Source organism: Arenibacter hampyeongensis (genome assembly GCF_002909255.1).
Lineage (GTDB): Bacteria > Bacteroidota > Bacteroidia > Flavobacteriales > Flavobacteriaceae > Arenibacter > Arenibacter hampyeongensis.
In genome coordinates this window covers 519044-560846 of sequence record NZ_PIOB01000004.1, presented here as the reverse complement: position 1 = coordinate 560846, position 41803 = coordinate 519044, and the positions used below count along the sequence as shown (strand labels likewise).

The window sequence follows — 41803 nt, the reverse complement described above, 5'->3', positions numbered from 1 at the left end:
CTTATTTTTAGAATGTATGACAGCGTTTCGCAAATTTAATGATACAATACATTAATTAAAACCGATGCAATCTTATACATTCTAAAAACAAGGTGGTTAAAAACTATTATTTGTCATAATGCTTTACGTAGTCATCGACCATAATTTCGATATCGTCGTCTTCAATTGGGTGTCTTAATGGAAGTTGTTCATTAAGATATCTTTCGCTTTCAGGTTTTCTAGCTTCCCAACCTAGTTTAACACTATTAGGTTTAAAAAGGTCATATCCCCATCTTCCAAAAACATTGATTATAACACTATCTTTATAAATTTCTACGTAATTAACAATGTTTTGAATTTCGTTTTTGAACAATTCTAGGTCATCACTGAAGTGTTTAATCTCGGAACTTAAATCGTTTTTCAACATCTGCATTTCCTCATTGAGTTTATTATTATCCACTTTTAATTTTTTCGAATCCTCCTTAATTATTGTCAAATGTTGTTCATAATCTACCTTGGTAAATAATCCATCTAAAAATGTGGTTTGAAGTCTAACCCTTCTGTCATCTAATTGTTTTCCCCTGCGTTTATTAACATCGATTTGCGCTATATGGGAGGATATTTTTAATTGGGCTTGTTCTTTATACTGTACATCTCTGCTCTTTTTAGCATGCCTTTCAACCACTTTTTTAACCATTCGGAATAACCAAGGTCGGTTAATTGTATTCTTGCATTTTAAATCTTTACAAACGAAAGAATCCATCCTACCTGATGGTACTACCTTTTGATACATTGGATTTCCACAATGACATCTTATTCTACCCTCTACAATATTGGTATTTACCTTTGTTCTACTTCCAAATTTATTTCTACTATCCATTGAGTCATTGGCTTTTTGCCATAATTCTTCAGATACAATGGGTTCAACCTCTAAGATTAAATCATTATATTTTCTCTGGCCTTTATGAAAAGAATTTCTAATAATGCCACCTAATGTACCTGGGGGGAGTTTGCGATTGAATTGACTTTCAATCATAGCAGAAACACTTCGCATTCCCAATCCACTTGCAGTTAATTGAAATATTTTTTTAATAATTTTTGCTTCGCCTTTATTAATTTTTGGCGTTCCATCTTCTGCCTTATCCCAACCAATAATTTTATTGCCAAATGCCTTGTTATTCCTCGCTCTCGACATTTTACCTGATTTGATTCTAGCGGACAATAGGCGTGCTTCATTAGCGGCCATTGCACCCATTACTGAAATCATTATTCCAGCTTGGGCGGAACGCTGTCCATTTATTTCGAGTGTAGAAAGATTTAAATCCGCTATATGAATGCAGATTCCTTTTTCACTATACCTCTCAACTACATTTTGGATATCATTGTTTTTTCGTCCAAGTCTTGAAACCTCTAGTACTAAAATATTCTTAACATCTTCATTAAGTGCAAGGTATTGTTCCAACTCGGAAAATCCTTCACGATCATCTGCATTGGTTTTGGTTCCACTTACTTTATCCTCAAATATTTTTACCAATTCAAGGTTCTTACTTAATGCAAATTTTTCAATATCGTCATATTGTCTTTGTAAAGATTGTTCCTCTGTACTTACTCTTAAATATGCTACTGCTTTCATTAATTGTTCATTATATTCGGGATAAATATAGGCCCAATAAAATGAACCATATACAGTTAAGAGTAACTAAAGTAGCAAGAACGATCGCCGATCTAGAAAATGCCACAGATGTTAGCGGAAACCACATTGGCGAGGCAATTCAATACCGCAGTCTAGACCGTGAAGGCTGGTTGGGGTAGGGATGTCAATCCTTTAATTATTTTCAACATAAAACATAACCATTATTTACATTATGAAAATCCATTCCAAAATTCTTATCACGGCTTTCCTATTTGTAGGATTCCAAGCATTAAGTCAAACAAAATCCCTAGCACTTGCTAAAATTAATACTGAGGGCTTTCAGAAGTCGCAGGTCATGAGTCTAATTGCTGACCTATCAGATGTTTACGGTCCTCGATTAACAGGAACAGATCAATATTATACCGCAGCAGAATGGGCAAAGAAAACCATGGAAAACTGGGGAATGGATAAAGTGTATTTCGAAAATTATTGTGATGATTGTATGGGCTGGGAAGTAAAGTCGTTTAACGTAGAAATGACAGAACCTGCCTATATGAAAATACAGGCCTATCCATATGCGTGGACTGAAAGCTCCAATGGGGTGCAAATAGGTAATTTGATTTGGATAGAAAGTCATACCGATATGGAAAAAGTAAAAAAACAATGGAGTGGAAAATTAAAAGGAAAGACTATACTGATAGGATCCGCACCAGAACAAAATATGTTATTTGATGCACTTTCAACACGATTATCCGAAGACCAAATAAATGACGCTGAGAAATCAATTTTACCAGTAACCACCAATCCTTTGGGTCCATCTGCCGGTAATATGGATTTAATTGAAGATTTAGAAGTTATATTCGAGAGTTTCATGAGAAAGGATGATGCCTTATTTGCGTTCCTAAAAGAAGAAGGAGCTTTAAGTGTTCTAGGAACCACTCCTTTTTTTCCAGGGATTGTTCATCCAAGTGGTACTTATAATTATAAAGAAAGTCATGTAAAATCGGTTCCCTATTTTGCAATTTCACCGGAAAGTTTCGGAAAATTAAAGCGTTTAATTAATAGAGAAATTAATCCGAAAATTAAATTCCATTTAGATTCCGAACTTTATCTAAAACCTGAAAATAATGTAAACATTTTAGCAGAGATTACCGGTTCGGATTCAAAATTAAAAGACGAAGTTGTGATGATTGGCGCACATTTCGATTCTTGGCATCCAGCATCCGGAGCAACGGATAATGGAGCGGGTACGGCAGTGATGATGGAGGTGATGCGAATTCTTAAAGCTTCCGGACTACAGCCAAAACGAACAATTAGGATAGCGCTTTGGGGAGGTGAGGAGCAAGGGTATTTAGGTTCAATGGCCTATGCTGAAAATCACTACGGAAAAGTAAAGGAAAAGAATAGAAAAAAAGAAGTTGAAAAGATTTCTGCCTATATAAATATGGACAATGGTGCTGGGCAAATGCGAGGCATCTATCTACAAGGAAACGAAGCGGTAAAACCCATATTTGAAGAAATGTTGGCCCCATATGAGCATTTGGATGTTAACAACCTAACCATTCAAAACACCAATTTTACCGATCATGATGTTTTTGATTATTACAAGATACCCGGATTTCAGATAATTCAGGATGCGCTAAACTACAGTACAGTAACTCATCATACCAATATGGATGCATTGGAATACGTACCAGAACGCGATATGATGATCAATGCAACCGTAATTGCAGCACTTGTTTATCAAATTGCTGAACGGGATTCCCGTTTGCCGAGGGAAGATTAGGGCTGCTTAGTTTTAATGGAACAAACCATTGGTGAAATTGATCTTATGTTGATTGAGGTCTTGATTTCAACTAAGTGAAACAACATTTTTAAATCCCTCCCCTCCTTGGAGGGGATTAAAGGGTGGGTAAACTGATGTAAAAAAAATTACCATATAACCCAGATCTAGTTCCTTTTGCAAAAAAAACTTCGCAACAACATGACTATGGGTGATATTGCCTTATGGAACGAATTAAAAAACAAAAAAATGGAAGTTAGGTTTGGTCGGCAAATAGTAAATACCTATCTCTATTTTCATACATCACCCAAAGGTTTATACCTAGTAATACTAGTGCAATAGGTAAACCGCTTGGTGCGGATATAATATGTGTTAACAATATGCCTATCATTACCGGGAAAATTACAATTGCACCCAATGCTCTTGTTTTAGGAATGATAAATAGTAATCCCCCTAGAACTTCTACAAAACCTACCAATGGCATAAGCCAACTTATTCCCAAGAACGCGTTCATTAATTTTACCATATTTTGTGGTAAGTCATCAGGCACGGGCATATAATTTAGAAATTTATTCAATCCTGCATTGATAAACATAAGCCCGAATAAAAGACTTGCAATAAAAATTATTTTCTTTTTCATTTTTCTTTATTTTATTAATGTTACCCGTGGTTCATCCAATTTTTCCAGTTTCTAATCATTCGATAATTTTGAATAAATATCCAAGCTAATATAATTCCCATTTTTAATTTCACAATCGCTCATGGTTCCTTCCAAATTGAATTTCAGTTTTGCAAGTGCCTTTTTACAATTTATGTTTTCCGTTTCCACAAATCCCTCAATCCTATGAAGCCCCATATGGTCAAATGCGAAATTACAAATAAGTGGTATGACCTCAGTCATAAAGCCATTCCCCCAATTTTCCGGTAATAACCAAAATCCAATTTCGGCCTTTTTATTTTCCTTGCTTAAATCGTTTAATCCTCCTGCGCCAAGAAATTTACCATCAACTTTAGAGCAAACTGCCCACCAAATTCCATTTGAATTTCTTTCAAGATCAGAAAACCATTTCATTTGTGCTTTAGTTGCTTCCAAACTATCGTAACTAATTCCGTAATACTTGATAATTTGGTAGTTAGAAAGTCCTTTAAATACATTTTCCAAGTCAGATTCAACAAGTTGTCTTAATATTAGTCTTTTTGATTCCAAAATCGGAAAATTATCTTTCATTTTAAGTTGGATTTTTAATGACTAAAATAAATTTTACTGTAATCTGTTCGGGAGTTTTTTCTTATCTGCAGTTAAACTGGATTGTTAAATATGCTATAAAAAAAAAGTACTATATAAGCTGGCAAAGGCATATATGGGAACTTTACAGGTGCATTGTTGGGTTGGCCATGGGAAAGCCCCAGCTGGCGCGAGCCTGCCTATCGGCACACAGGCATCACGTCGTGCCCAAAACATAATGACCAACGCATTTTTCAATATTTCTATTAGTAATCAAATCCATCAATCTTCCGCAGCATAAACTACCTTTCCATCAAAAATGGTCATATTTATCCTTGTTTTTAGAAAGTCCTTTTCATCGATTTTCATAAAATCCCGATCGTAAATAGTGAAATCGGCCAGTTTGCCTACGGCAATAGATCCCTTAATATCTTCCTCGAAAGCACCATAGGCAGCATCCAAGGTATATGATCTTAAAGCCTGCTCCCTTGTCATCTTTTCTCCCACTTCATATCCACCTTCCGGGCTACCCTTTAGGGTTTTTCGACTAATACTGGCATACAAACTAGCAATAGGGTTCAGCGGCTCTACGGGTACATCGGTACCGTTTACAATAGGGATACCACTTTTTAACAGTGATTGCCACATAAATGCACCTCCCTTGATTCGTTGTTCTCCCAAACGTTCTATGGCCCAAGGCCGGTCAGAGGACAGGTGTACGGCCTGCATGGCCGGTATTACCTGTAACTGGGCAAAACGGGGTATATCTTCCGGGTGTAAATGTTGCGCATGTTCTATTCTAAACCTATGACCCGAAGCCAATTCCGGCAAGGCTTTAAAGGCAGATTCATACCTGTCCAGTACTTCCCTATTGGCCCGGTCGCCAATGGCATGGGAGCAGATTTGGAATCCTTTCTGCAATCCATTTAGGGCAGTCTCTTCAACAAATTCCATGGGCATCGTTTCATGGCCAAAATGGCCCGGTCTGTCAGAATAGGCCTCCAATAACCAGGCTCCCCTAGATCCCAAAGCACCATCACAATTTAATTTCACTGATCGGATGGTGACTAAATTATCAGGATCTATCATAGGGCCTTTGTTGTACCATTCGTTCAGCAAATCTTTATCCCCTCCTGTAAGCATGCCATAAATGCGAATTTTCATTTTATCAGCGGTCTTCATATTTTGATAGAGGGAAATGGTCTCTCTTCCTATTCCCGCATCATGAAATCCGGTAATCCCGTTTCTGTGACCAGCGGCTATGGCAAGTTCAAATGCCTTGATATCTTTCTCGGGAGTGCTTTCTGGAATATGTTTCGTTATCAAGTTTTGAGCCCGCTCGTTAAAAATTCCTGTAGGACTTCCTAGGCCGTCTCGCATTACTTCTCCACCCTCCACCTCAAATTGGTCGATTCCTTCTTTGGACAATACCGTTATACCTGCAATTTCCATAGCCTTGGCATTTGCAAAACCCGCATGACCACTGGCATGGAATAAGTAAACAGGGTTGTTCGGGGAAACCTCACTGAGCATGTTATGAGTTTGGAAGCCATTTACCATTTCAGTGGGCATTTCTTCCCATTTGCTTTGATGCCACCCTCTACCGATAATCCACTCTCCAGGTGCGGCCGTTCTTACTTTTTCTGCTACTGCATCTACAATTTCTTGATAACTTGTGGTGTTTATTAGGTCCAGGTTCAATTCATTGTACCCCATCCCCATAAAATGACCATGACCTTCTATTAGACCAGGGGTCATGGTTTTGCCCTCCAAATCTAGGAGTTGTGTTCTTTCGTCTTTGTACTGTTCGGCTTCAGAAAAGCTACCTGTGAAAATTATAAGATTATCTTTAACGGCCACAGTTTGCACATTGGACTGAGTAGTATCTACAGTGTATATATTGCCCCCATAAATAAGCATGGTGGCAAATTCTTTATTAGGGCTCTTACAGGAGGTAAAAAGAAGGCTTGCTGTAACTAACACAGGAATTAGTAAATTACGTGGACACATAGGTATATAATTTTCGAAAATTGAATGTACAAATTTTATAGGCAAATTTATACCATAAGTTTAGCAAGTGTGCCAGCTGTCTGCCGGAAGAAAGGCTAGTGTCCAGAGAACAAAGCCATGCCAATGTACAGTTTTCAATGTCCAAAAGATTTGTTTATTCACTATATTTAATCGATACATATCCATAAAACAAGTTTGTATGAGGTCGTTTATAAATAGCTTTGTAATCTCACTCTTGATGCTTTCGTGTTCATCTCCCAAGAAGACCGACCCATTATTTGTTGTAAATCAACCAGCAGAGTTCGAATCCCAAGAAGCCATTTGGTTAATATGGCCCTCAACGGACCATAAGGAAGGGGAGTCAGTTGAACAAGTTACCCTTGCCATTATTGAAGCATTGATGGGGAATTTGGAAATAGTTATTACATGCAAGGATAGAGAACTTTTGGCCCACGCCCAGGAGACCCTAAAGAATCATTTTGGAGAACTTACAAAACTTAAACTTCTACAACTCCCTTCCATTGAGATATGGGCACGGGACATGGGACCCATATTTGTAGAGACCAATCAAAATACTTTGGCAATTGCCGACTTTAATTTTAATTCTTGGGGATATTCAGATACTTTGAACATAGATACCAAAACCGAGGAATTGTATGATGAAAGGGTTGCCAAGCATTTACAGCTACCCGTTATTTCCAGTACAATGATCAGTGAAGGGGGAAATAGGGAAGTAAATGGTAGAGGTACCCTAATTACAACGGAAGCAGTAGAAATGGACAGAAATCCGCACATGACCAAGGAGGAAATGGAGAAGGAATACAAGAGGCTATTGGGGGTTAAAAAAATCATCTGGTTGAAAAAGGGTTTGGTGGAAGACGATCATACCTTCCTAGGCCCGGTAACAACCTTAGAAGGACAAAAAGCCTACACCGTAGTTACTACCAATGGTCACGTTGACGAATTCGCACGATTTGTAAATGATTCCACCATCCTTATGGCAAAAGTAGATAGCGTGGAACTTAACGATCCAATTGCTTTCGAAAACCACAAACGCATGAAGGAGAATTACCGAATATTGTCCGAATCCACCGATCAAGATGGCGAACCGTTTACCATTATTGAAATGCCGTTACCGGGAACTATTTTTTCGACCATGGGTCCGGGGGACTATGTTTATGAATACATTAAAACTCTCGACTATGGTAATGGAAGTACCTTCCCCAAAGGAGAATCTGTAACAGTCATAGCTGCACTCAGCTACCTTAATTTTATAATTACAAACAAGGTGGTTATTGGCCAGCGTTGTTGGCGGGAAGGAATGCCTGATGAATTAAAATTAAAAGACGAAAAGGCTAAACAAATATTGCAATCCGTATTTCCCGATCGAAAGGTAATTATGATCGATGCCCTTGCCGTTAATTTGGGTGGTGGCGGAATTCATTGCATCAGCATGCACCAGCCGTTATTCTCATCCAATTAGAAGTAATATAGTCTGATGCAAAATAAAAATACCACAATATCTTCACTTATCGGGACGAGCCTACCTCTCGGCCTAAAGTAATGAAGCATGTACACCGTTAGACAGGTTTACCCTAGAGGGGTATTATTTGGGTAAATATCCTTTAAATCTAATCAATTTATCATCGTTTTGCTGATAGGTAATTGGCTTTGGATCAAGCCAATCTACTATTTTATCTTTAATGGAATAGGCAAAAAAGTGGTTGCCTGATGGGGTATAATGACCAATAAAATACCGATCCATGTATTCATCCAAAGTAAGATTAAATTTTTTAAAATCTTCAAGATGAACTTCATTCATATCAAAATATGCATAACCATTACTCGAAATGAAATCTACAATCTCCTGGTCATAGCGCTTTTCTCCCTTAACCATCTCCTTGAATACATTTGTAGGGTCAAAATGCACTAGCATAAGTTTCTTCCCTTGTTCATTACAAAATGCTCTGGCCTTACTTAAAATGTATTTGGTAGCTTCAAAGGAGTACTTGTTTTTCAATGCTGAAGCGGTAATCATCATTCTTTCTACAGTTGAAAAATCAACTTCAGGTAACGCTAAAACCTGGGAAAGTTTTTTAAGACCTTCTACATCCAAATCACAATTTACCATATTTGAACTGAGCAAATATAGTTGCAACATCAAATCATCTTTTAGGTTCTCGTACATGAATTCAGGATCCGACATTTTATACATGTCTTTCTTTGTAGTAATGCGATTTTCTTTTTCCACCAAATTTCCGGTACTGGTATCCATTTCTATATTTGACCAGAAATTACCATGGAACATATAACCACCGTAATCATTCCAAAGCGTATAATAACTGGCATAACGACATCTAAAGACACTTCTTAAATAATCATCTCCCCACATATAAAGAATTACATATTTTGAGTCTTTATCTTCTATTTCCCGTCTTAAGAGCCTTCTATAAGCCTGATATATCCCGAAACCTCCCATACCAAAATTCTGTATTGGCTCCCCAAGATGACCAGCAAGATATTCCTGCCAAGTTTCAGCATCACTTACCTGGTGACAATGGGTGAAACTATTGCCATAAGTATTGATCCTGCATGGTTTATCGGCATATATACTATTAGTTCTTTTACCGTCTTTCTTTACAGTCGATAATGTATAACTATTATCCATTCCATCATGAGGCATGTAATTACCTAGAATATAACCCACTTCGGGATCAAACTGGGCCCAGCTATCTTCATTCAAGAATATATCCAATTCTTCCTTTGGAACAGCACTTTTTCTTAAATATTCTGCGTAGGATTTCTTTTCATCCCTCAAAGTAGAAGCCATTAAAATATCCGGGATAAGTGAAATTCCCCCTGCGGCAACAGCATTGAAAACATTGGATTTAATAAACTTTCGTCTGTCCATAATCTATATACTTAATTAAATTTAATAAATCCTATCGTGCTATGGAAATATAAACCCTATACAACCATTTCAATTAACCGCCAGAAAACCCTTAATTTTTAAAACAAAAAAAGTTAATTGATCAGGCGATTGTATAATGGAAATGTTTGGCTCATATACAATACTACCAGGTTGGGCTTGGGTGTATTAAATGGTAATAAGTCTAAGATAGTAAATCTAAAATAAATTAAGAATTTTATGCACAATGGAAGCCTAATGCTGCGCAAAGGGGGTTGAACCTTAAAATGGACATTCAGAAAGGTGATATTGAATTGTACAACTTAAATTTTAAAAGATGCAGATAAGCTCTTTTCAATAGTTATGGTCAAGTTTATTGTCCTTATGTAGTGCAAGTAAATGATCTTTTGGAGTATAAACATCCTTTACTATTTGGTAAAGGTCAGGAATTACGTTTTTGGCAATTTTGCTGTTGTTGCTCAACAGCACACAGATGCCAAGTTCCGCTTCGGGATAGATCGCAATTTCATTTCTGTAATTGTTTACACTCCCACCGTGATGCCAAATTGTCTTTTCATTGTTGGAGCCGTTCTCCACAAATTTATGGATCCTCCATCCAAAACCGTAGTAGGAGGTTGTGTGTCCAGGCCAACGCTGGTAATACTTACTTTCCCCTTTAATCTCTATAAACGGGGTAAAAGTTTCAGCCAAGGCATTTTTGGTCATTAACTCCGGATTATATCCTAATAAAAACCGCATCCATTTGGCCATATCCACTGAGCTGGCGCTGATACCCCCGGCTGCAATAGCGTTGTAATAATTGTCCGAGAGTGGTAATGTTTTCCAGTTGTTTCGGCTTTTGGAATGGGGCATAGCCACATTTTCCATACGCGAAAGGGTTTCATAGTCCATAGAAGTGGAACACATTCCCAAAGGATTAAAAAAGGTATTGGTCAAAACCGCATCGATATCCTGTCCAGTTACTTTATTAATCATTTCCCCACAAAGGGCAAACATGGCATTCTGATAGCTATACATGGATCCAGGTTCACTTATTGGCTTAACCGCCATAAAGCGCTTGGCGATATCCTGTAACGATAGTCCAGCCTCAACAAGATTGGTGTAACTGTGATAGGGCGTGCCAGAGGTGTGTGATAAAATATTGGCAAGGGTAATTTTATTGGTATTATTAGTATCTCCCAATCGAAATTCAGGAATAAAATCGCTTACCTTATCCTCCCAATGTAATTTGCCTTCATCCTTTAATTCTGAGGCCAATACCCCTGCAAATCCTTTGGATAACGACCCCAGTCTAAATACGGTCCCTCCATCAACAACTGCATCAGAATTTATTTTTCTTTTGCCATAACCATCAGAAATTACAATGGAATCCTTTTTTACAATACTAACTCCAGCACCAACAATATCACCTTCGGCGATGGCTTTTTCAAAGTAGGCTTTTACAGCGGCCTCCAATTCCTCCTGATGTTTTTTATAAAGAACTGTCCCGTGACTACCTAATACATCTTTTTGCTTATTAATAGTTGCAATGGCCACTTTGGGATTAGGCTTTTCTTCAGGCTTAAAAGCACTGAAAATAAGGGCAAATAGGGCTAGGATTATAAGTGAAGTTCCTATTAAGACTTTGCTTCTATTCATTGGGGTGAAATTTATTATAGCATTTAGACGACTTAAATATAGGATGATATACTTAAATAACGGACAAAAAGCACAATTTCTTATTTACACCCTACTTTTTAACACTAATTTCCAGCTTGTTATGCCCGAACATTCGGATGTCAGCTAATCCAGTAATCCGGGATGGTGCCATTCCAAAAAAATAAAACCATAAACAACCACTTAAATAATTCTATATATTGTGGGCGGCTGACATAATCACAAACCACTTTTAAAATGAAAAATCATCTATACCATACCACGGTCCAATGGACAGGAAATGAGGGAAAAGGCACTACGGACCCTAAATCCTATAACAGAAACTATGACATCTTGTGTCCAGGTAAACATAGTCCAATTAAAGGATCGTCCGATGCTGCTTTCTCTGGGGATGGGAAAAGGTATAATCCAGAGGATTTGCTGGTTTCCTCCATCTCTGCCTGTCATATGCTTTGGTATCTTCATTTATGTGCAATAAATAAAATAGTGGTCACGGAATATTCGGATGAGGCTGTTGGATTAATGGAAGAAACAGCTAACGGGAGTGGACAATTTAAGGAAGTTACACTAAACCCTATAATCAAAATAACGGATTCCAAATTGATCGAGAAGGCAAGCCAACTCCATATAGAAGCCCATAAAATGTGCTTTATAGCCAATTCCTGCAATTTCAAAATTAATCATAAACCCCAAATATCAGCTGAGTGAAAATTTCAACTTATCTTTGGGAAGCTCAGTAAAGTCAATAACCCTATGCCCACTAAAAAAATTCTCCTTTCCATACTGATACTTGCCATGTTTTCCTGGTGTAATGGTCAGCACAAAGACGATAGGACCCAATTTTTCCCAAAAGTTGAATTGCCGGTTGAAAATATTCCTAAAAAACAAAATTTATGGGTTTTTATTCTCGCCGGACAATCCAATATGGCCGGTCGTGGGTTAGTAGAACCACAGGACACCGTTCCCAATACAAGGGTATACACCATAAATAAACAAGGCGATATGATATATGCCAAGGAGCCGTTACATTTTTATGAACCATCAATGAGCGGTTTGGACAGTGGTCTTTCATTCGGCAAGTCTCTCATCAAGCATATCCCGGACAGTATATCGGTGCTCATAATTCCCACTGCGGTAGGGGGAAGCTCAATTTCACAATGGTTAAACGATTCCATCCATAGGGAAGTTAAATTATTCACCAATTTTAAAGAAAAAGCGGAATTGGGAATGCGTTTTGGGACAGTAAATGGGATTCTTTGGCATCAGGGTGAAAGTGATGCCAAAACCAAGGAGGCTCCATTATACCAAATCAAATTATCGGAGTTGTTCTATCAATTCAGAAAAATCATTATGAACCAAGAGGCAACCGTTGTAATAGGACAACTGGGCAGTTATTCGACCAATCCAATGTGGTCGAAGATTAATGACCACATAAAATACTATGTTTCCACAGATCCGAATGCAGGGATGATCAATACCCAGGACCTAAAAGAAAAAGGCGATAAAGTTCACTTTAATTCAGAAGCGCAAAGGGTTATGGGCGAAAGATATGCCATTGAATTTATGAAAATTCATAATTAGGCCTATAATAGCAAACTACGTCCGGCCATGCTTTCAAGTTGTGTATTGCCTATATTTACCCAGAGCCCTGAACTTTAGCCTAAGAATAGCACATACAAGGCCCAAGAAAAGCATAGGGCGCAAAAGAAATAAAATAAAAAATCGATTAATGTGGTATTTTCCTTCATAATATCGGGTTTATATATAAAACCCTAAATCAACAGGAAAAGGATTTTGTTACCCATGTATGGAACAAAAATTCGACAACTTGACCCTAAGTCGGACTAAGGGTCAAAATCCTCTATGAAAGTAAAATCCTACAATTACGTAAAACCCATTAAAGTAACAGTTAACCGATGATTTCCTAGCTAAAACAACCCCTGAACTACAATTTAACCACACAATTCTGTGCAGCCGATTTGTAGATGGCCTCAACAACACGAATATCCCGAAGTCCTTCTTCTCCAGGAACCAATAAATCGGTCTTGTTCATGATGGCCATAGCATCCTCATCCATTTGTTTAGCTTGCTGGCTGGGAATGGAAAACTTTATAATGGTACCATCGGACATGCTTCCATTATTACCATTATAGGAGGAGTGCGGTTCCATTTTTAACCAACCTTTTTCGTAGTTTACCTGTAGATGGTTCATATTGATGCCAAAACTTGTTTGACAGGATGCCCGGGCACCACTGGGAAATTCCAATTGAAACATCATAGTTTCCTCAACCTCGTGATAAATTTCTGGTCGGGTAGTGGAGGCCTGTGCCAATACGGAGATGGGTTCCTCACCAGTGGCCAATCTGGCACCCTGTAGCGCATAAACCCCCATATCGCCCATTACCCCGCCGCCTAAATTCTTGTTTTGTTTCCAATGGTTGGTCCGTCCATCAAAATATCCTGCCGCTGAGGTCACCATTCTAACTTTACCAAATGGCCTTTCCTTTCCTACTTTCATATAGGCCTGAATATTGGGGTCGTGCTGGCAACGATACCCAATGGCCAGTTTCACTTTATTGTCCTTGCAAGCCTTGATCATAGCTTCACAATCTGCCACTGAGTGCGCCATAGGCTTTTCACACCAAACATGTTTACCCACCTTTGCGGCCCTTATAGTGTACTCTGCATGCATGGAAGGCGGCAAGACTACATAAACCACATCTATATCAGGGTTGTTCGCGATACTATCAAAATTTTTATAATTGTAGATATTCTTATCCTTTATCCCGTATTTTTCCTTCCATACAGGGATTTTTTCAGGACTCCCGGTAACAATGCCCCTTAATTCACAATTGTTGGTCAGTTGCAGGGCAGGGGCAAGAAGATCGGTGCTATAGTACCCCAATCCTACAAGGGCTACCCCCAACTTTTTATTTTGCGTCCTATTGGCAGAGAATAATATTTGTGGTGTAATTGCACTAGCCGCTGCAATTATACCCGCCTTTTGAATAAATACTCGTCTTTGTTTTTCCATGGTTCCCAATTTAACAGAGAAAATAAGACAAAAATTTGAAATATCCATGGAATAAAGGAACGCTTGTAATAAAAGTTCTTTAATGTGAATTAATAAGAAAAATTACGGAAGTACTTTTTTAACCTTGAAATTATTTTATATGAATTATTTCAGTTTAGTTGAAGGAATCTGGTCATTGATTTTATTACGATTGCCTGGTCTATTGGATTTGAAAAAATAATATTTTCAGCCATACCTCGATTACGAAATGGGTAATGAAGATTTTATCTAAATCAAGGACCTTATTTGAAACAGACTATAAATTTCATGGATATGATATTCAAAACTGATGGTCACAAGAATTGGCATTCATCGATCTAACTAAAAAATAATAAGATCAAATTGGGCAATACCTTCTATTCCTTTTTCTGATATGTATGCAACAATAGGTCTTTTAAAACATATGCCGTAACGAGAATAAACCCGGTAATTAGGGTAGGTATAGAATATTCCCATTCCAATATTTTGGTAAGGCTTCCAATTATAATGGCCAATATCCCAATTATCATCATGGTATTCCAAATGAAGTATGCTATGTCACTTCTATTGTCGTCCTTATCATCAATGAGATAAGTTGTGCCCTCCATGATTATCCAGACAATAAAGGCCAGACTACCAATAAGCTGAAAAAATTCATTATGGGATAGATTTAGGATTTTAAAAATTCCGTTAAAGGACCATGCAGTAACCAGAACCAATTTGTTGTATTCCAGGAAACCCTTTTTGCGTTTTTTCCAAAATCGCAACCCATACAATATACCTATTGCCAAAAGTGAGAGGATTATGATGGGATTGGCAATATTTGGGAAATGTAGAATTTTGCAGACAAAACCAACAATAAGTAGGGAAATGGCAATTCTTAAAGGTGTTCTTAAAATCTTCTTTTCTGTTTCCATAAGATGGTTTTTAAGATTCAGGGAGTTACAGTTATATATTATCCGAATTACCCTTGTCCTTCCTTGAAAAGACATTTCCCCAACGTATCACTAACTCAGTGCCTTAATATTGGCCTTAAGTCCGTCCATAATCCCTAAAATATTGTTTACGGTTTCCTTTAAATAATATTTAATGAGTACATGGGGGATACGAATGGTGGTAAATCCATTTTTAAAAGAATGCATGGCTTCTTCCAAATCGTTGATAGCTTGTTCATGGGTAATGGATTGGTATTCGGTGTCGATTTCTATATTAAGTTTTACCCTAGATATAGCAATATCCACTGATTTTTTTCCATCCCACCATTCGAGCATTGGATTTACACCTGCGTTTTTTAAACCATAGTATAATTGTATGGCTTCTTTGGGGGTCCTTTTGAGTTTAATTAGCTTTTCCATTCTGCTTTTATGCTTCGCACAAAGCTCTATTCCTAAAAGATCCATTGCGCTTTTATGGTCAAGATAACTAAGCTCTTTGTTACAATCTAAACATGTCATTCAAGTAGGTTAAAAATTTAATTTGGGACTATTATAACCGTAATATTTTTGGATTATTATATTGGTGTTATCCAAAAAGGCCAACTTTTAGACGAACTGCAACTTTTTAGATGAACTACCTACTTTTTAAACTACTTGTTCTATAAAATATGAATATACTTCCCCATTTTGTATTATCCATATATATTTACACATTCACTACTTCAAACCAAAATAATGGACTTTAGAACAATACTGAAATCAATTGGTTCAACTTCTTTTGTATTTGTCCTTCTTATGGGCTGTAAGGACCAACAAAGGACAGCTCCAATAGAAGATATCCCTTTGATCAAACCGGAACTTACTTTTAATGAGGCCAACCGTTTGGTGCGATTACCTCTGGAATGCTTGCAATCGGAATATCCCAACAAATTAAACCAATCCCTTCAAGATTCCACGCATTTGGGAGGCCCCCGGCATTTACACCCAGCTTTTTATGGCTGTTATGACTGGCATTCATCTGTCCATGGACATTGGTCCTTGGTTTCACTGTTAAAACAGTTCCCAAGTTTAAATCAGGCTTCCACAATCCGCAATAAGTTGGTTGAAAATATTTCCAAGGAAAATATAGCAGGGGAGGTGGCCTACTTTAATATGGAAGGTAATAAAACATATGAACGTACTTATGGTTGGGCGTGGATACTTAAATTAGCGGAAGAACTGCACACTTGGAACGATCCCTTGGCCCGTGATTTGGAGGTTAATCTGCAGCCATTAACAGATTACATAGTAGCCTCATATATTGATTTTTTACCAAAGTTAAATTATCCCATTAGGGTAGGGGAACATTCCAATACCGCATTCGGACTTTCCATGGCATGGGATTATGCCGTTGTAATGGAGGACGATGCTTTAAAAAATGTCATCATATCCAGTTTAGCACGTTTTTATGAAAATGATGCCAGTTGTCCTATAACTTGGGAACCTAGTGGATTCGATTTTTTATCGCCTTGCTTGGAGGAGGCCAATCTGGTCAGAAAAATTTACGGCCGGGAAAAATTTAAAATATGGCTGGATAAATTTTTGCCTCAATTGAAAAGTGTTCAATTTACTCTGGAACCAGGAAGGGTTTCGGACAGATCTGATGGAAAATTGGTGCATTTGGATGGACTCAATTTTAGTAGGGCCTGGTGTTTGTACGGAATTGCCGATACACTTCCAGAATACTCCCACTTAAAACAAATTGCTACCGCGCATGTAAATTACTCCCTTCCCAACATTGTCGACGACAATTATAGTGGAACCCATTGGTTGGGAAGTTTTGCATTATATGCATTAAACAAGGCTAAATAATATGTTTAGAACAATGGGGCCCGGGGTTTTGGTAGCGGCAGCCTTTATTGGCCCTGGAACCGTTACCGTATGCTCTATTGCCGGGGTACAATTTGGATATTCCCTTCTATGGGCAATGTTACTCTCTATTGTGGCTACTGTAGTCTTACAGCAAATGGCCGTAAGATTGGGAATTGTTACCCAAAAAGGTCTGGCACATGTCATAAAGGAAGAAATAGCGGTTGGTTGGATAAAGATTTTAGTGTTGGGCTTAATTTTATCTGCAATAGTTATAGGTAATGCTGCTTATGAAGGAGGTAATATTGGAGGGGCTTCTTTGGGGCTGGCGGCCATTTTTGGGCAAGAATACCTTAGTTTTTATCCTCTGGTCATTGGTCTCTTTGCCTTTTTACTGTTGTTTTTTGGCAATTATAAAATATTGGAAAAAGTATTTATTGGCTTGGTAGTAATCATGAGCTTATCTTTTATATTAACAGCCATAATTACAAAACCCGATATTTCAGCCATATTAAATGGTCTATTTACTCCAAAAGTTCCAAAGGATAGTATTTTGACCATCATAGCTTTGGTTGGAACTACCGTGGTACCTTATAATTTATTTTTACATACTTCCCTTGTTAGTGAAAAATGGAAATCCACAGCTAACTTGAAGGAGGCTAAAAGGGATACCGTTGTGTCCATCGTTTTGGGCGGTTTGGTATCAATGGCTGTAATGGTTACCGCAACCTCCATACCTTCCAAGGAAATTACCAATATTTTGGATATGGCCCAGGGCTTGGAACCGTTGTACGGGGACAGTGCCAGATATTTTATGGGAATAGGACTATTTGCTGCCGGAACAACCTCTGCAATAACCGCCCCATTGGCAGCCGCTTATGTGGCCAATAGCTGTTTTGGATGGAATACTACTATGAAGGATGTAAGGTTCAAGTCTGTTTGGATGGTTATCATATTGATGGGAGTACTGTTCATGTCTACAGGAATAAAACCCTTGGAAATCATCAAATTTGCCCAAGTGGCCAATGGAATGCTATTACCAATTATCGCTGTCTTCCTACTATGGATCGTAAATCGAAAAACAGTAATGCGGGAATATCGGAATACCCAATTCCAAAATATATTGGGTATTATCATTATTCTTTTATCCGTAATATTGGGAGTAAAGAGTATACTAACTGTTTTTGAAATATTTTAAGCAGTATGATCAATATCGATATTAATTGCGACCTAGGAGAGGGCATTGGTAATGAGGCCCTAATAATGCCCCTTATCTCCTCATGTAATATTGCTTGTGGAGGCCATGCCGGTGATAATGGGACAATGATACAGGTTGCCCGTCTGGCCAAAGAACACCGTGTCCTAGTTGGTGCACATCCATCCTATCCCGATCGTGAAAATTTTGGAAGAACTACCATCAATATTTCTGAAAAGGATTTGAAAAAAAGTATCCTTGTCCAAATAGGGAATTTAAGTTTGGTCCTGAAATCCTTAGGAATAAGGTTGAACCATATAAAACCACATGGTGCATTGTACAACGATATTGCAAAAGACAGGAAGCTGGCAATGGTGTTTTTAAATTGTATTGAAGAATACAAAAAAGACGTGCATTTATATGTCCCATACCATTCTATAATTGAGGAGGAAGCTATACACTCGGGATTTAGTGTAAAATACGAGGCCTTTGCCGATCGAAATTATAATCCAGACCTCTCACTAGTTTCCAGAAAAGAATCAGCGGCTCTGATTCAAGAGCCCAAAGCTGTTTTGGACCATATACTTCATATGATTAGAAAGGGTACGGTATTAACCTGGTCTGGAAAGGAAGCAAAAATAAAAGCAGATACCTACTGTATTCACGGAGATTCTCCGGCAACATTACAAATATTAATGTATCTTTCACAACAATTGCCAAAGAACCAAATCTTAATAAAAAAGTGAGTAATTTCAAAATATCGGTCAGACAATTTGGGGTCCATGCCATATTAGTGGAATGGCCCAATAAGGTGGAAGAATCCATATTGGATGAGATTCTTCAGTTTATCCAATATTTAAAGAAAAATCAGTTAAGTGAAAAGGAGTGGGAATTTGTTCCTGCATATAATTCACTCACTTTGATTTGCAAAGATACCGTTCTCGATTTCGACTATTTCAAGCCAAAATTAAAAGAGTGGTATACCTTAATAGAAAAGGTATCACTTGCACCCAGATATCTCTGGAGATTACCAGTAAGTTATGATTTGGAATTTGGGCTAGATCTCCAGGAAATCTCCAGCCAATTGGGATTGGAGGTAGAGCGTTTAATTGAACTACATTCAAATAGTATTTACACAGTCTACGGAATAGGCTTTTTACCAGGATTTATGTATTTGGGAGGTGTGCCCGAAGCATTGGAAGTTCCTCGTAAATCTACTCCTAGATCTAAGGTGACCAAAGGTTCTGTAGGGCTTGCTGGAAAACAGACCGGGATTTACCCCCAAGATTCACCGGGTGGGTGGAATATTATTGGAAAATGTCCCGTGCCCATGTTCAATGTGAAGAACGAAAGCCCTTGTTTTGTTACTGTTGGTGATAAAATTCAATTTTATCCAATTTCAATGGCCGAATACCAACTACACAAAATAGAAGCTGAGGTAGGGATATATAATATAGAAAAAATAGTGCTGGATGCTTAACATATTAAAATCGGGCTTTTTCACTACAGTGCAGGATACTGGCAGATTTGGCTATAGGGACAAAGGCGTTCCCGTGGCCGGGATAATGGATTCCTATTCTACATCCAAGGTAAATACTTTGTTGGAAAACGATCCGAATTGTGCGGTTTTGGAGATAACCATGACCGGGCCCCAATTGCAATTTGATGAAGATACCTATATAGTTTTGGGTGGTGCTGAAATGTCAGTAACACTTAACGATATTGCCTTGGAGAACTATAAAGTATATCAAGTTAAAAGTGGCGATATTTTAAACTATGGAAAATTGGAAAAGGGATTCCGTGCTTATTTGGGTATAAAGGATGGATTCAATACTGAAGCTGTATTGGGAAGCAGGTCATTTTTTAAACCAATTACCGAAAAAGATTCCATTAAGAAAATGGGCGATCTTCCATATACCACTTGCAAACTATTCAATCCTAAAATTTCCCAACTTAAGGTAGATTCCGTCTTGGATAAATCCGTTTTGGAGGTATACAAGGGGCCGGAATATAAACTTTTAACGGATAACCAATTGGGTAAATTATTCTATAGGGAATTTTCCGTGGCCAACGAAAATAACCGTATGGCATATCAGCTCAATGAGACAATAGAAGAAAATAAAGTTTCCATGTTAACCTCGGCCACCCTTCCCGGAACGGTACAATTAACCCCTTCGGGAAAATTAATTGTGTTGATGAAGGACGGGCAAACTACCGGCGGTTATCCTAGAATTTTGCAATTATCCGATATGGCAATGTCCATTTTAGCCCAAAAAAGATCTGGAGACCACATTAAATTTAAATTAAAATAGGCGTAGTATATTTATTTCTTTGTCAACTAAATTTTAATACCTAATTTTACTGCAATGAAAATAAATGTAAACATAATCAATGTAGTCATTATTATCCCATAAGGGGGTGATACGGATTTCTATTGATTAAAAAGCCTGTATCAGATATATTTGATACAGGCTTTTTTTATGTTTTCAATAAATGAAATTGGGATTTGTGTTCTTTTCGAGTAAAAACCATGGGTTTATGCGCGAATAAAAACCTACTGAATATGATATGGTTTACATATTTAAACCTCTTATTATCAGTTAGTTAAAATTAAAACATTCTCATTGAATTTAAATCAAATTTTTATGTTAAAAACCGAAGGGTTTTTAAACTTATATCTTTGAAAGTCGTAGTATATAGAGTTTAGTATTAAAATTGAAAGAATAGATATTAATGGAATTAAATAAATTTAGTAAAAACGTTACCCAGGACCCTACACAACCCGCTGCTCAGGCCATGTTGTACGCTATTGGTTTGGATGAAGAGGATCTAAAAAAACCTTTGATCGGAATAGGAAGTACAGGTTATGAGGGTAACCCTTGTAATATGCACTTAAATGATTTGGCCCAAGAGGTAAAACTGGGCACTGAAAAAGGGGGCTTGGTTGGGCTTGTGTTCAATACTATCGGGGTAAGTGATGGCATTTCTATGGGAACTTACGGTATGAGATATTCATTACCTTCCAGAGATATCATTGCAGATTCCATGGAAACAGTGGTACAAGCTATGAACTACGATGGTTTGGTTACCGTAGTAGGATGTGATAAGAATATGCCTGGAGCCCTTATGGCCATGATCAGACTTAACAGACCATCTGTTTTGGTATATGGTGGCACCATTGCCTCCGGATGTTTTAAAGATAAGAAGTTGGATATCGTTTCTGCCTTTGAAGCTTGGGGTGAAAAGGTTGCTGGAACCATGAACGAGGAGGATTTTAAAGGAGTAATTCAAAATGCCTGCCCAGGAGCTGGAGCCTGCGGTGGAATGTACACTGCCAATACCATGGCTTCGGCCATAGAAGCTTTGGGAATGGCCTTACCATTTAATTCTTCAAACCCAGCCATTGGAAAAGAAAAGAAACAGGATGCCATTAGCGCCGGATTTGCCTTAAGACATCTATTGGAAAATGATATCAAGCCAAGCGACATCATTACAAGAAAATCTTTTGAAAATGCCGTGCGTTTACTGACACTATTAGGGGGGTCTACCAACGCGGTCCTGCACTTCTTGGCCATTGCGAAAGCGGCAGATGTTGAATTTACATTGGACGATTTTCAAAGAATTAGTGATACTACTCCATTTTTAGCGGATTTAAAACCAAGCGGTAAATACTTAATGGAGGATCTGCATCGTGTAGGTGGTACTCCAGCTGTGATGAAGTTTATGCTTGAAAACGGAATGTTGCATGGAGATTGTTTAACCATAACAGGAAAGACCGTTGCCGAAAATCTCGCGGGGGTTCCAAGTTTAAAAGAAGGACAGGAAATAATTAAACCATTGAACGCTCCTATCAAGGCATCAGGACACTTGAGAATATTGTACGGTAATCTTGCTGAAGAAGGCGCCGTTGCAAAGATAACCGGGAAGGAAGGCTTGCATTTTAGTGGTCCTGCCAAAGTTTTTGATGATGAATTTTTGGCCAATGCCGGTATTGGAAAAGGATTGGTAAAAAAGGGAGATGTAGTGGTTATACGCTATGAAGGTCCAAAAGGTGGTCCAGGGATGCCAGAAATGTTGAAACCTACGGCTGCCATAATGGGTGCCGGACTAGGTAAGGATGTTGCCTTGATTACGGATGGTCGATTTTCAGGAGGGACCCACGGTTTCGTAGTAGGACATGTTTGCCCTGAAGCCCAGGATGGTGGAACTATAGCTCTTTTAAAAGATGGGGATGTTATTACCATTGATGCTGAAAAAAATAGCATTTCAGTGGCCTTGTCCGAAGAAGAAATTAAAACACGTAGGGCAAATTGGGTACAACCACCTTTAAAGGTTAAAAAAGGTAGTTTATATAAATACGCCAAAACGGTTTCCTCGGCCTCACAGGGTTGTGTTACCGACGAAATTTAATTTTATTTATAATTTTGCCCAAGGGGAATAATAAGAGTTTTATACCAAGTATGTTAACCGATTAGGTCTACAATTATGGAAACATTGAAAAAGGAAAAAGCAGCGTCAACAAAGCAAAGCACTATAAGGATTAGTGGTGCAGAGGCTATCATCCATTGCCTATTGGCCGAGGGTGTGGATTTAATTTATGGTTATCCTGGAGGGGCAATAATGCCTCTTTATGATGAATTATATAAATTTCAACATAAACTTACGCATATCTTAACAAGGCATGAACAGGGAGCCACCCATGCAGCGCAAGGGTACGCCAGGGTAACTGGAAAAGTAGGTGTAGCCGTGGCCACCTCAGGTCCTGGCGCCACCAACCTGATTACCGGCATTGCCGATGCCCAGATAGATTCAACTCCAATGGTCTGCATTACCGGACAGGTAGCAAGACATTTATTGGGGTCCGACGCTTTTCAGGAAACTGATATCATAGGAATTTCCACTCCTGTAACCAAATGGAACTGTCAAGTGACCAAGGCTTCAGAAATTCCTGAGGTAATGGCAAAGGCATTCTATATTGCGAGATCTGGCAGACCAGGTCCAGTATTGGTGGATATTACCAAAAATGCACAAGTTGAAGAGTTCGACTTTTCATACGAACATTGCAAAGGGGTACGCAGTTACAATCCTTTCCCCAAACCAGACACAAAAGCTATTGAGCAAGCTGCCGAGCTGATCAATGCGGCTAAAAAGCCATTTATTGTTTTTGGGCAGGGCGTAATTTTAGGGCAAGCCGAGGAACAACTTAAAGCCTTGGTTGAAAAAGCTGGCATTCCTGCTGCTTGGACCGTACTTGGACTTTCCGCTATGGATACAGACCACCCCTTAAATGTGGGGATGGTGGGAATGCACGGTAATTACGGGCCAAATTTATTAACGAATGAATGCGATGTGCTTATTGCCATTGGCATGAGATTTGACGATAGGGTGACCGGAAGTTTGGATACCTATGCCAAACAGGCGAAAATTATTCATTTCGACATAGACCCTGCAGAAATAAACAAAAACGTGAAGGCCGATGTTGCCGTCTTGGGCAATTCCAAAGTAACTTTGGATTTATTATTGCCAATGATAAAGAACAACAAGCATGAATCCTGGCACAATGAGTTTAAGGAAAAGTATAAAATAGAATTTGATCAGATTATTAAAAATGATGTTTATCCTACCAAAGATAAACTTACTATGGCCGAGGTTATAGAGGAAATCAATATAGCTAGTGGTCATAAGGCAATAATTGTGTCAGATGTTGGTCAGCACCAAATGATAGCATGCAGATATGCCAAATTTAAACAGACCAAAAGTAATGTTACCTCCGGTGGGCTTGGAACAATGGGCTTTGCCTTACCTGCGGCAATAGGAGCCAAAATGGGGGCCATGGACAGGGAAGTAGTGGCGATAATTGGTGATGGTGGATATCAAATGACGATTCAGGAGTTGGGAACCATCTTTCAAAACAAAACTCCTGTCAAGATCGTAGTACTTAATAACGACCATCTAGGAATGGTACGTCAGTGGCAGGAACTGTTCTTTGAAAGTAGATACGCATCAACGGTAATGGTAAATCCGGACTTTGTTAAAATTGCGGAAGGTTATCACATAGAGTCCAAGCGCATAAGCGAGAGAAAGGATTTAAAGTCGACCATTCAGAAAATGTTGGCCTCCAAGGATGCCTACTTTTTGGAAGTTAAAGTGGAAAAGGAAGATAATGTTTTTCCAATGATTCCTTCAGGGGCATCGGTATCGGATATACGTTTGAAATAAAATAAATATTAATTAAAATTGCCCATAACCTTATATTTATAAAAAGGATTGGGATGAGGAGATGGAAAAAAAATGGTTTACAATTTCAGTATACTCCGAGAATAGCGTAGGATTACTGAACAGAATATCTGGAATATTTTTAAAACGTCACATAAACATTGAAAGTTTAAATGTTTCAAAATCGGAAATAGAGCACGTGTCCAAATTCACCATTGTTGTGTATACCACTGAAGATTGGGTTCGCAATATTGTTGGACAGGTTGAAAAACAAATTGAGGTCATTAAAGCCTTTTACCATACCGATGAAGAGACCATATATCAGGAATCGGCATTATTTAAAGTAGCTTCAACCTTATTGTTCGATGAACGAAATATTCAAAACATCATTAAGGAGAGTAATTCGCAAATTGTTACTGTGTCCAGGGATTTCTTTGTATTGGCAAAAACCGGTAGAAGAAATGAAATCGATGACATGTACCAACAATTGAAACCCTATGGCATTATGCAATTTGTACGCTCTGGGCGGATAGCAGTTACCAAATCGGAAATGAAAATTTCATCATTATTAAAAGAGTTTAATCAATAAATAATCAACCCCGAAGCTAATCGGGATTTAAAATCCAGTTTAAAAAATGGCAAATTACTTTAATACACTATCATTAAGAGAACAACTGACCCAATTGGGAAAATGTAGGTTTATGGAATCTACTGAATTTTCTGATGGTGTATCCGCCTTAAAAGGCAAAAAAATTGTAATCGTGGGATGTGGGGCCCAGGGTCTTAACCAAGGTCTTAATATGCGCGATTCCGGATTGGATATTTCTTATACCCTTAGGGATGCAGCAATAAAAGAAAAAAGGCAATCCTTTGTAAACGCTAGTGAAAATGGTTTTAAGGTAGGAACCTATGAGGAACTTATTCCAACTGCCGATGTGGTTATCAATTTAACACCGGATAAACAACATACCAGCGTAGTCTCTGCGATTATGCCATTAATGAAGAAAGGAGCTACATTATCATACTCACATGGGTTTAATATTGTTGAGGAAGGAATGCAGATCCGTGAAGATTTAACGGTTATTATGGTGGCGCCAAAATGCCCAGGTTCTGAAGTGCGTGAAGAATACAAAAGAGGTTTTGGTGTACCAACATTGATCGCAGTACACCCCAACAACGACCCACAGGATAAAGGATTGGCCCAAGCTAAAGCTTATGCCGTAGCCACTGGAGGACATAAGGCAGGTGTTTTGGAATCTTCTTTTGTTGCCGAAGTAAAATCTGACCTAATGGGAGAACAGACTATTCTTTGTGGTTTGTTGCAAACAGGTTCCATTCTTTGTTTCAATAAAATGATTGAAAAAGGAATTGATAAAGGATATGCTTCCAAGCTAATTCAGTACGGATGGGAAACCGTTACGGAAGGTTTAAAATATGGAGGTATTACCCATATGATGGATCGTTTGTCCAACCCTGCAAAAATTAAGGCTTTTGAACTTTCAGAAGAATTGAAGGATATTATGCGTCCACTTTTTCACAAGCATATGGACGATATCATGAGTGGTCATTTCTCCAAAACTATGATGGAGGACTGGGCCAATGACGACAAAAATCTATTAACGTGGAGAGCTGCTACAGGGGAAACCGCTTTCGAAAAAACTCCTGCTGGATCCGATAAAATTTCTGAACAGGAATTTTATGACCATGGCGTTTTAATGGTGGCTATGGTAAGGGCTGGAGTGGAATTGGCATTCGAAGCTATGACAGAATCTGGAATTATCGCCGAATCCGCTTACTACGAGTCACTTCATGAAACTCCGTTGATTGCCAACACAATTGCTAGAAAAAAATTATTCGAAATGAACAGGGTAATATCCGATACAGCGGAATACGGTTGCTATTTATTTGATCACGCATGTAAGCCGTTGTTGTCCGATTTCATGAAAACTATAGAGACCGACGTAATTGGAAAACATTTTGCAGATCAAAAACACCTAAGTGTTGATAACGCAAAACTAATTGCTGTTAATAAAGCTTTACGCGAACATCCGGTAGAAATAGTGGGTGCAAGATTACGTGCCTCGATGACTGCTATGAAACCTATAGTATAATAAGACAATACTAATCTGAAGACCTGCCAGTTGAATTAACTCGGCAGGTCTTTGTTTATATATACATATGAAACCATATTTTCCCAAATTGGAGGACATTAAAATGGCTGCAGAAACCATTAGGCAAGTGGCGGATATTACACCTTTAATGCAGAGCATTAGATACTCCAAGGCCTACGATGCCAATATTCTATTGAAAAGGGAAGATTTACACAGGGTAAGAAGCTACAAAATTAGAGGTGCCTTTAATAAAATTAGCTCCCTGACCAAAGATGAAACAGTCAATGGTGTTGTATGTGCCAGTGCTGGGAATCACGCACAAGGTGTGGCATTCGCATGTAATCATTTAGGAATACACGGCACCATATATATGCCTTCCGTTACCCCTAAACAAAAGGTAGAACAGACAAAACTATTTGGCGGGGACTGGGTAACCGTGGTGTTGGAGGGAGATACCTTTGACGATTCTTCAGATGCTGCCAAGAAATTCTGTGCCGATAAAAAAAAGACCTATGTACATCCTTTTGATGATCCCAAAATAATAGAAGGACAGGCTACCGTAGCATTGGAAATATTGGAACAATCAAAAAAACCTATAGATTATGTCTTTGTAGCTGTAGGTGGTGGCGGTTTGGCATCGGGCCTTTGTGCGGTATTTAAAACATTGTCGCCCCAGACCAAAATTATAGGCGTTGAGCCGGAAGGAGCCCCATCCATGAAGACCTCAATTGAAAGGGGAATTAATACCGAATTGGAACATATAGACAAATTTATTGATGGTGCTGCTGTAAAACGGGTTGGCAACCTTACTTTTGATATTTGCAGGGAATACCTTTATGATATGGTCACCGTTCCTGAAGGTAAAGTTTGTCAGACCATTTTGGATCTGTACAACAGGGATGCCATTGTAGTTGAACCGGCGGGAGCACTTACCATTACGGTGTTGGATGACTTTAAGGAAGCAATCAAGGGCAAAAATGTGGTGTGCATTGTGAGTGGCAGCAATAACGATATTACCCGTACAGCCGAGATAAAGGAACGTGCATTGCTGTACGGTAAATTAAAGCATTATTTTATTGTACGCTTTCCCCAACGCCCCGGCGCCCTTAAGGAGTTTGTGGCGGAAATACTTGGTCCCAACGATGACATTACACATTTTGAATACTCAAAAAAGTCGAGTAAAGAAAATGCTCCAGCAGTTGTGGGTATAGAATTAAAAAGCCCCGAGGATTTGGATCCCCTTATAAGGAGAATGAAGGAAAACAACTTTTTTGGAGAATACATCAACGATAAACCAGATTTATTTCAGTATCTAATTTAATCACATTTCACATATTTTTTATGATAATGTAAGGAGCGAAAGCGTTTTCGTGGCATTGTTACAAATATTCCATCAATATTATAGAGAATTAAAAATCTTGTTTTATTAATTTAGTGGAATGGAATTTAAATTTTAACCATTTCATTTGTTATAAAAAATCAAACATGGGCAAATCAAACATACCATCAGAATTTAAAATTAATGAAGTCATTCATCAAAAAACCTATCTGGTCAATGGAGAATTAAGGACATGGAAAGGTAAAACTTCTGAGGTATACTCAACCATATCCAGTACTGATAATTATGAACCTACCTTATTGGGAAGCATCCCTGACATGGAGGAAAAAGAAGCCTTGGAAGCTTTGGACGCCGCTTTGGCAGCTTATGACAAGGGTAAGGGCATTTGGCCAACCATGCGCGTTAAGGAGCGCATAGATTGCATGGAGATTTTTGTAAAGAAAATGCAGACCAAAAGGGAGGAAATTGTTAAACTATTAATGTGGGAAATTGGTAAATCGCTCCCAGATTCCCAAAAGGAGTTCGACAGAACGGTAGAATATATTAACGATACCATAGAGGATTACAAACAACTTGATAGGGATGCAGCCAAATTTGAAAAAAACGATGGTGTTTACGCCCATATTAGAAGGGGACCTCTTGGGGTTGTACTGTGCTTAGGGCCTTATAACTACCCCTTGAATGAAACTTTTGCCTTACTTATTCCCGCTATAATCATGGGGAATACGACAATTTTTAAGCCTGCAAAACATGGTGTTTTGTTGATTACACCACTTTTGGAAGCTTTTCAAAGCAGCTTCCCTAAAGGAGTTGTAAATATTGTATTTGGTAGGGGTAGGGCAGTGGCCGCTCCAATTATGCAAACCGGAAAAGTTGATGTTTTGGCTTTGATCGGCAATAGTAAATCTGCAAATGCCCTACAAAATCAACATCCAAAAAGCAACAGACTTCGCCTAGTGCTTGGTTTGGAGGCCAAAAATCCTGCCATTATACTACCGGATGCGGATTTGGATCTAACCATTAGCGAATGTATTGCAGGGACATTATCCTTTAACGGACAGCGTTGTACCGCCCTAAAAATAATTTATGTCCACGAGGATATAGCCAGTGAGTTTAACAAGCGATTTGCCGAGAAGGTAGATTCCCTAAAATTTGGAAACCCTTGGGAAGATGGCGTAAAATTAACTCCTTTGCCAGAACCCGGAAAACCGGCCTATATCCAGGAATTAATAGATGATGCAAGGGAAAAAGGTGCTTCAATAATGAACAAAAAAGGAGGTACGCATTCCGATAATTACATTTGGCCAGCCATACTGTTTCCAGTAAACAAAGAAATGAGGGTCTACAAGGAAGAGCAATTTGGGCCCGTAATTCCAATCGTAACCTTTAGGGATATTGAAGAACCCTTGGATGATATGGCCGAGTCAAATTATGGACAACAAGTAAGTCTGTTTGGTAAGGATGTTTATGCCATTGCCCCTTTAATAGATACTTTGGTAAACTTAGTATGCAGAGTAAACCTTAATAGTTCTTGCCAACGTGGTCCAGATGTTTATCCATTTACGGGAAGAAAGGACTCCGCTCAAGCTACCTTAAGTGTTTATGACGCACTGCGTTCCTTTTCCATACGAACATTTGTTGCCTTTAAAGACAATGACCTTAATAATGAAACGGTGGAACAATTATTGGAATCCAGGTTGTCCAACTTTATTAGTACCGACTATATCTTGTAAACGGAGTAGTTTTCGGAATTCTTAATCTCTAGAGTTCCTTTAAAAATTAAAGGCCCAACCAAGCATTTGTAAAGTGGGCCTTTTTTTATGCTTTTTATTATACTCTTGTAAACATCAAAAACCTTGTGGTATTCGGATATGGGCCAACGATATCTTTTATACCAATTTAAAAAGAAATATACTCCCAATAAAACAAACCATTAATTTGTGGACTTAGTGAACATATTTTTGCTGAAGAATGCTCGTCAATGTTTTAAACAGTTCAGTGGGATTGAATGGCTTGCATATAAGACCATCTATTCCATATTCCCCCAATTGGTTTTTAATATCCATTCCTGTGGAGGCCGATAAGGCGTAGATGGGCATTACCTTATTGAGCGGATTGCCCGATTCCCTTATGGCCTTACTTGCTTCAAAACCATTCATTACAGGCATTTGAAGATCCATCAAAATCATATCGTAAGTATTTTCCATGGCCATATTAATGGCTATTAATCCATTTTCTGCAATATCAAAATCGACCTGCCATTTGGAAAGAAACTTCTCAATGACCATAATATTTACTTTGTTATCCTCGGCGACCAGAATTCTGGCCCCTTTCAAATGTTCCTGCTGATGAATGGACTTGGCTTCAAAGTCATAAACATCTTCCTGATAATCCGCCATGGAGCTCTTCAGTAGTTTCAGTGTAAAACTAAAGGTAGATCCTTTACCCACTTCACTTTCCAATTTTAAATCGCTATCCATTATTTCCAACAAGCGTTTACAAATGGCAAGGCCCAGTCCCGTGCCTCCATATTTTCTAGTGGTATCGGAATTGGCTTGGGCAAACGAAAGGAATATTTTATCCCGTTTATCTACGGGAATTCCAATTCCGGTATCGGATATATTAAATTCCAAAACGCAGTATTCGTCCGCTATTTCCAGGGCCTCTATATCTACTGTGACCTTGCCCTCCTCAGTAAACTTAATAGCATTGCTGACAAGGTTGGTCAGGATTTGTGACAATCTGGTACTGTCACCAATAAATGTTTTGGGAAGCGTTGTGTCTGTCTTTACAAGCAGCCTCAAGTCTTTATCTTTGGCCGTATTGTGAAATATACTTTGTAAACCATTCAGGACTTGATTTAGACTAAAATCCCTTTCCTCCAATTCCAATTGACCGGAGGCAATTTTATTAAAATCCAAAATATCATTTACCAAACACAACAAGTGTTCCGAGGAATGCTTAAGAGTACTCAGGTTTTCCAACTGTTCCTTTTTTGGATTTTCCAGCAGTAGCAAGTGGCTAATACCTATAACCGCATTGAGGGGGGTTCTGATTTCGTGGGACATTGTCGTTAGAAACTCGTCTTTGGCCTTGTTGGCCATAGATTCTTTTTCCTTGGCCTCTATTAAGGCCAACTCTGTTTCCTTTATTTTGCTAATATCTACAATAGCACCAATATATCCTTCAATGTTACCGTCTTCAGACTTGATAACCTTCAAAGAAAAATCCAGCCATTTGTGATGGCCACCAATAGTTTGGGATTTAAAAATTTTACTAATAGTTTTGAAATTGGGCCTCTTTAAATCTATTAGACCGGTGTAGTCCCTTCCTTGGTCATCCTTTAAAGATTGATGAAATGGTTTTCCCAAACAGTCCATGACCTTTAGTCCTGTCAACTTTTGCCAAGCAGGATTAAGATAGGACCAATTTCCTTTCAGGTCCATTTCAAAAATAACATCCTTTATATTTCCAGCTACTTTGGATAATTGACCACTAATGGACTCTATACTATTTTTTAATTGCTGATTGGTTTGAAATAATTCCTGGGAACTTTTTTCCAAAACATTCTCCACATGCTCCAAATCACTGTCAAATGCCTTATAAGCTTCATTAACTTGATGCAATAAGGGTGTGATAAGATCTCTGGTCCTGTCATCCAAATCTACCTTTTTTAGCTGCCTATTGAGTAATCTGTGGTAATTATTGCTCATTCGGAAAAGGTTGTTATGGTCATAGTTTGATTGTGAAGGGTACAGGGTGAAAACTTATCAAAAGGAGCGATCTCGCCATAGGAATAAAAGCCGGTAGTATAAATATCATTGTCGAACACATCGTTTACAGCCTCTACTTCCTCTTCCACCAATTGTTTCATAACTAGCCTGCGACCTACACAGCTTATTAAAAATGCCAATTGATGCTGGTCTTCAGTACTGTCCTTCGTAGTAATCGCGGATTGTTCGGCACCTCCAATAATCCTATCTATATTGGCCTTCATTAATCTTACATAAGAACCTTGGGGAATGTTTCCTGCAAAAGTTAGACTTCCACTTTTTTCATCAACGGCCAAAATAGTCCTTACCACTGGTATTTGATTATCCTCATCCCTCATACTCAATGGAAATAGAAGACCTGAACCGGGTAAATCCTTGGCCATATCACCCAAAAAAGATTTATAGAGTTCCAAGGCTGGTTGTCCGTCCAATTCATAGAGAACGTTATTTTCGGATTTCGTCACCAATCTTTCTATACCAAAACTGTCCCAACCTCCTTTAGATCCAAAGCCAATTTTTAATTCAGATCCATATAAACCTAGGGCTACTATCTTTTTGGAAGCTATTTTTGCCCCGGAGATTACAAAGGTGTTTTTAAAGTTTGAACAATCCCCTGCCAATCCACCTGTTATACTTACAGATTTATCCAGATCAGTATGCAGGCCCTTTACCAATTCGGCACCGTTTACGATAAGTCCATCACTAAGAACAAAAATATGCCTTAGATCAGTTCCTTTCAATTTATTGCTGAGTGCTTTGCCGGCCTCAAAACTATTCAGGTTATGGGAAACCAGATCAACCTCTTCAATTCTAATCTTAGTTTTTTCAAACCTAACTGCCGTTAAGGCAATAGTAGAATCCAGTACCTCATTACCTAAAATCTCACCTGCAGTGGAACATCCGATCAAAATGGCATTTTCAAATTTCTGGGCCAATTTGCCCACAAATACTTCTGTACCCACAAATGAGGGAGATGCAAAGAGAAAAAATACTTCAGGAATAAAATCGATATCCAATTGATCAAGGTCTTCAAGATGAAGTATTTTGTGCTGATAAATTTTCATAATAAATATTTTTGTAGGAAAAATACTTAATTTAATGTAATCCAAATTTTAAACTTTCCTAAAACATCAACGTTGAATAACAGTAAATCGTATAGTTTTTAAAAAATTAGGGATATTGGGCCGCATTAATGTCCTTTAATAACAAAAAGTGATAATATCACCACTAATTCCTTAAACGCCCCATATAGACTTTGAGGGGTAATCCTAAATAAAATTTCTAAATAATTGCAACTGCTAATTATCGGGCTTGGGAAATATTAAATGTTTCCCAACAAAACTCGATATCTATTATAAAAGCGTGGTATTTACATAAAGAGTATTAATTTTGCCGCTTTTTTTACAGGATATAAATGCATATAAATAGGATAATTCTCCATAGCAAAGAGAAAATACCTTGTAGTAATATTGTAACTGTAATAATTTATTAAATGTTAATATTATGGATATGGACAAATCAAACAAAAAAGCGCTAATTGCCCTAGGGGTGGGTGGCTTTGGTATAGGTATGACCGAATTTGTAATTATGGGAATTTTACCCGATGTGGCCAGTTCCCTTCAAATAAGTATTCCACAAGCCGGCCATTTTATTGCTGCCTATGCACTAGGCGTTGTTGTTGGAGCACCAACCTTGACCGCCTTAAGTGGAAAATGGCCAGCACATAAGGTATTGCTGTATCTTATGATATGGTTTACTGTGTTCAATACACTTTCGGCGTTTTCAACAAGCTATACAACTTTAATGATTTCGAGGTTTATGTCAGGATTGCCACATGGAGCATTTTTTGGAATTGGAGCGGTAGTGGCAGGAAAGCTGGCCAAAGAAGGAAAAGCGGCCCAAGCTATTGCCACCATGTTTGCCGGCCTAACTATTGCCAACGTGATTGGTGTACCTATAGGAACATATCTCGGACATCATTACAATTGGAACCTATCCTTTCTATTGGTAGGTATTGTAGGTGTCATTGCAATGCTCAGTATATACTTTTGGATTCCACAAATGGAAAAATCCTCTTCAGAAGGATTTATTAAGGATCTGAAGGTTTTTAAAAGAGTGGAAATATGGTTGCTTATATTACTTACTACCATTGGTACAGGAGGATTCTTTGCATGGTACAGCTATATTGCCCCTTTATTGACCAATGTCTCGGGACATTCCGAAAGCATGGTGAGTTATGCCATGATATTGGCAGGTTTGGGAATGGTGTTCGGCAATTTTATCGGTGCCAAAATGGCTGAGATATTTTACCCATTAAAGGCAGTAATCATTAGTTTATCCCTGATGGTTATGGTGCTGATAATCAATTTTTTGGTAGCCGCAAACCCAATAGCCATTCTTTTACTGACTTTTATAATAGGAATAGTTTCCTTTATGGTAGGAACCCCTATTCAATTGGCCATTATAAAAGCATCCAAGGGTTCTGAAATGTTGGGGTCTTCCATGAACCAAAGTGCCTTTAATATGGGCAATGCATCAGGAGCATTCTTTGCAGGAATGCCCATTGCCATGGGGTACGGATTTACATCCGCAAGTCTGGTTGGAGCTCTAATGGCCGGTACGGGTATTGCCATTGCTGTATTAATATTAGTGTTCTCCAATAGTAGAACTGTCAACCCTAAAAGAAAAATGGCTTTTAACTCTTAAATATTAAGGTTAAGGATAAGACTGATGAAAAATAAAAGAGGGCATCCAAATCCAATTAGACGCCCTCTTTTATGGATTCCTGCCTAGGCAGGAATGAAATTTCCACTATATATTCTTAGCCAACCAATCACCTATTTCACTGGTTTTAAAAGCTTTTCCACCTTCTGCCAAATCTTCTGAAACCACTCCTTCCGCGAGGGATTTATTTACAACGTCCCTAATAGCTTGAGCCTCTTCTTTTAAATCGAAATCTTCGAACATCATTGCAGCCGATAGTACAGTTGCCAATGGATTGGCAATATCCTTTCCTGCAGCTTGTGGGTAAGATCCGTGAATTGGTTCATACAATCTAATTTTATTTCCCACAGATGCCGAAGGCATTAAGCCCATTGATCCTGATATTACAGAAGCCTCGTCCGTTAAAATATCCCCAAAGAGGTTTTCAGTGATTATCACATCATAGGAACTTGGCCATTGTACCAGTCTCATGGCAACGGCATCTACAAATTCATAAGAAACAGTAACTTCAGGATAATCCTTTTCCATGGCTTGTACCGTTTCTCTCCATAATCTGGAAGATTCCAAAACGTTGGCCTTATCCACACAACATAGTTTTTTTGATCTGGTCATGGCCATTTCAAAACCCTTCTTGGCCAATCGGGTAATTTCAGCCCTAGTATAGGTACAAGTATCGTAGGCCGTATTTCCATTATCTTCCCTACCTCTTTTTCCAAAATATATTCCTCCTGTAAGTTCCCTAAGAATAATCAAATCTGTACCTTCTATACGCTCACGTTTTAAAGGGGATTTATCTATTAGTGAAGGAAAAGTAAAGGTGGGCCTAACATTGGCAAATAGACCCAATTTTTGACGCATTTTTAACAACCCTTGTTCTGGTCGGACTTTGGCAGAGGGGTCATTGTCGAATCTTGGATGCCCAATGGCACCGAATAAAACGGCATCTGCTGCTTCACAAATGGCATGAGTTTCGTCTGGGTAAGGTTCTCCTACGGCATCAATAGCAGCAGCACCGGTAAGTGCCGGGGTCCAATTAATCTCATGATTGTATTTTTTGGCTATCGCATTGGATACTTTTACCGCCTGATCAATTACTTCAGGTCCAATTCCATCTCCTGCTAAAAGGGCAATTTTTAATTTCATTTATATTTGCTTTTTGCCAAACGCCTTTCGACTGGCATGGTTAAAATTGTTTGTGTTTCTCTTGGATTATGATATTTAACATTTTCTCGGTTGCCTTAATGGCCGAGACCGTTTGATCGGAGTCCAGCCCCCTAGAAATAAATTCTTTTTCATCGCTTTTCCATGTTATAATGGTTTCGCAAAGGGCGTCAGAATTACTACCTGGTGGAATTCGCACTGCGTAATCTATCAAAACGGGCAATTCCATTTTTTTGGATTTATATACTTTTCTCAACGCATTCATAAAGGCATCATATTGCCCATCACCTTGGGCGTGTTCCTCTATGAGTTCTCCATTAATTTCAAGAGCTAAGGTAGTGGATGGCTTTAATCCCTTGGAATGGGTAAGCACATAAGATTTTACAAAAACTTTCTGATGGTAGGTATCGCTATCCAATACATCGGAAATAATATAAGGCAAGTCCTCTTTGGTAACCTTTTCCTTTTTATCTCCTAACTCAATTATACGGGCAGTGACCTTTTTTAATTCATCGTCGTTAAGTGTTAATCCAAGTTCCTGTAAATTCTTTTGAATATTGGCTTTGCCCGATGTTTTACCTAAGGCATATTTACGTTTTCTGCCAAATCGCTCTGGCATTAAATCGTTAAAGTACAGGTTCTTTTTACTATCCCCATCCGCATGTATTCCAGCAGTTTGGGTAAAGACATTATCTCCCACAATAGGCTTATTGGCCGGTATTCCAAATCCGGTAAATGCGGATACCAACTTACTAACTTTGTACAGGGAAGATTCGTTTACTCCTACCTCTATTTCCGGCATAAAATCATTTATAACCGCTATGGCACTGGCCATTGGAGCGTTACCAGCTCTCTCGCCCATACCATTTACTGTTAAATGAAGTCCATGGCAACCGGCCTTTAAGGCCTCCATAACATTGGAAACACTTAAATCGTAATCGTTATGACCATGGAAATCAAAATGCATCTTGGGATAACGCTGAACTATTTCCGATATATAATCGTAAGTTTCGTTATATGTCAATATTCCCAGAGTATCCGGAAGCAAAACTCTTTTTACGGGCTGGGTAGACAAAAAATCCAAGAATTGGAATACGTATTCCTTGGAACTCCGCATACCATTGCTCCAGTCCTCCAAATATACATTGGTGGTAATAGCTTCCTCGGCCGCTGCCGCTATGGTATTTCCTATTTCTTTGAAATGTTGCTCGGGAGTTTTTTTAAGTTGATGCGTTAAATGGTTCATAGAACCTTTTGTCAACAAATTCTGGACCTTGGCACCGGATTTTTTCATCCAATCAATAGAAACGCCTCCATCAACAAAGGTCAAAACCTCAACACGGTCTATATACCCTTTAGTTTTGGCCCATTCTGCAATCTGTTGCACGGCAGAAAATTCTCCTTCCGATACCCGGGCAGAAGCAATTTCTATTCTGTCCACGTTCAACTCATCCAACAACAACTTCGCCAAGGTAAGCTTTTCGGATGCTGAAAAGGACACCCCGGAAGTTTGCTCCCCGTCCCTAAGGGTGGTGTCCATTATTTCAATTTTTCTTCTTTTCATTTATGTTGAACTAGTAAGCGTATTTCTATTGTCCAATAACCTAATAAGTAATAAATCCCCACCTTGGCATATCAAGAAGAAGGGCAAGCAACATGAAACACTTGGCGAGAATAACACAACCCGATATTTTACAATGGGGTGGTTTGGGCAAATTCCCGAATATTTTCTTTAATGTTCAATAGGTAGTCAATGTCATCAAAGCCATTAAGCATATTATCTTTCTTATAATGGTTGATGTCAAAACTTTCCGATTCACCAGTAGTGGACAAGGTAATAGTCTGTTCTGGCAAGTTGACCACTAACTCCGTTTTGGGGTCTGCTTCAATGGCAGTGTAAATTTTTTCCAAGAATGGGGCGCTCACCTGTACGGGCAATACTCCAATATTCAAGCAGTTGTTTTTAAAGATATCTGCAAAAAAACTGGATACCACACACCTAAATCCATAGTCATAGACTGCCCAGGCAGCGTGCTCCCTAGAAGAACCTGACCCAAAATTCTTAGCACCCACCAAAATCTTACCGCTATAAGTAGGGTCGTTTAGAACGAAGTCCTTTTTTGGACTGTTATCAGGGTTATAGCGCCAATCCCGGAACAAATTGTCCCCAAAACCTTTACGTTCTGTAGCCTTAAGAAATCGGGCTGGTATAATTTGATCGGTATCCACATTTTCTATAGGAAGTGGAACCGCTGTTGTTTTAAGTATATTAAATTTATCGTATGCCATATTATTTAAACTTATGTGCTAAGCGCTTAGCGCAAAACGAAAATTAAACTTTATTTTTTATTTCTTATTTTATATCAACTTTCTTAACCAAATCCGAATAAATCTCTTAGGAGCGTCTTTTAGCGACCTATAAATTCTGTTTAGAGTTAGAGAAAGTGCAAAAAGTACTTTTAAACCAATTCCTGCATCAACTCCCTTGGATCTGTCACCTTTCCTGTTACGGCAGCGGCAGCGGCAACAAGTGGACTTGCCAAAAGTGTTCTTGACCCAGGACCTTGTCTTCCTTCAAAGTTTCGGTTCGAAGTACTAACTGCATATTTTCCGGCAGGCACCTTATCATCGTTCATGGCCAAACAAGCCGAACAACCAGGTTCACGTAATTCAAAGCCAGCCTCGTGCAAAATATCCAAAATGCCTTCTTCCTTTATGGCCGATTCCACCTTATGTGATCCCGGTACCAACCATGCGGTTACATTATCTGCCTTTTTTCTACCTTTTACAATAGAGGCAAAGGCTCTAAAGTCTTCAATACGTCCATTGGTACAACTTCCCAAGAACACAAAATCAATTGGCTTGCCAATCATATTATCACCCTCATTAAAAGCCATATATTGTAGGGACTTTTTGTAAGTTGCAACACCACCTTCTACAGCTTCTGCCATTGGAATACCATTGGAAATTCCGATACCCATCCCTGGATTGGTTCCGTAGGTAATCATTGGTTCTATATCCGTGGCATCAAAAGTTATTTCCTTATCAAAAGTTGCACCCTCATCCGTTTTAAGTGTTTCCCAGTATTCCATAGCGGTATCCCAAGCTGCACCAACCGGAGTAAATTCGCGTCCTTTTATATACTCAAAAGTCTTTTCATCTGGAGCGATCATACCTCCACGGGCACCCATCTCAATGCTTAGGTTGCAAACGGTCATCCTACCTTCCATAGTCATATTCCTGAACACATCCCCTGCATATTCCACAAAGTATCCTGTAGCACCAGAGGTGGACAGTTTGGAAATTACATATAGGGCTACATCTTTTGAAGTTACCCCTCTACCAAGTTTTCCATTTACATTAATACGCATAGATTTGGCTTTCTGCTGCATAATACACTGTGTAGCCAAAACCATCTCCACTTCGGAAGTTCCGATACCAAATGCTATGGCTCCAAATGCTCCATGGGTAGAGGTATGCGAATCACCACATACTATGGTTGCTCCTGGTTGTGTAATTCCGTACTCAGGGCCTACAACGTGAACAATACCATTTTTTTCATGCCCAAGTCCCCAATAGGATATGCCATGGGCCTTTGAATTCTCTTCCAATGCTTTCAACTGATTGGCTGAAAGTGGATCCTTAACCGGCAAATGCTGATTAATGGTAGGCGTATTGTGGTCTGCAGTGGCAAAAGTACGTTCTGGATACATTACTGGAATACCCCTACTTTTTATGCCTAGAAATGCTACCGGACTAGTAACCTCATGAACCATGTGACGGTCTATGAACAATACATCCGGCCCATTTTCGATTTTATGAACAACGTGGGAATCCCACACTTTATCAAATAACGTTTTTTTCATTTTATAGGGTTATGATTTATGATCTTAGATTTCCTTTTTTATAAAGTGGCCTACTGCCTACTTTTCACTAGCATGCAAAATTAAGACTATCTTATAAATCCTTGAAATTATTATAGGAATAATTACGATGTTCAACATAAATGTTGATGATTGTTTTGAATATAACCCATCATTTTCCACTTATAGGATACGGCCTACATTTCCAGCTTGGAAATTATAGATGACAAGTCCAATTTTCCTATATAAACTTTTACAATTGGAACAAAAAAAAGGTGGTTGAAACTAATACAACCACCCTAATCAAAATTTTATGTCTCTATTCTACTTAGCAGCCTTATCTACCTTTGGACGAGCATCCCGATTGGCTAACTCCCAAGCCGTAAAAAAGACAAGTCGGGTTCTATTTTGCAGTAGGTCGTAATTTATTTTGTCCGGTGTATCACCAGGTTGGTGATAATCGGCATGTGTGCCATTAAAATAAAAAATTATGGGAATATTGTTTTTTGCAAAGTTGTAGTGATCGCTTCTGTAGTAAAAACGGTTGGGATCATTTTCATCATTAAAGGTGTAATCCAATTCAATATTCATATATTTTCTGTTCACCTCTTCCGATAGCTCATGAAGTTCTGTGCTCAATTTATCAGAACCTATTAAGTAAATATAATTCCTATCACCTTTACGGTTGGGATCTATTCTTCCAATCATATCAATATTTAAATTGGCCACAGTTTCGGACAATGGAAAAATAGGGTCATGATCGGCGTAGTATTTGGAGCCTAAAAGCCCTTTTTCCTCTCCTGTAACATGCAGAAAAACGACGGATCTTTTGGGACCATGGCCTTCATCCACAGCCTTCTTAAAGGCTTCCGCAATTTCCAAGAGTCCAACAGTTCCGGAACCGTCATCATCCGCTCCATTAAAAATCTCCCCTGCATTATTTACTCCAACATGATCTAGATGTGCCGAGATTATAACATACTCATTTGGTTTTTCAGAACCTTTAATCACGGCCACTACATTCTCTGAATCCACATCTTGACTATCGCTTTCAATATTCAAAACCAATTTTGTAGGAATGTTTTTTGATGTATTTTCAGATAAAATATTGGGGAGAATGGTGTTGGCAACCATGGCATCAATAAAAAAGCTGAAGAAATCTGATTCCATTTCATCTTTAAGCACCATACTACCGCCATCGTTACCTTGCATAAAATTGAACCTATTTTTAAAACGGCCAAAATTGCCTTCATCGAAATACAAAACTCCTATGGCACCTTTGCTTGATGCCAATTCCATTCTTTTTCCAATAGATTCGGACATATTGCTCCAAACAGACTTTTCATTGGTGCCCGATAATCTATATGTACCATCAGCATTAACAGGTTCCCCTGCTTTCATCAATACAATTTTTCCCTTTACATCCAACCCGGCATAATCCGAATAGATTGCTTCTTCAATACCATTATTGACATATACAATATTATCATAACTTCCATTAGCAGCGGAAAAGGTTAACAAACCATCACCATTTTCAATATTCTTACCATTAATGGAAACACTGCCTTTCGGGAGCCGATTTATGACCAAGGGAACATTTTGGAAGTAGTCCCCATCAGCTTGGGCGGCAGGAATCTCTAGTTGCACATATTCTGCCTTTAAATACTCTACTGCTTTCTTTTGCCCTGGTTCTCCTGTATCCCTACCTTCAAATTCGTCCGAGGCATAGGTATAGAGATGTTCTTTTAATTCAGCTTCCGTAATGGATTCAGCATAGACCTGAGGGTCTACTGCGGTTTTTACCGGTTCCGTCTGTTGAGAAATCGTTTTTTGTGATGAGTTGCAGGCCAAGAAAAGCCCAAGAGCAACAAACAATATTTTTTTCATTGAGTAAACTTTAATTATTTCAGAATTTTTCAAAAATAGGGAAATCTTAAAGAAACAATCTTACTATTTTTATAAAACTGTTCTATGTGTTACCTATATTGAACTTAAGGTGTTTCTAATAGTTCAGCCCAACAATATAATGAGTGCGAAAACGGAATTACTTGAGTATTAACCTATGCCCATTTAAAGTATTATATTAACCTTTAATTAAGGCAGTTAAGAATGGATTGGTTAATATTCTCTCAAGTTTGGCTAATATACCTTTATTCCAAGGGGAGTGATTTTACTAAATTTGTAATTAATTTTAAAACTTATAGCAATGCAAATAAAATGGGAAGGCGTAATGCCTGCAGTGACCACCAAATTCACATCAGAGGATAAATTGGATATAAAAATGTTCGAGGTTAATATTCGGGCACAGATGGAAGCTGGAGTCAACGCCATTATTTTAGGTGGCACCCTAGGTGAAGCCAGTACACTTACC

General features: G+C 38.5%; 33 protein-coding genes and 1 pseudogene (1 of these 34 only partly in view). 18 read left to right on the top strand and 16 right to left on the bottom strand.

What is annotated here, in order from left to right:
• Positions 1-106 precede the first annotated feature (106 nt).
• On the bottom strand, positions 107-1612 hold the full coding sequence (locus CWD91_RS13275; RefSeq protein ID WP_103441416.1) for a recombinase family protein: 1506 nt from the start codon (positions 1610-1612) through the stop codon (positions 107-109).
• A 59-nt stretch (positions 1613-1671) separates the two neighbouring features.
• On the opposite strand from CWD91_RS13275, the pseudogene CWD91_RS13270 reads away from it, so the two are divergent.
• Positions 1672-1791 (top strand): annotated as a pseudogene (locus CWD91_RS13270) (magnesium chelatase subunit ChlI family protein); the annotation flags it as partial.
• A gap of 53 nt (positions 1792-1844) precedes the next feature.
• On the top strand, positions 1845-3398 hold the full coding sequence (locus CWD91_RS13265; RefSeq protein ID WP_103441415.1) for a M20/M25/M40 family metallo-hydrolase: 1554 nt from the start codon (positions 1845-1847) through the stop codon (positions 3396-3398).
• A gap of 253 nt (positions 3399-3651) precedes the next feature.
• On the opposite strand, the gene CWD91_RS13260 is transcribed toward CWD91_RS13265, so the two are convergent.
• From CWD91_RS13260 to CWD91_RS13250, 3 genes are all read right to left on the bottom strand, one after another.
• Complete coding sequence (locus CWD91_RS13260) at positions 3652-4035, bottom strand: DoxX family protein (RefSeq protein ID WP_103441414.1); 384 nt, start codon at positions 4033-4035, stop codon at positions 3652-3654.
• 51 nt (positions 4036-4086) lie between these two features.
• Positions 4087-4623, bottom strand: coding sequence for a GNAT family N-acetyltransferase (locus CWD91_RS13255; protein WP_103441413.1), 537 nt, complete (start codon positions 4621-4623; stop codon positions 4087-4089).
• Positions 4624-4902: 279 nt separating this feature from the next.
• On the bottom strand, positions 4903-6603 hold the full coding sequence (locus CWD91_RS13250; RefSeq protein ID WP_239985772.1) for an amidohydrolase: 1701 nt from the start codon (positions 6601-6603) through the stop codon (positions 4903-4905).
• A 226-nt stretch (positions 6604-6829) separates the two neighbouring features.
• On the opposite strand from CWD91_RS13250, the gene CWD91_RS13245 reads away from it, so the two are divergent.
• A complete protein-coding gene (locus CWD91_RS13245) occupies positions 6830-8113 on the top strand; it encodes an agmatine deiminase family protein (protein ID WP_103441412.1) in 1284 nt (427 codons plus the stop codon).
• A gap of 123 nt (positions 8114-8236) precedes the next feature.
• On the opposite strand, the gene CWD91_RS13240 is transcribed toward CWD91_RS13245, so the two are convergent.
• A complete protein-coding gene (locus tag CWD91_RS13240) occupies positions 8237-9541 on the bottom strand; it encodes a hypothetical protein (protein ID WP_103441411.1) in 1305 nt (434 codons plus the stop codon).
• A 351-nt stretch (positions 9542-9892) separates the two neighbouring features.
• Positions 9893-11197 carry a serine hydrolase domain-containing protein gene (locus tag CWD91_RS13235; RefSeq protein ID WP_103441410.1) on the bottom strand — a complete coding sequence of 435 codons (1305 nt, stop codon included), beginning with the start codon at positions 11195-11197 and terminating at the stop codon, positions 9893-9895.
• Between the two features lie 255 nt (positions 11198-11452).
• Between CWD91_RS13235 and CWD91_RS13230 the strand changes: the two genes are divergently transcribed.
• Both CWD91_RS13230 and CWD91_RS13225 read left to right on the top strand, forming a co-directional pair.
• Positions 11453-11923: an OsmC family protein gene (locus tag CWD91_RS13230; RefSeq protein ID WP_103441409.1), complete on the top strand. Its 471-nt coding sequence runs from the start codon at positions 11453-11455 to the stop codon at positions 11921-11923.
• Positions 11924-11968: 45 nt separating this feature from the next.
• Positions 11969-12796 (top strand): sialate O-acetylesterase, encoded by an 828-nt coding sequence (locus tag CWD91_RS13225; RefSeq protein WP_103441408.1) that lies wholly within the window; start codon positions 11969-11971, stop codon positions 12794-12796.
• A 364-nt stretch (positions 12797-13160) separates the two neighbouring features.
• On the opposite strand, the gene CWD91_RS13220 is transcribed toward CWD91_RS13225, so the two are convergent.
• From CWD91_RS13220 to CWD91_RS13210, 3 genes are all read right to left on the bottom strand, one after another.
• Complete coding sequence (locus CWD91_RS13220; protein WP_103441458.1) at positions 13161-14249, bottom strand: Gfo/Idh/MocA family protein; 1089 nt, start codon at positions 14247-14249, stop codon at positions 13161-13163.
• 395 nt (positions 14250-14644) lie between these two features.
• The gene (locus CWD91_RS13215) at positions 14645-15184 is read right to left on the bottom strand and encodes a hypothetical protein (RefSeq protein ID WP_157943780.1); all 540 of its coding nucleotides are present in this window, start codon (positions 15182-15184) and stop codon (positions 14645-14647) included.
• Between the two features lie 90 nt (positions 15185-15274).
• Entirely contained in the window at positions 15275-15721 is a 447-nt protein-coding gene (locus CWD91_RS13210; RefSeq protein WP_103441406.1) for a hypothetical protein, read from the bottom strand.
• 216 nt (positions 15722-15937) lie between these two features.
• On the opposite strand from CWD91_RS13210, the gene CWD91_RS13205 reads away from it, so the two are divergent.
• The 11 genes from CWD91_RS13205 to CWD91_RS13155 all read left to right on the top strand — a co-directional run bounded on the left by CWD91_RS13205 (position 15938) and on the right by CWD91_RS13155 (position 29644).
• Positions 15938-17053: a DUF2891 domain-containing protein gene (locus tag CWD91_RS13205; protein ID WP_239985770.1), complete on the top strand. Its 1116-nt coding sequence runs from the start codon at positions 15938-15940 to the stop codon at positions 17051-17053.
• A 1-nt stretch (position 17054) separates the two neighbouring features.
• Positions 17055-18248, top strand: a complete 1194-nt coding sequence (locus CWD91_RS13200; RefSeq protein WP_103441404.1) for an Nramp family divalent metal transporter — start codon at positions 17055-17057, stop codon at positions 18246-18248.
• A gap of 5 nt (positions 18249-18253) precedes the next feature.
• Positions 18254-18991 carry a 5-oxoprolinase subunit PxpA gene (gene pxpA / locus CWD91_RS13195; RefSeq protein WP_192877666.1) on the top strand — a complete coding sequence of 246 codons (738 nt, stop codon included), beginning with the start codon at positions 18254-18256 and terminating at the stop codon, positions 18989-18991.
• Complete coding sequence (gene pxpB, locus CWD91_RS13190) at positions 18988-19725, top strand: 5-oxoprolinase subunit PxpB (protein WP_103441403.1); 738 nt, start codon at positions 18988-18990, stop codon at positions 19723-19725. Before pxpA ends, pxpB begins: the two co-directional genes overlap by 4 nt.
• On the top strand, positions 19718-20557 hold the full coding sequence (locus CWD91_RS13185; protein WP_103441402.1) for a 5-oxoprolinase subunit C family protein: 840 nt from the start codon (positions 19718-19720) through the stop codon (positions 20555-20557). The genes pxpB and CWD91_RS13185 overlap by 8 nt, the downstream gene beginning before the upstream one ends.
• Positions 20558-20978: 421 nt before the next feature.
• Positions 20979-22655 carry a dihydroxy-acid dehydratase gene (gene ilvD, locus CWD91_RS13180; protein ID WP_103441401.1) on the top strand — a complete coding sequence of 559 codons (1677 nt, stop codon included), beginning with the start codon at positions 20979-20981 and terminating at the stop codon, positions 22653-22655.
• Positions 22656-22730: 75 nt separating this feature from the next.
• Positions 22731-24464 carry a biosynthetic-type acetolactate synthase large subunit gene (ilvB, locus tag CWD91_RS13175; protein ID WP_103441400.1) on the top strand — a complete coding sequence of 578 codons (1734 nt, stop codon included), beginning with the start codon at positions 22731-22733 and terminating at the stop codon, positions 24462-24464.
• Positions 24465-24525: 61 nt separating this feature from the next.
• Positions 24526-25050, top strand: a complete 525-nt coding sequence (gene ilvN / locus CWD91_RS13170) for an acetolactate synthase small subunit (RefSeq protein WP_103441399.1) — start codon at positions 24526-24528, stop codon at positions 25048-25050.
• Between the two features lie 46 nt (positions 25051-25096).
• Positions 25097-26572: a ketol-acid reductoisomerase gene (ilvC, locus tag CWD91_RS13165; protein ID WP_103441398.1), complete on the top strand. Its 1476-nt coding sequence runs from the start codon at positions 25097-25099 to the stop codon at positions 26570-26572.
• A 67-nt stretch (positions 26573-26639) separates the two neighbouring features.
• Positions 26640-27893: a threonine ammonia-lyase IlvA gene (gene ilvA / locus CWD91_RS13160; RefSeq protein ID WP_103441397.1), complete on the top strand. Its 1254-nt coding sequence runs from the start codon at positions 26640-26642 to the stop codon at positions 27891-27893.
• Positions 27894-28057: 164 nt separating this feature from the next.
• On the top strand, positions 28058-29644 hold the full coding sequence (locus CWD91_RS13155) for an NADP-dependent glyceraldehyde-3-phosphate dehydrogenase (protein WP_103441396.1): 1587 nt from the start codon (positions 28058-28060) through the stop codon (positions 29642-29644).
• Between the two features lie 213 nt (positions 29645-29857).
• Here the strand turns inward: CWD91_RS13155 and CWD91_RS13145 are convergent, their stop codons facing one another.
• Both CWD91_RS13145 and CWD91_RS13140 read right to left on the bottom strand, forming a co-directional pair.
• Positions 29858-31624: a PAS domain-containing hybrid sensor histidine kinase/response regulator gene (locus CWD91_RS13145; protein WP_103441394.1), complete on the bottom strand. Its 1767-nt coding sequence runs from the start codon at positions 31622-31624 to the stop codon at positions 29858-29860.
• Positions 31621-32748, bottom strand: a complete 1128-nt coding sequence (locus CWD91_RS13140; protein WP_103441393.1) for an FIST signal transduction protein — start codon at positions 32746-32748, stop codon at positions 31621-31623. Before CWD91_RS13140 ends, CWD91_RS13145 begins: the two co-directional genes overlap by 4 nt.
• A gap of 445 nt (positions 32749-33193) precedes the next feature.
• On the opposite strand from CWD91_RS13140, the gene CWD91_RS13135 reads away from it, so the two are divergent.
• A complete protein-coding gene (locus tag CWD91_RS13135) occupies positions 33194-34390 on the top strand; it encodes an MFS transporter (protein ID WP_103441456.1) in 1197 nt (398 codons plus the stop codon).
• Positions 34391-34495: 105 nt separating this feature from the next.
• Here CWD91_RS13135 and leuB read toward each other — a convergent pair whose 3' ends face one another.
• From leuB to CWD91_RS13110, 5 genes are all read right to left on the bottom strand, one after another.
• On the bottom strand, positions 34496-35551 hold the full coding sequence (gene leuB / locus CWD91_RS13130; protein WP_103441392.1) for a 3-isopropylmalate dehydrogenase: 1056 nt from the start codon (positions 35549-35551) through the stop codon (positions 34496-34498).
• A 40-nt stretch (positions 35552-35591) separates the two neighbouring features.
• Positions 35592-37133 (bottom strand): alpha-isopropylmalate synthase regulatory domain-containing protein, encoded by a 1542-nt coding sequence (locus CWD91_RS13125; protein ID WP_103441391.1) that lies wholly within the window; start codon positions 37131-37133, stop codon positions 35592-35594.
• Positions 37134-37261: 128 nt separating this feature from the next.
• A complete protein-coding gene (gene leuD / locus CWD91_RS13120; protein WP_103441390.1) occupies positions 37262-37858 on the bottom strand; it encodes a 3-isopropylmalate dehydratase small subunit in 597 nt (198 codons plus the stop codon).
• Between the two features lie 170 nt (positions 37859-38028).
• Entirely contained in the window at positions 38029-39435 is a 1407-nt protein-coding gene (gene leuC / locus CWD91_RS13115) for a 3-isopropylmalate dehydratase large subunit (protein ID WP_103441389.1), read from the bottom strand.
• A 321-nt stretch (positions 39436-39756) separates the two neighbouring features.
• Positions 39757-41319 (bottom strand): M28 family metallopeptidase, encoded by a 1563-nt coding sequence (locus CWD91_RS13110; RefSeq protein WP_103441388.1) that lies wholly within the window; start codon positions 41317-41319, stop codon positions 39757-39759.
• Positions 41320-41638: 319 nt separating this feature from the next.
• Between CWD91_RS13110 and CWD91_RS13105 the strand changes: the two genes are divergently transcribed.
• Positions 41639-41803 carry the 5' end (the start) of a dihydrodipicolinate synthase family protein gene (locus CWD91_RS13105; RefSeq protein ID WP_103441387.1) on the top strand. Its footprint extends 756 nt past the window's final position, so 165 of the gene's 921 nt are visible here — the first part of the coding sequence; it begins with the start codon at positions 41639-41641; its stop codon lies beyond the right edge, outside the window.

What these genes read in the sequence shown, in the direction of transcription:
- CWD91_RS13275 (WP_103441416.1), bottom strand. Translation starts at nt 1,612, where the DNA reads ATGAAAGCAGTAGCATATTTAAGAGTAAGTACAGAGGAACAATCTTTA.
- CWD91_RS13265 (WP_103441415.1), top strand. Translation starts at nt 1,845, where the DNA reads ATGAAAATCCATTCCAAAATTCTTATCACGGCTTTCCTATTTGTAGGA.
- CWD91_RS13260 (WP_103441414.1), bottom strand. Translation starts at nt 4,035, where the DNA reads ATGAAAAAGAAAATAATTTTTATTGCAAGTCTTTTATTCGGGCTTATG.
- CWD91_RS13255 (WP_103441413.1), bottom strand. Translation starts at nt 4,623, where the DNA reads ATGAAAGATAATTTTCCGATTTTGGAATCAAAAAGACTAATATTAAGA.
- CWD91_RS13245 (WP_103441412.1), top strand. Translation starts at nt 6,830, where the DNA reads ATGAGGTCGTTTATAAATAGCTTTGTAATCTCACTCTTGATGCTTTCG.
- CWD91_RS13240 (WP_103441411.1), bottom strand. Translation starts at nt 9,541, where the DNA reads ATGGACAGACGAAAGTTTATTAAATCCAATGTTTTCAATGCTGTTGCC.
- CWD91_RS13235 (WP_103441410.1), bottom strand. Translation starts at nt 11,197, where the DNA reads ATGAATAGAAGCAAAGTCTTAATAGGAACTTCACTTATAATCCTAGCC.
- CWD91_RS13230 (WP_103441409.1), top strand. Translation starts at nt 11,453, where the DNA reads ATGAAAAATCATCTATACCATACCACGGTCCAATGGACAGGAAATGAG.
- CWD91_RS13225 (WP_103441408.1), top strand. Translation starts at nt 11,969, where the DNA reads ATGCCCACTAAAAAAATTCTCCTTTCCATACTGATACTTGCCATGTTT.
- CWD91_RS13220 (WP_103441458.1), bottom strand. Translation starts at nt 14,249, where the DNA reads ATGGAAAAACAAAGACGAGTATTTATTCAAAAGGCGGGTATAATTGCA.
- CWD91_RS13215 (WP_157943780.1), bottom strand. Translation starts at nt 15,184, where the DNA reads ATGGAAACAGAAAAGAAGATTTTAAGAACACCTTTAAGAATTGCCATT.
- CWD91_RS13210 (WP_103441406.1), bottom strand. Translation starts at nt 15,721, where the DNA reads ATGACATGTTTAGATTGTAACAAAGAGCTTAGTTATCTTGACCATAAA.
- CWD91_RS13205 (WP_239985770.1), top strand. Translation starts at nt 15,938, where the DNA reads ATGGACTTTAGAACAATACTGAAATCAATTGGTTCAACTTCTTTTGTA.
- CWD91_RS13200 (WP_103441404.1), top strand. Translation starts at nt 17,055, where the DNA reads ATGTTTAGAACAATGGGGCCCGGGGTTTTGGTAGCGGCAGCCTTTATT.
- pxpA (WP_192877666.1), top strand. Translation starts at nt 18,254, where the DNA reads ATGATCAATATCGATATTAATTGCGACCTAGGAGAGGGCATTGGTAAT.
- CWD91_RS13185 (WP_103441402.1), top strand. Translation starts at nt 19,718, where the DNA reads ATGCTTAACATATTAAAATCGGGCTTTTTCACTACAGTGCAGGATACT.
- ilvD (WP_103441401.1), top strand. Translation starts at nt 20,979, where the DNA reads ATGGAATTAAATAAATTTAGTAAAAACGTTACCCAGGACCCTACACAA.
- ilvB (WP_103441400.1), top strand. Translation starts at nt 22,731, where the DNA reads ATGGAAACATTGAAAAAGGAAAAAGCAGCGTCAACAAAGCAAAGCACT.
- ilvN (WP_103441399.1), top strand. Translation starts at nt 24,526, where the DNA reads ATGGAAAAAAAATGGTTTACAATTTCAGTATACTCCGAGAATAGCGTA.
- ilvC (WP_103441398.1), top strand. Translation starts at nt 25,097, where the DNA reads ATGGCAAATTACTTTAATACACTATCATTAAGAGAACAACTGACCCAA.
- ilvA (WP_103441397.1), top strand. Translation starts at nt 26,640, where the DNA reads ATGAAACCATATTTTCCCAAATTGGAGGACATTAAAATGGCTGCAGAA.
- CWD91_RS13155 (WP_103441396.1), top strand. Translation starts at nt 28,058, where the DNA reads ATGGGCAAATCAAACATACCATCAGAATTTAAAATTAATGAAGTCATT.
- CWD91_RS13145 (WP_103441394.1), bottom strand. Translation starts at nt 31,624, where the DNA reads ATGAGCAATAATTACCACAGATTACTCAATAGGCAGCTAAAAAAGGTA.
- CWD91_RS13140 (WP_103441393.1), bottom strand. Translation starts at nt 32,748, where the DNA reads ATGAAAATTTATCAGCACAAAATACTTCATCTTGAAGACCTTGATCAA.
- CWD91_RS13135 (WP_103441456.1), top strand. Translation starts at nt 33,194, where the DNA reads ATGGACAAATCAAACAAAAAAGCGCTAATTGCCCTAGGGGTGGGTGGC.
- leuB (WP_103441392.1), bottom strand. Translation starts at nt 35,551, where the DNA reads ATGAAATTAAAAATTGCCCTTTTAGCAGGAGATGGAATTGGACCTGAA.
- CWD91_RS13125 (WP_103441391.1), bottom strand. Translation starts at nt 37,133, where the DNA reads ATGAAAAGAAGAAAAATTGAAATAATGGACACCACCCTTAGGGACGGG.
- leuD (WP_103441390.1), bottom strand. Translation starts at nt 37,858, where the DNA reads ATGGCATACGATAAATTTAATATACTTAAAACAACAGCGGTTCCACTT.
- leuC (WP_103441389.1), bottom strand. Translation starts at nt 39,435, where the DNA reads ATGAAAAAAACGTTATTTGATAAAGTGTGGGATTCCCACGTTGTTCAT.
- CWD91_RS13110 (WP_103441388.1), bottom strand. Translation starts at nt 41,319, where the DNA reads ATGAAAAAAATATTGTTTGTTGCTCTTGGGCTTTTCTTGGCCTGCAAC.